We start from the raw sequence: 57,671 nt of genomic DNA on the forward strand, positions 1-57,671 counted from the left end.
GCCCCCGTCCGCGACCAGCAGCGAGAGCGCCCGGACGGGGGCGCCGCCGCGGCCGGCGCGGGCGTCGACCTCGGCGCCGGGTTCCGTTCCGCGCGCCTGGAGGGGGCGCGCGGGGACCAGCGGGACGCGGTCCTGGCCGCGCTCCGCGCGGTCGGCCTCGGCGGCGCGCACCGCCTCGGCGACCGGGCCGGGGTGCTGGTCGCGCTCTTCGGCTTCGCGGTCACCAAGCGGGTCGGCGCGGCGGCGGCGCGCGCCATCGAGGACGGGCGGTGGGCGGCGCTGCACCTGGCGTCGGCCGCCAGCGACGTCCTCGGCCCCGAGCAGCTCGAACGGGTGCTCGCCCTGGAGGCGCCCGAAGGCGTCGACCTCACCCCCGGCGGGCCGCCGTCCGTGCTGGCGCGGTATTTGCGGCAGGTGTTCGAAGAACTGCCCCCGCCGCGCAGGCTCGCGCTGCTCCTGGACCTGTGGGAGCGGGTCGCCGAGCGCCGGATCGGGCTCGCCCGGCGGGACGCGCGCCTGGCGACGCAGAGCCGCCGCGACCGGTTCGGCGACCTGCGCGACCGCCGCCGCCACGACGAGGACGAGCGGATCGTGGCGCGGCTGCGAACCTACCTCGGGGTCGCGGAGCCCTCCCTCGCCGACGCCGCGCGCTGGATCCCCGACAAGTGGTACTGGCACGAGAGGCTCGCCCACCTCCTGCAGGACGCTCTCGGCGCCACCGCGCTGCTCCGGACCGCCGCGGCCGTCGCCGACCACGGGCTGGAGGACGGCCTTGAGCGGTCGGCTCCGGTGCTGCGCGCGGCCGCAGCCCTGACGACCGACGGGGCCGCCGGGCAGGCCGCGCGGCGGGTCCCCGGGCTGACCGGCCTCCCGGTGCGTCCCGCCGCCTACGTCCGCGACCTCGTGCGCAAGCTCGACGTGGACGGACCGAAGGACACCAGGTTCGCCGGCTACGTCAGGCCGCGCCTGGCCTGTGCACGCGACTTCGCGCTCGTCGTCGGCGATGACCTCGGACGGCTGATGCGCCAGATGATCGGAGCGCGCGACGACGTGCTGCGCGAGTGGTCGCCCAGCCTGCGGAGCTGGCGGGAGGCGGCCGGGTACGGGCGCCCGCCGGCCGAGTGGGCCGGAATCCCGCGGTGGACGGCGCCGATGCTCGGGGACGCGGAGCAGCTCCACCGCAGGCTCGCGCCCGGGGACGACCCGGCGGACGTGGAGACCGGCGCCGACCTCCTCTGGTACGCCGACCTGCTCGACGCCCTCGCCCGCCTGTACGGGCACGAGTTCGCGCAGCCCACGCCCGGCACCGGCGAGCCGTGGTTCGACCACGACCCGCCGCCGGTGGCCGAGCCGCTGACCCCGCGCCTCGACTCGATCACCGGTGCCGTCTCCGGCGCGGCGCAGCTGGTCGCCCTCGGCGGCGTCCCGCCCCGGGCGCCCCGAACGTGGGCGGCCTTCACCGCGGGCCTGATGTCGGCCACCGCGATCGCCGAGGCGCTCACCGGCGACTTCGCCGTCCCGGCGCCGCTCGCCGCGCTGGACGGCGCGGCCGTCCCCGGGACCGGCGTCCGGCTCAAGATCGCCCGTAGCGCCCGCGATGTCGCCGAATGGGCGGACTACATGGGCAACTGCATCGCCGGGCCGGTATACGTCGAGGAGGCCAGGACGGGCCGGATCGCGCTCGCGGGCCTCTACGACGCCGACGGTCTGCTGGTCGCCAACGCGGAGCTCGCTCCGCTCCGGCCCGCGTCCCGGGGCTGGCGGGTCAGCGAGATCGCCGCGAGGTTCAACGACACGCCGGACGAGGAGCTCGAACAGCGCTTCGGCGAGTGGACGGCCGCGATCCCCGGCGCCGTCGAGGACGAGGCCGCGCCGGTGCCGGACGAGCTCCCGCCGGTGCGTCCCGCCCGGCGGCGCGCCGCGCCCCGCCTCGTCGAGGAGGTCGGCCCAGCCCTCGGCGAGCTCGCGGGCCGGTCGTGGACGCGGGCCGTCCCGGCGCTCGGCGCCGTCGCCGCCGTGGCCGGCACCGGGCCGGACGCCGCGCTCGTCCGGCTGCGCCGCTTCGGCGGCGGTCCGCAGCTGACCGGGGCCGTCCGCCGCGCGCTGGACGAGGGCGCCGTCGATCTCGACGGGCTCTGGACGGCCTCGGGCCACCGCCCCCTGCGCTCCGCGCTCGACGCCCTCGACCCGGCACTGCGCGACCGCTACGACCAGCTTCCGCTCCTGCTCGGCGAGCCCCCGCTGCCGAAGGTGCTGCGCAGGCTCGTCAAGCTCCCCGCCGTCGCCGACGCCTACTCCCTCGACCTGGTCGCGCGCCGCATCCGCCGCGCGCTCGGCGTGCTCGCCCTCCAGGACGATCCGGTCATCGCCCGCGCGCTCGCCAAGCCGACGACCGAGCCGATCCTGTGCGCGCTCGCCGTCGCCGTCACCTGCGCCGCACCGGACGCCGGCCTCGTCCCCGTGATGCCGCCGCGTACCACGAGCGTCCCCGGATACCCGGCCACGGCCCTTGAGGACGAGGAGGGGCCCTGGCAGCGGGCCATGCCCGCGGCGCGCGAACTGGGCGCCGACACCACCGTGTTCTGGGACGAGATCGCCGAGCACGGCCTCCGCGTCCCGGCGTCCTGGCTCGCGCACGGCGGCTGGGCGGCGCTCTGGTCGCGCGCCCACACCCGCCGCCGCTGACCGGCGGGCCGCGGGCTACGGCCCCTGGGCGGACCGGCGGAAGATCGTGATGGAGTGCCCGACCTCGTCGATCGGCTCGCTGGAGCGGACCAGCGGCATCAGCCGGGGGTCGTTCTTCACGAGCCAGCTGTCGGAGACGACGAGCAGGCCGTGCACCCTGCCGGGCGGCGCCGTGAGCGGGTCGCCCGCGCGGATGCCGTAGTAGGACGGGACGCCGCTGCCCTTGTAGACGAGCCAGACCGGCTCGCCCGGATACCGCTCCCGCAGCCGGTCGGCGAGCCGCCCGAGGTCCTGGCCCCAGTCGACGTTGGAGTCGTGCAGGCGCAGGTGGGTCTTCGATGGCCCGCCGAACGCCTCATTGGAGTACGGCAGGTAGTACGGGAAGGTCCGCAGCGAGCTGACCGCGACGAACAGCAGCAGCGCGACCGCCGCGGCCCTGGCCCACCGCCACCGGACGAGGACCGCCCCGCCCGCCGCCACCGCCAGAAAGATCGGGACGAAGATCGCGTAGCGGGCGCCGAGGTCGCGCGACCCCGTCATCGCCGCCGCCAGCAGCACGGCCGTCGGCGCGAGAAGGTACGGCGCGGCCGGGCGCAGCCGGGGCAGCGCCGCCATGGCGGCGACGCCCGCCGCCCACAGCGCCAGCATGCCCAGCGGCGTCTTCACCAGGAGCGCGGCCGGCAGGTAGTACCAGCGGGAGCCGTGGTAGACGTCGCCGAACAGGAAGCCCGTCCAGCGCATCTCCTCGAATCCGAACTGGGCCCGCATCCCGTCCTGGAAGGGCCGGGGGAACGGCAGCCAGCCGGCGGCGAGCCCGCGCAGACCGCCGGCGGTCGGCAGGTCGGCGGGCGCCGCCCAGCGCAGCCGCGGGTCCACCGCGAGGTAGCTCGCCCACACCACCGCGACGGCCAGGACCCCGACCCCGGCCGCCGACAGGACGGCCGTCAGCACTGGGCGGCGCGACGGGCGGAACGTCCAGACCGACACCGCCGCCAGGACCACGAGCACCGGCACGGCGGGCAGCGCGCTCATCTTGGTCGCCACCGCCGCCCCGAGCGCGACTCCGGCGAGCGGCAGGTACGGCCGCGGCTTCAGCCTCGCCCGCCAGAGCAGCCACACCGACGTCAGCAGGAGGCCGGCCGTCGGGACGTCGAGCGTGGCCAGCGACCCGTGCGCGATGACGTCGGGGGAGAAGGCGTACAGGGCCAGGGCCGCGAGGCCGCCGGCGGGGCCGGCGAGGTCGCGGGCGAACGCGAAGACGACCAGCCCGAACAGCAGGGTCAGCGCGATGACGGGCAGGCGCCCGGCGAGCAGCACCCGCTGAGGGTCGTTGCCCCACCGGTACAGGAACTGCCTGCCGAACCTGTAGTCGCTCCCAGTGAAGGACGGGCGGAGGTGCGGAGCGGCGAGCACCGCCCCGGCCCCGATGACCAGCTTGCCCAGCGGCGGATGCTCGGGGTTGCGACTCAGGTCATGGGCGCGCAGGTAGGCGACGCCCGCACTGATGTAGACGGGCTCGTCGACGGTCGGGCTCTGCCGGACCGCGGTGACGGCCATCGCGGCGCCCATCTGGGCCAGCAGCGCCGCCACGACCGCCGCGAGCAGCCATCGCCGGTGCACCGCGCGGAACCGGCCCGGCTCCTTCTCGGCCGCGGACTCCGCGGGCCGTCCGGGCTCCGCGGACAGCGAGGTCACGCCGCCGCCTTCGGGCCGCGCAGGACGTCGGTCATCCTCCTCCCCTCCCCGGAGACCGCCTCCCCGATCCGCCGTCAGCCTCCGAACGCGGTCAAGAAACGGTCGCGGAACGCGCTCATCGGCCACACCGGCGTGCCTCGGCCCGGACGCAGGCCGTCCTGCCAGCCCCAGCCGGAGATCCTGTCCATGACGGCGCGGTCCTTCGCCACGACGGTGATCGGGACGTCCCGGCTAGCGCCCGGCCCGGTGATGAGCGGCGCGGGCTGGTGGTCGCCGAGGAAGACCAGCACGGTGTCGTCGTCTCCGTAGGTCTCCAGGAAGGAGACGAGCGTGTTCAGCGTGTACTCGATGGACTTGCGGTACTCGTCGCGGATCCGGCCGGCCGGCGGCCAGGGCGCGTCGTAGCCCTTGCCCATCCCGTTGAAGACCGAACCGTCCCCGACCCGGTCCCACGGGACGGGCCGCGGGATGGACGCCCACGGGGCGTGGCTCGACACCAGCGCCGTCTCCGCCATCACCGGCGCCCGGTCCTTCTTCGCCAGCTCGGTGCGCTGGAGCGTCGACAGGGTGTACTGGTCGGGCATGGTGGCGAAGCTGAAGCGCGGGCCGCGGTAGCCGAGGTTCCGGTCGTCGTAGACCTTGTCGTAGCCGTAGAAGGAAGCCTCGGGCCAGGCCCGGGTGATCGCCGGCATGAGCGCGACCGTCCGGGAGTCCGCGCGGTGGAAGGCCCCGTTCAGCGTCAGCCGGTCGCTGTTCACCAGCGCGCGGTACCGCTGCTGGTTGTTGACCCACAAGCCGGACAGCAGGGTCGCGTGCGCCAGCCAGCTGCCGCCGCCCGCCGTCGAGGACGTGAGCCACCCGCTGCGCGCGGAGAACCCCGCCTCGCGGAGCCGCCGCGACCCCTGGTCGAGGACCGCGCCGACCTGCGGCGCGTACTGCGGGCTCTCCACCGCCGACCGCCCGTAGCTCTCCACGAACGCCAGGACGACGTCCTTGCCGCGCAGCCCGGTCAGCAGCCTGTCGGGCGGCGTGTCCCGGAACCCGTCCACGGCGGCGGCCTTCGCGAACTCCTTCCGGTCGTTCAGGCTCGTCCGCACCTGCCGCGCGTGGTCGTAGGCGAGGACGGCCGCGCTCCTGGAGGCCACGGGCAGGCCGTGGACGAGCTGCGCGCCGAGCGCGGCGCAGGCGATCCAGACCGTCCCCAGCACCACGGCGGTCCACGACGCCGGACGGCGGTGCCGGACGGCCACCCGGCTCAGGCGCAGCGTCGACAGCGCCGTCAGCACGACCACGCCGACCGCGAGCGCCACCGCGAGGACCACGGCCGCGACCGCCCCCGCCTGCCCGGACGACTCCTTGACGAACTCCACCCCCGGCCCCAGCAGCGGCCAGTCGAGCACCAGGTCGAACGGCCGGACGAGGACCGCGTCGAACCCGATGTCCAGCACCTTCAGCACGAGCAGCAGCCCGAGGACGGCTCCGCCCGCCCCCGCCGCGTACCGCCTGGCCCGGGCCGGGAGCACGAGGATCAGCGCCACGCCGACCACGCCCTCGATCGGGACGCGCGCGAACGCCCCGGGGGTCAGGCGGGCGAACTCGGCCGGCGTGACCAGCGCGACCAGCACGAGCAGGAACGCCGCGCCGGTCACCGCCCGCGCCGCGACCCGCCGCCACCGCGGCCGCCCGCCCGCCTCCGGGGCGCCGCCCGCCTCCGGGGCGCCGGCCGGCACGTCCTCGTCTGTGCTCCGCTCCAAGCGGCTGTCAACGGTCAGCTCGTCCTCCCAGGTCCGGTCCCCCCGCCGCGCACGCGACACCCCAAAGCACGTCCATCCCGTGCCCACGGGTTCAAAAAGATTCCATCTTCGTGCCCCGGGATGTCGAGGACGCGGATCCGGCTCCGATCCACTGGTGAAAGGCGCCGCAGGGGCGCCCGCCAGAGGAGGCACCGGCCATGAGCAAGGTCACCTGTGACATCGGAATCTCCGTCGACGGCTTCGTCGCCGGTCCGAACCAGCGCCTGGAGGAGCCGCTCGGCGACGGCGCCGAGCGGCTGCACCGCTGGATGTTCGAGGAGCCGGAGGCCAACGCCGAGGTGATCGAGAAGATCACCTCGGCCGGGGCCTACATCATGGGGCGCAACATGTTCGGCCCCGACCGCGGCCCGACGTGGAACCCGGACTGGAGCGGCTGGTGGGGCGAGGAGCCGCCCTACCACGCGCCGGTGTTCGTGCTGACCCACCACCCGCGCGAGAGCATTCCGATGAAGGGCGGCACGACGTTCCACTTCGTCGCCGACGGGATCGAGTCGGCGATGGCCCAGGCCCGGCAGGCCGCGGGGGACAGGGACGTCTCGGTCGCCGGGGGAGCGAGCACCGTGAACCAGTACCTCGCGGCGGGCCTGATCGACGAGCTCCGCCTGCACATCGCGCCCCTCGTCCTCGGGGAGGGCGAGCGGCTGTTCGAGGGCGTCGGCGACCTGGCGCTGAAGCCCGTCGAGACGTCCCGGACGCCTCTCGTCACCCACGTGACCTACCGCGTCGGCGGCCCGCGCCGATGACCTCCAGCAGGCGGGCGACCTCGGCGGCGACCGCGTCGCGGCCGGCGGAGACGTAGCGGCGCGGGTCGACCGGAGGGGGGTCCGCGGCGAGCCGCGCGCGCACGGCGGCGGTGCACGCCTTGTTCAGCCGCGTCGCCACGTTGATCTTCGTCATGCCGTGCTCGACGGCGGCGGCGAGCCCCTCGTCCGGTACCCCCGACGAGCCGTGCAGGACCAGCGGCACCGGCACCGCCGCCCGCAGCCGCGCGACGAGCGCGAGATCGAGGACGGTGTCGCGGGCCAGCATCGCGTGGGACGTGCCGACCGCGACCGCCAGGGCGTCCACGCCCGTGGCGGCCACGTATCCGGCCGCCTCGTCCGGATCGACCAGGGCCGGCAGCGCCATTCGCACGCCCAGGTAAGGGTGCCCGCTCAGCCCCCGACCCGGCGTCCTCGACGACGCGCAGGACCCCCCCGTGGGGTGTACCGGGTGGGGCTCTTGGGGCGCGGCGCTTATTTCACGCCATGGTTCAAGGACGAAAATATTCGCGTTCGAGGGCCGTGCGAGCGCCGGATTGACCGCGCTTCCTGACAGTGCCCGAACCGCTCCGGCCGCTCCGGCCCCGATGCCTGTGGAACGTTCCGATCTCTCGACAGCGGGGGCTGACTTCACCGCCGTCCTGACTGGATCCGCGCACGTCAGAGAAGCGAATGACGGACTTCGAGCAGGTTTCCGCCAGGGTGATGACGGATGTCGAGCAGGGGTGTTACGTTCCACCGCGTGACATCGAGCATGCGACGGGCGCAGATCGTTTCGTCCCTGCGCGCCAAGGGGGCCGCCTCGGTCCGGGAACTGGCCGAGACGCTGCAGGTCAGCGAGTCCACGATCCGCCGCGATCTCGACGTGCTCGACCGCAACGGCGAGCTGCTGCGCACCTACGGGGGAGCGGCGCTGTCCCCGCGCCCGGCCGCGCCGGAGATCTCCTTCGCCGCGTCGGCCGAGCACGACAGCGCCGAGAAGGCGGCGGTCGCCGCGCGGGCGGCCGCGCTGGTCGAGGACGACATGGTCGTGGTGCTCGACATCGGCACCAGCACCCGGCTCCTCGCCCGGCACCTGCGCGGCCGGCCCGTCACCGTCATCACCGCCAACATGGCCGTGCTCGACGAGCTGCGCGACGACGAGGCCGTCCGGCTGTGCCTGCTCGGCGGCGTCCTGCGGCGCAACTACCTCTCGCTCGTCGGGTCGCTCACCGAGACCGCGCTCCGCCAGGTCCGCGCGGACCTGGTGTTCCTGAGCTGCACGGGGGTGCGGCCGGACGGCCACGTCATGGACGACATGGAGGTCGAGACGCCGATCAAGCAGGCGATGCTGGAGTCCGCGGACCGGGTGGTGCTGGTCGCCTCCGAGGCCAAGTTCCCCGGCACCGGCTCGCTGCGGGTGTGCTCGCTCGACCGGATCGACGCGCTGGTCACGACGGCGGGGGCCGACCCCCGGACTCTGGAGGTCTGCCGCGAGGCGGGCGGGAAGGTGTACATCGCATGAAGCTGGCCATTCTCGGCGGTGGCGGGTTCCGGGTGCCGTACGTGTACCAGGCCCTGCTGCGCGACCCCGGCTCCCCGCGCATCGAGGAGGTCTGGCTCCAGGACTCCGATCCCGGCCGCCTCGCGGGCATGGCCGCGGTCCTCGCGGCGCTCGCGGACGGCTTCGAGGACGCCCCCCGCGTGTTCACCAGCACCGGGCCGGACGAGGCGCTGGAGGGGTCCGACTTCGTCTTCTCCGCCGTCCGGGTGGGCGGCCTGCGGGGGCGGGTGTGCGACGAGCGCGTCGCGCTGGACCTGAACGTCCTCGGCCAGGAGACCACCGGCCCCGGCGGGATCGCCTACGGGCTGCGCACCATCCCCGTGATGCTCGACATCGCGCATCGCGTGAAGGCCCTCGCGCCGGACGCCTACGTCATCAACTTCACCAACCCCGCCGGGATGATCACCGAGGCGATGCAGGGCGTGCTCGGCGACCGGGTGCTCGGCATCTGCGACACCCCCTCGGGCCTCGGCATGCGGGTCGCGGCCGCGCTCGGCCTCGACCCGGACCGCGTCCAGATGGACTACGTCGGCCTGAACCACCTCGGCTGGATGCGCCGCGTCCTGCACGACGGCGTGGACGTCCTGCCCCGCCTGCTCGCCGACGACGACCTGCTCGGATCGCTGGAGGAGGGCGTGGTCTTCGGCCGCGAGTGGCTGCGCGACCTCGGTCTGATCCCCAACGAGTATCTCTACTACTACTACTTCAACCGGGAGGCGGTCCGCGCCACCCTGGACGCGCCGCAGACGCGCGGCGAGTTCCTGCTCAAGCAGCAGGAGGCGTTCTACGAGCGGATCGCGGCGGCCTCCGGCGGCGCGGCCATGGAGATGTGGCGCGAGACCGTCGCCTCCCGCAGCGCGAGCTACATGGCCGAGATGAAGGGCGCGCCGACCGGCGAGGCGCTCGACGACCACTCCGGGATCGACCCGGCCGACGAGGGCTACGCCAGGGTCGCGCTGAACGTGATGGCCGCGATCAGCCGCGACGAGCCCGCCAGCATGATCCTCAACGTGCGGAACGGCTCGACCGTCGCCGCGCTCCCTCCGGACGCGGTCGTCGAGGTGCCCGTCACCGTCGACGCCGGCGGCGTCCACCCGCACCCCCTCGATCAGCCCGACCTGCACCAGGCCGGACTGATGCAGCAGGTCAAGGCCGTCGAGCGGCTGACCATCGGCGCGGCCGTGACCGGCTCGCGGACCGACGCCGCCAAGGCCTTCGCCCTGCACCCCCTGGTCGACTCGGCGCGGATCGGCCGGCAGCTGCTCGACGGCTACATCGACCGGATCCCCGAGGTCGCCGCCGTCTTCTCCCGTGAGGAGTCGTCGTCATGACAGTGGAAACCCTGGACGGCAGCCCGCCGGTGGACCGCCCGGCGCCCGGCGGCGCCGCGGCCCCGGGGCAGCCGCCCGAGCCGTCCATGGCCGACCCCTGCACCGAGCGCGTCCCGGCGGGCGCGCTGCTGCGCGGCGGCGAGGCACCCGGCCCCGCCCCCGAGCTGGACGTCTTCCTGAGCGGCCAGGTCTTCATGGACATGATCTTCACCGGGCTGCCGGGGCTGCCGCCGCCCGGGACCGAGGTGTTCACCGAGGGGCTCGGCTCGGCGCCAGGCGGCGCCGCCAACATCGCGGTGGCGATGAGCCGGCTCGGCCTGCGGGTCGGGCTCGCGGCCCCGTTCGGCGACGACATGTTCGGCTCCTACCTGTGGCGGACGCTCGCCGAGCAGGAGGGCATCGACCTCGGGCACTCCCGCCGGATCAAAGGCTGGCCGACCCCGGTGACGGTGTCGCTGGCCTACGACTCCGACCGCAGCATGGTCACCTACGCCATGCCCCTGCCGGACCTCGATCCGGGCGAGACGGGCGACGCGGAGGCGGTGCTCGGCTCCCCGCCGCCGGCCGCGCGCGCCTGCTTCATCGACATCGAGCATCCGGTGCCGGGCTGGGCGAAGGAGATGCGGCGGTCGGGCGCCGCGGTGTTCGCCGACATCGGCTGGGACGCCACCGAGACGTGGTCCAGCGAGGTCCTCGACCGGCTGGAGCACGTGGACGTGTTCCTGCCGAACGCGGTGGAGGCCATGGCCTACACCCGCACGAGCACGCCGGAGGACGCGGCCCGCGTCCTGTCCGAGCGGGTCCCCGTCGTCGTCGTGAAGCGCGGCGGCGCGGGCGCCATCGCGATCGACTCCGCGACGGGGGAGGTCGCCGAGACCGACGCGCTGCCGGTGCGGCCGCTCGACGCGACCGGCGCCGGCGACGTGTTCGGCGCCGGGTTCCTGTTCGGCACGCTCGCCGGGCTTCCGCTGCCGGAGCGGCTGCGCTTCGCCAACCTGTGCGCGGGCCTGTCGGTCCGGCACCGCAGCGGATCGCTCGGCGCGCCGTGCTGGGGGGAGATCGCCGCGTTCGGCGAGTCCGGCGAGGTGCCCGAGTCCGTCCTCGAACCGTACGCCTTCGTCGTGGACTTCATCCCCGACTCGGCGACCGACACCGTCGTCAGGGCCGAGCCCACCCTCCGGGCCGACCTCTAGCGCGCCGTCCCCCGACCGGCGCGCACACAGCAGTCCAGGAACGAGTAAGGGAGCCGCAGGAATGCCGACACTGACGAGGCGAGGGGCGGCCGCGGCGGTCGCGGCCCTCGCGACCGTGCTCGCCGCGGCGTGCGCACCGGGCTCGTCCGGCGACGAGCCGGAGAGCAAGGCGCCCGCCGCGGTGAACACCGACGTGGCCAAGGCCGGGAACGTGACCCTGACCGTCTGGGACCAGGAGGTCCAGGGCGGTCAGAAGAAGCAGATCGAGGAACTGAACAAGCGGTTCCAGGCCAAGTACCCCAACGTGAAGATCAACCGGGTGTCGCGGTCGTTCAGCGACCTGCAGAAGACGCTCCGGCTCGCGCTGTCGGGAAGCAACCCGCCCGACGTCGTCGAGGCCAACCAGGGCTACGGGTCCATGGCGCAGTACGTCAAGGCCGGGATGCTCCTCCCGCTCGACTCCTACGACCAGGTCTACGGGTGGCGCAAGCGCTATCCGAAGGGCCTGACGGACCTGAACAGCGTCACCAAGGACGGCAAGCTCATCGGGTCCGGCAACCTGTACGGCATCTCGCTGAACGGTGAGATCGTCGGCCTCTACTACAACAAGGAGAAGCTGGCGAAGCTCGGCGTCCAGCCGCCGAAGACCTGGGCGGAGTTCGACCAGGCGCTCGCCACGGCCAAGGGCAAGGGCGAGGTCCCGATCGCGTTCGGCAACCTGGAGAAGCTGCCCGCGATGCAGCTCTACGGCATCCTCCAGGACGGCGCGACCGACAAGGAGGCCGTCCGCAAGCTCGTGTTCGGCAGCGGCGGCTCCTGGACGGACGCCCCGAACGTCCAGGCGGCGCAGAAGCTCGCCGACTGGTCGAAGAAGGGCTACCTCACCAAGGACGCCAACGCCGTCAAGTGGGACGACACCCCGGTGAACTTCGCCAAGGGCGACGGCGTGTTCATGTTCGGCGGCACGTGGTGGGCGTCCGAGCTGAACGACAAGATGAAGGACAAGGTCGGCTTCATGCTGCCGCCCGCGGCGCAGGCCGGCGCGCCGACGGCCACGATGGGCGGCGAGAGCCTGCCCTGGTCGATCACCTCGAAGAGCAAGAACCCGGACGTCGCCGCCGCCTACATCAACTTCATCACCTCCCCCGAGGCGATGGACGTCTCCGTCGAGACCGGCAACCTCCCGGCGCTCGCGGCGCCCTCCAAGCAGCCGGCCGAGCCGCTGCTGAAGGAGGTGTCGGCGGCCTGGGCCGAGCTGAGCAAGAACGACGGCATCACCCCCTACATCGACTACGCGACGCCGACCTTCGCCGACGCGTTCGGGGGGCCGCTCCAGGAACTCGTCGCCGGACGCAAGCCCGCCGACGAGGTCATGAAGGCGGCGCAGGACGACTACTCCGCCTTCCAGAAGAAGAAGTAGGCGCCGGGCACGCACGCCTCCGGCCGCGCCTCACCCGCGGCGCGGCCGGAGGCGGGCGGCGCCGTGACGCACGACCAAGGAGCCCGCACATGACGACCGTCGCGCGGCGAAAGACCTCGAAGACCGGGCGCGAGGCCTCCGCCTCCCGGGCGGCGCGGCCGGAGGGCCGGTCCGCCTCCGTCCCTCCGGGGGAGCCCGGCCGGATCGGCTGGCTGTACGCCCTCCCGGCCCTGCTGGTCTACGGGATGTTCCTGCTCTGGCCGCTGGCGCGGGGAGCGCAGTTCTCCCTCTACCACTGGGACGGCCTGGGCGAGGCGACGTGGGCGGGGTTGTCCAACTACACCGCCACCTGGTCGGACCCGTCGCTGCGCGGTGCGTTCGGGCACCTGCTCGTCCTCGTGCTCTTCTACTCCGTGCTGCCGTGCTGCATCGCGTTCGTGCTGGTCGGCGCCATGTCGCGGACGAAGATCCGCGGCCTGACGTTCTTCCGGACGGTGCTGTTCCTGCCGCAGGTCGTCGCGATGGTGGCGGTGGCCGTGGCATGGCGGTGGGTGTACTCCACCGACGGGCCGGTCAACACCGTCCTCGGCTGGCTGCACGCCCTCGGCCTCCCGGACTGGCGGCACGGCTGGCTCGGCGACTTCACCTTCGCGCTGCCCGCGATCGGGGTCGTCGGGACGTGGGTCGGGATCGGCCTGGCGATGGTGCTGTTCCTCGCCGGGGTGCAGAAGATCCCGCGGGAGCTGTACGAGGCCGCGCGGATCGACGGCGCCGGGGCCGTCCGGGAGTTCCTCGCCGTCACCCTGCCGGGGCTGCGGCGCGAGCTGGCGGTGGCCCTCACCCTGACCACCATCATGGCGGTCCGCAACTTCGACCTCATCTACATGGCCACCTCGGGCGGGCCCGGCGACGCGACGAAGGTCCCCGCCTACGAGGTCTACAACCGCACGTTCAACACCGGTGAGGTCGGCCTCGGCTGCGCGATCGGCGTCACGCTGGCGGTGCTGGCGTTCGCCGTCACGGCCGGCGTCCGCCGCCTCGTGGAAGGGAAGGGCGCATGAACGTCCGGGCGGAACGGTTCGCCAACCACGCGATCCTGGTCCTCTTCTCGGTCATCGCGGTGTTCCCCATGATCGGGATCGTCGCGCAGGCGCTCCAGCTGCCGCACGCGGACCTGTCCACCTTCGGCACCGCGTGGCGCGAGGGGCACTTCGCGACCTACCTGCGGAACAGCGTCATCGTCACCGCCGTCACCGTCGTCGCGGCCGGGGTGCTGTCGATCATGGCGGGGTACGCGCTCGGCACCATGCGGTTCCGCGGCTCCGGCGCGCTGTTCCTGGTGTTCGTCGCCGGGCTGACCATCCCGACCGAGGCCATCGTCGTGCCGCTGTACTTCGACCTGCGCTCGGCGGGGCTCGACAACACCTACGCCGGCCTCATCCTCCCGCAGGTGGCCATGTCGGTGGCCTTCGGCACGTTCTGGATGCGCGCCTACTTCCGCAGCGTCCCGCGCTCGCTGCTGGAGGCCGCGCGCATCGACGGCGCGTCCAGCTGGACGACGCTGTGGCGCGTGCTGGTGCCGGTCGGCCGCCCGGCCATCCTCACCATGCTGCTGCTCACCACCATGTGGACCTGGAACGAGTTCCTGCTCCCGCTGGTGATCGTCAACTCCGACGAGGCGCTGCGCACCGCACCGCTCGGGCTGTCCTTCTTCCAGGGCACCCACAAGACCGACTACTCGCTGCTCATGGCGGGCGCGCTGATCATCGCCGCGCCCATCGTGATCGTCTATGTCTTCCTGCAGCGCCAGTTCATCGCAGGAATGCTCTCGGGGGCCATCAAGGAGTAGGGAAAGAACAGGAGAGTTCATGCGAAGACTCGCCCTACCCGCAGTCCTGTCCGCCGCACTCGCGGCCATGTCCGTCGCCTTCACGGCCCCGCCCGCACAGGCGGCCGGCCCCGGCGGCACCGATTCGTCCGATGGCCGGCTCGACGTCCTGTTCGTCGGGGCGCACCCCGACGACGAGGCCGGCGCGCTGTCGACCCTCGGCCAGTGGAACGAGTACGACAAGGCGAAGGTCGGCGTCCTCACCGTCACCCGCGGCGAGGGCGGCGGCAACGCCTCCGGCACCGAGGAGGGCCCGGCGCTCGGGCTGCTCCGCGAGAACGAGGAGCGCCGCGCCGTCGGCAAGGCCGGCGTCACCGACATCCACTACCTGGACAAGGTCGACTTCTACTACACGGTGAGCACGCCGCTCACCGCCGAGACCTGGGACCACGACAAGAGCCTGGAGAAGGTCGTCCGGCTCGTCCGCGAAACGCGGCCCAAGGTGATCGTCACCATGGTCCCCGCGCCCCTCCCGGGCCAGCACGGCAACCACCAGCAGGCCGCGCGGCTCGCGACCGAGGCCTACTTCGCCGCCGCCGACCCGAAGGCCTACCCCGCGCAGCTGAGCCGCGAGGGGCTGAGCACCTGGGCGCCGGGACGCCTGTTCCAGACCGGCGGAGCGTCGGGGCCCGCCGGCTCCGGCTGCGCTGCCCAGGGGACGCCGTCCGCCGCGGCGTCGCTCACCTACGGGGTGTGGGGAGGCCGCGCGTCCGCGCGCAACGGGGGCAGGACGTGGGCGCAGGTGGAGCGCGAGGCCCAGCGGACGTACGTCAGCCAGGGCTGGGGCGGCTTCCCGGACGTCCCGTCCGACCCGGCCCAGATCGGGTGCGACTACTACCGGCAGATCCACAGCCGGGTCCCGTTCACGCTCGGGAACACCGACCCGGCCGCGATGCTGGAGGGCGCGCTGATGCCCGCCCAGGGAGGCCTCCCGCTCGGCAGCCGCTTCTCGCTGACGACGGACGCGTTCGGCGTCACCGCGGGGCGGTCCTTCAAGGTGACCGCGCACGCGAGCTCGCCGAAGCGGCTGGGGGCGGCGAAGGCGACGCTCTCGGTGCCGGCCGGTTGGAACGTGACAGGCTCCGGTGACCTGGGGTCGGTCGGCCAGGACGAGCGGACGGCGACCTTCACCGTCACGCCGCCGTCCGGCGTCAAGGCCGGCCGCGCGCAGCTCTCGGCGACACTGTCCGCCGGGGCCGCCAGGGGCCAGACCGCCACGTCGGTGGAGGTCCGGCCCGCCGTCACCGGCGTGCTGGAGCCGCTGCCCCGCGTGTCGGACTTCGACACCTGGGCGGACAAGACGGGCGTCCCGGCACTGACCGGGCAGGTGAAGCGGGTGCTCACGCTGGCGTCCGGCGCGTCCCGCCAGGTGCGCGTGGACCTGTCCAACACGACCGCCTCGGCGCAGACCGGCACGGTCAAGCTGGGCCTCCCCGCGGGCTTCACCGCCGACGCCGCGTCCAAGCCCTACACCCTCGACGCGGGCAAGACCGGTTCGGCCGTCTTCACCGTCACCAACACCGACACGTCGCTGCCCACCTCCAACGAGGGCGGCAACGGCGGCGACTACGACCTGACCATCACCACGACCTCCTCCTCGGGCGAGGACGACGTCCAGAACGGAGCCCTGGAGCTGGTCCCCACGGCCGAGCTCCCGAAGGCGGCGACCGCTCCCGCGGTCGACGGCAAGGAGTCGCCCGGCGAGTACCCGGGGCCCGAGCTGAACCTGTCCCGGCGCTGGGAGGGGTCGGCGTGTGAGTCCGCCGACGACTGCTCGGCCACCGGCAAGGTCACCTGGACCGACAAGGCGCTGCACGTGCTGGTCAAGGTCCGCGACGACAAGCAGGGCACGGTCCTCGGCGCCGACGACTGCAAGCGGCACTGGCGCACCGACTCGGTCGAGATCGGAATCGACCCGCGCGGCGACTCGGAGAACACCTCCACCACGTTCAAGACCGGCATCTTCCCCAAGATGTCGGACGGGAAGCCGTGCTTCGAGCGCGACGCGGACGCGCGCCAAGGCCCGGGTGAGGAGACCGCGCCCGGCATGCGGGTCGCCTCCACGGTCGCCGACCCCTACGACGGGTACGTCATCGAGGCGGAGATCCCCTTCACGGCGCTGCCGACCGCGGTGGACCCGCGGCGCATGGGCCTGAACGTCTTCGTCTACGACTCCGACACCCAGGACAAGACCGGCCAGACCCGGATCGGCTGGTCGACCTGGAACGGCGTCCAGGGCGACCCGTACCGGTGGGGCCTCGTGTCCCTGCCCGGCCACACCCCGCCGGCGGGGATGCCGACCACGCCTCCGCCGCCGGTCATGCCGACGGACGCGACCCGGTCGGTGAACGCCCCCGAGTCGATCATCCAGGCGGTGCGCACGGGCGTCCCGCTGGCCGCGGGGCCCGCGGCGCCGCGCTCGGACACCGCGAGCATCGCCGGGCGGCCGTCGGTCTCCGGCGGCTCGACCACCGTCAAGCTGTTCGCGACGGGGCCCGGCACCGCGCACGTCCACGTGTGGGACGGCAAGCTTCTCGGCACGAAGGAGGTCGAGATCCGCAAGGCCGGGCTCACCACCGTGACCGTGCCGGGCGCATCCGGCACCCTCACGATGGCCTTCGAGGCCGCGAAGGGAGGGACGGCGAGCGGCGCCGTCCGCCTGACGGGCTGAGGTGACACCGCCGGGCCGGGGGAGCGGATCCGCCCCCCGGCCCGGCGGCATTTCCACCGGGCCGCGTTGAACTCCGTCCCGCCGGGGCGCGTACCCCCACGCGTAGATCGACACCCCGGAACCGGGAGGGTTCATGAGGCGCCGGAAGAGCGTGAGGAACAGTCGGCTGCGCACCGCGGTCACCACGACCGCGGTGGCGGCCGGATCCGCCGGCCTCCTGGCCGGCTCGCTGTACGTCGTGCACGCCCAGGGACGGTCCGGCGGGCAGGAGGCGAGACTCGCGGGCGACGCCCAGGCGGGCCGCAGGACCGCCGCGCCCGCCACAGGGCAGGCGGCCGCGCGGGCCGCCAGGATCGCCGACCGGCTCGGCGACCGCACGACCGGCGCCTACGTCGACTCCTCGGGACGCCCCGTCGTCACGGTCACCAACGCCACCGACGCCGCCGCCGTGCGCGCGGCCGGCGCCGTCCCGAAGATGACGCGGCGCAGCCCGGCGACGCTCAGGCGGATGACCGGCGCGCTGCAGCGCGCGGTGGCGGACATCCCCGGCACCGGCTGGGCCGTCGACCCCGCGACGTCCAAGGTCACGGTGTGGACCGACGACACGGTCACCGGCGCGCGGATGGCCGCCGTCCAGCGCACCACCGGCCGGATGGGGGCGGCGGTCCGGATGGTCCGCATCCCGGGCAGGCTGCAGACGTTCGCCCTCGGCGGCGACGCCATCTTCGGCCAGGGCGCGCGCTGCTCGCTCGGCTTCAACGTCAAGCGCGCCCAGCAGGACTTCTTCATCACCGCCGGGCACTGCGGCAACGAGATCCAGAACTGGGCCGCTGACCAGCAGGGCGCCGAGGCCCTCGGCACGACCGTGGAGAGCGACTTCCCCGGCAACGACTTCGCGCTCGTCCAGACCGAGCAGGGCGCCGCGGGGCAGAGCGCGGTGAACCTCTACAACGGCCAGGCCCAGCAGATCACCGAGGCCGGCGAGGCCGTGGTCGGCCAGCGCGTGTTCCGCAGCGGCAGCACGACCGGCGTCCACTCCGGCAGCGTCACCGCCACGAACGCCACCGTGAACTTCGCCGAGGGCACCGTGACCGGCATGATCCAGACGACGGTGTGCGCGGAGCCGGGCGACAGCGGCGGCCCCCTCTTCGCCGGGAGCACCGCCCTCGGCCTCACCTCGGGCGGGTCGGGCGACTGCCAGAGCGGCGGCGTGACCTTCTTCCAGCCCGTCACCGAGGCCCTCCAAGTCTTCGGTGCCCAAATCGGTTGACAGCCGCGTCGAAGAATCCCGGGCCGGATCCGGCCTGGGATTCTTGACGGGTGCAGTTGACGGGGATTAACCACAAGGCGCACGATTTCTCCCTACGTATGGGGGGAATTCATGAAGCGCGCCTTTCTTGTTGTGCTGACATCCGTCGCGCTCCTGCCGCTCGGCGCCTGCGAGGCGAAGGACGCCCCGGTCGAGGCGAGCCCGTCGAAAGCCGCGGCGAGCGCGCCCCCGTCCACCGGCGCGAGCGCGGGCGCCGCGGCCACTCCGACGGCGACGAAACGCACGGTCACGGAAAGACGGAAGATCCCGTTCAAGACGAGAAAGGTGAACGACGCGACCCTGGCCAAAGGGACCACCAAGGTGCGTACTCGCGGGGTCGCCGGTATCAGGACCCTCACCTATGAGGTCACCATCGCCAATGGCGCCGAGACGGACCGGAAACTGATTCGCGCGGTGGTCACCAGGCGCGCGGTCACCCGCGTCGTCGCCGTGGGCACGAAGCGGGCGCGGCGGTGCGACCCCAACTACACCGGCGCGTGCGTGCCGATCGCGAGCGACGTCGACTGCGCGGGCGGCAGCGGCGACGGCCCCGGCTACGTGGCAGGTCCCGTCCGCGTCGTGGGCAGCGACATCTACGACCTCGACCGTGACGGCGACGGCATCGCCTGCGACACCTGAGCCCTGAATCGGATGACAACGAGCGGATCGGCTGAAAGGCTGAGCGCGCACCGTTTTCGGGGTGCCTTCAGGGACAGCGAGGAGGCGACGGTACGTGACCGTCTCAATGGTGAAAGGCCAGCGGATATCGCTGGAGAAGCCCGGCGGTGCGCTCAGCATGGTCCGCATGGGCCTCGGATGGGACGCGGTGAAGAAGAAGGGCTTCTTCGGCTCCCGTGAGCGGGAGATCGACCTCGACGCGTCCTGCGTCCTGTTCGCCGACGGGAACCTCGCCGACGTCGTCTACTTCGGCAAGCTCGTCAGCGACGACGGCTCGGTCCGGCACACCGGCGACAACCTCACCGGGGCGGGCGACGGAGACGACGAGTCGGTCATCGTCGACCTGGCCAGGCTGCCCGTGCACGTCACCTCGCTGGTGTTCACCGTCAGCTCCTTCAACGGGCAGACGTTCAACGAGGTGGAGAACGCCTTCTGCCGGCTGGTCAACGAGATGGACGGCAGTGAGCTGGCCCGCTACACGCTGACCGGCGGCGGCGCGCACACCGCCATGGTGATGGCCCGCCTCTACCGGCACGGCGACGCCTGGAAGATGAACGCGATCGGCGAGCCGTGCCACGGCCGCACCTTCCAGGACATGCTGCCGACGATCATCGGTCTCGCCTGACCGCCGATGGCCGAACTCTCGCCCGGCGCCAACGCCGCGCTGCCCGCCCGCCGCGTGGTCGCCACCGCGTCCTGCGCCGTCCCCGTCGACGTCAGCGCCCTCGTCGTGGGGCCCGACCTGCGGGTGCGCTCCGACGCCGACCTGGTGTTCTACAACGCGCCCGAGGCGCCGGGCGTGCGCTGGACCGGCGACGGCCGCCAGCGCGTCGACGTCGACCTCGACGCGGTCGCCGCCGACGCCGCGGCGGTGCTGATCGCGGTCAGCCTGACCGGCGCGACCACCTTCGGCACGATGCCGCCGCCCCGGCTCGACCTCACCACCGGCACCGGCGAGCCGCTCGTCGCGTTCACCGTCCCGGGCCTGGGCCCGGAGCGGGCCATCATCGGGCTCGAGCTCTACCGCCGCGACGGCCGCTGGAAGGTGCGGGCCGTCGGCCAGGGCTACGCCGGCGGCCTGGCGGAGCTGCTGGAGGCGCACGGCATCGAGGTCGACGACCCCGGCGAACCGGAGCCCGCCCCCGCCGTCGGCCCGCCCCAGCAGCACGCGGGCCCGCCGCCCCCGATACCGCCCTCCACGGTTCCGCCCCCCGCAGGCCCGCCCCCGGCGGATTCGCGCCCCCCGGCCGCGCCGCCCGCCAGCGAGGTCGGCTACGTCGAGCGCTGCTGGCTCGTCTGGGAGGACGCCAGCCGCTCGCTGGCGGCCTTCCACTCGTCCACCGAGCACGCGCTCGTCCTCCGCAACGAGGAGATCGCCGGACGCAAGCCGCCCGGCGGCTTCCAGCGGCTCATGGAGGCGGCCAACGAGCGGCTCCGCGCCGACACCGCGCAGCTCCGCGACGAGCTGGCCCGGGTGGAGCCGCAGGTCACCCCCGAGGTCGCGCCCTTCGACGCGCCGTCCTGGCTCACCTGGCAGCCCCGCGCCGACCTGGCCGAGGGCATGCTGCTGGGCCGCCTGTCCGCCGCCGAGCTGCCCGGCCTCCAGGTGCCGCTCGTCCTGCGGCTGCCGTGGCGGCGCGCCATGTGGATCTCGCAGGGCGTCATGCCGGGCGACTCGGCCGCCTACGCGTGGTCGCTCGTGACGCGGTTCCTGGCGGCCGTCCCGCCGGGCGTCGTGGGCCTGGAGGTCATCGACGCCGCGGGCCTGTCGGGCGCCGGCTGGCTGCACGGCTTCGACCCCGCCACGACCGCCCGCCTGCTGGGCGGCGGCGTGGCGATCGGCACGGGCGCCGCCGAGCGCATGCGCCGCCTCCTCGACCTGGTCGACCTGCGCCGGATCGGCGGCGACGACGGCCCGGCCGCCGGCCCGCCGCTGCGGCTGGTCGTCGTCCTCGACGCGGGCGCCGCGCTCGACGGCGAGCAGTCGCACCACCTCCTGCGCCTGGTCGAGGACGGCCCGCTGGCCGGCGTCCCGGTGATCCTGGTGGAGACCGACACGCCCGCGACGGAGTCCGTGCGCGCGATGCGCGTCCGGCAGTCCTGCAACGACCTCCCGTCGAGCGCGAACTCCATCGCCGACTCGTGGGTGGGCGCCGAATGGACGCTGACCCCCGACGTGCTCCCGGACACCCAAGGCGGCACCAGACCCCCGGCCCTCTTCACCCACGTCCTCGGCGTCCACGCCCGCGCCAGCACCACGCCCTAGTCCGAACCAGGCCGCTCAGATCCAGCCCATCTCGGACGGCTGGGGGAAGCCACGGTAAAGGACGCCGTAGGCGGTGAGCATGGCGAAGGCAGGCGCGAAGGCGGGGAGCAGGACGCGGCCGAGGCAGTGCCGAGTCCGCCAGCCGTAGACGGTGAAGGCGGCGGCAACGACGATGCCCATTAAGCCGGTGGTTCCTTCGATGGAATTGGTCGTCCACGTGAGGGAGACCCCGAGGGCGAGCGGGAGATAGAGCGGGCTGCTCGGCGGAGGCATGCGAGCGAGCCCGATGGCAAGGGTCGCGAAGACGAGGGCAGTTCCGGCGTACCAGAGATAGTGGCCGACGGTCTCGTCCCAGAGATGGGCGGTGGGCCCGGGGTCGGCGTTGTAGACGGAATTGGCCGCGAGATGGATGCCGTGGCCTTCGGTATAGGTGATGGCGCCCACGAGATAGAGCGCCCACGCGCGGGGGCGCGCGTGGGCGCAGTGAAGGGTGGCCGCAGCGGCGAGCAGCACGGTGTAGGGCGTGAGGATGTCGATCCAGTCGGCCCAGCGGGTGTGCCCGACGCCGCCGAGCGGCGCGAGAGCGAACCCCTGGTGATGGACGACCGTGTAGAGGGCGGCGGTGGCGACGAGCCATCGCCGAGGGTGTGAGCGTCCCGGGGTGATGATCACCCCCGGCAATGTAGACCTTTCACCGCCCGGGCCCGCCGGCTCAGGCGTGCGTGCCGGACATCTCCCAGGGCGCCTGCGGCAGGACGTCACCGGTCTCCAGCAGCGACTTGAGGTTCGCCAGGACGGCCGGCCACCCCTCCGAGATGCCCTTGAGCATCTCCGTGTTGGGGAGGTTCTCGTGGGTCACGGTGAGACGGACGATGTCGTGGTGCGGCTCGACGAGGAAGGTGACGACCGAAGGGTCCCGGGGCGGCTCGACGCCGGCGGAGTCCTCGAAGGTGATGACCAGGCGCGTCGGCGGCTCCGCCTCGAGCACGCGCCCGACGACGTCGACCGCGCCCGACCCGTCCGTGCGCCGGTGCTCCCAGTCAGAGCCCGGCTGCCAGTCCGAGACGTTGGCGTGCCCCCAGTAGCGCGCCGTCAGGTCCGCGTCGGTGAGGGCTCGCCACACCTGCTCCGCCCCGGCGCGGATGTAGGTGACGTAGACGTAGGTGGGCACGGCAGTGGTCTCAACAGTCATGGCGTACTCCTCTGCTCGGTCTCTGATGGCGCTGAGCGCTCGCAGGCGCGGCCTGTCGAACTCGGATATCCAGCGCTCCTCGATCTCGTGGATCGGTGCCGGATTGAGGTAGTGGAGCCGTTCCCGCCCCCGCCGCACGACGGTCACGAGCCCGGCCCCCACCAGCACGTCCAGATGCTGCGTCGCCGACTGCCGCGCCATGTCCAACCGCTCGCACAACTCCCGCAGCGTCTGCCCGTTCCGCTCCCGCAACCGGTCGAGCAGCAGCCGCCGCGTAGGGTCCGCCAACGCCCTGAACACCGAGTCCATCGCTCCCGCATCACCATCCACACCCTCATTATGCAGGCATCCACCTGCATATCGTCAAGCGTGCCCCTGAACGCGGGGTTGACCTGTGAAGACGTGGGTGAGGTCGCCGACCCTGCCGGGCAACAGGGCCGGGGAGCCGGTGCCGATCGATGGCGTGGCCGGGACGGGCCGCCGTCAGGCCCGCTCGTCCGTCCGGACGAGGCCGTGGCGGTGGGCGGCGGTGGCGGCCTGGAGGCGGCCGGTGACACCGAGTTTGGCGAGGATGCTGGAGACGTGGGTTCCCGCGGTCTTGACCGAGATGAACAGCTCCTCGGCGATCTGGCGGTTGGTACGGCCCGCGGCGAGCAGGTCGAGCACCTGCCGCTCGCGGGGAGTCAGGCCGAAGTCCCGCGCCGCGCCCCCGGTGTCCGGTTCGCCGGCAGGGGGGCCGGGGGAGACGCGGGCCAGTCGGGCGAGCCGTTCGATGCGGGCGCGCAGCGGGGGTGCGGACAGCCGGTCCTCCAGGGAGGCGGCCCGGAGCAGGTGTTCGGCGACCGAGGCTCGCGCTCCGGTCTCCGCCGCCGCCTCGGCGGCCCGGAGCAGCGCCAGGGCCTCGGCGTGGGGCCGGCCTAGGTCGGCCCAGGCGGCCGCGACGCGGCCCCACAGGTCCGGGCGCCGTGTCTCCGCGGTGAAGGCGAGCCGGTGGGCCCGCTGGACCGGGCCGATGACCGGCAGTCGGGACGCCGTCCCGTCCAGGCCGGGGACGCCCGCGCGGGCCCCGGCCTCGACCAGCGGCCAGAGATAGCGCGAGCCGCTTTCGATCTCCGTCGCCTCCAGCGCCCGCTCGACGAGGCGCCCGGCCTCCGGCGGCCGCCCCAGGGCGAGATGCAGCTCCACCTCCAGGTGCGTCAGCAGTAGGCGGTCCTGGGCGTAGGCGGTGCCCCGGGTGAAGACCTCGCGCGCGTACTCGGAGCAGGTCACGGCCAGTGGCGTGTCGCCCCGGGCCAGGGCGATCGTCCCGCGGAGGACCAGCAGGTAGGCGTGCAGGCCGGGGCTCGGCGCGTGTCCGAGCGCGTGCTCGATCGTCTCGTTCGCCTCGTCCCAGCGGCCCAGCGCCGTGAGCGCCTCGGCGAGGTTGCCGGCGTGCGCGGGGCCGGACGTTCGGGACAGCCCGGCCTCGGCCGCGGCGCGCAGACCCCGCCGGGCCACCGCGGCGGCCTCCTCGTACCGTCCGAAGCCCTGGAGCAGGTCCGCTTCGCAGCGAAGGGCGTGCATGAGGGAGCCGTGGTCGCCGAGGTCGCCGGCCTCGGCCCGAGCGGCGGTGATGCGCGGCAGCCGCCCGTCGATGTCGCCTGCCCGGGCCTCGGCGTAGGCGAGGTTGACGGCGGCCGTGATCTGGGGGCCGCGCTCGTCGCCGGCCCGCGCCGCCGCCAGCGCCTCACGTGCGGTCGCGCGGGCCTCCTCGTCGCGCGGGACGGCGAGGAGGCGGTCGGTCAGCGTGTTGAGGACGGCCGCGCGGGCCCCGTCGTGCGGCGGCATGAGCCTCGCGGCTTCCCGGAGATCGGCCAGGTCGCCCGGCCGGCCGAGGGCGAAGCGCAGTTCGCCGCGGCACAGGAGCAGGTGGCCGGTGCGGACCGCGTCCGGGTTCTGCGCGAGCGCCGTGTCGACCAGTTCCATGGCGCGGACCGCCTCTCCCGCCGCCATACCCGCCCGGACCGCCTCGTCGACCACCTCGGCGCGGCGGGCCCCGATCCGGTCGGCGGCGTCCGGGACGCGATCCCACAACTCCAGGACCCGGCCGAGCATGTGCAGCCGCTCGGCGTGGGTCGGCGACGTCCGGGCCTCGACGGCGGCGCGCCAGGAGGCCGCGAGCGCCTGGACCGGGCGGCGCCTGGAGGCGTACCAGTGGTGGGCCGACTCGACCGCCGCGCGGCCGTCCGGTGCGAGGGCCGGATCCGCCTCGATCGCGTCGGCGTAGCGCACGTGCAGCAGGGTCCGCTCGCCGGGCAGGATGTCGTCGTAGACGGCCTCCTGCACCAGCGCGTGCCGGAACGCGTACGCGTCCTCTCTGACCAGCATGAGATTCGACCGCACCGCGGGACGCAGCGCGTCCGTCAGCGACGCGTCGTCGAGGCCGGTGACGGCGCAGAGCAGCGCGTGGTCGACGTGGACACCGCCCGCCGCAGCGGCGCGCACGGCCCCCTTGGTGCGGTCGGGCAGCGGTTCGAGCGGCGCGACCAGCAGGTCGCGGACGGACTCCGGTACCGGCGCGCCGATACCGGACGACAGGACCTCCACGAACAGCGGGTTGCCGGCGCTGCGCCGGATCACCTCGTCGGCGAGCGCCGTGTCCGGCCGGCGGCCGAGGATGCCGCGCAACTGCGCGACGACGGCCTCGGCGGCGAGCCGGTCGAGCTCGAACCTGGTCACCCATGCCAGCCGGTCCAGCTCGGCCAGCAGGCGGCGCAGCGGGTGGGACCGCGGGAGCTGGTCGCTGCGGTGGACGGCGATCAGCAGCAGGCCCGGAACGGTGTGCTGGTTGCGGACGAGGAAGCCAAGGAGCTCCCGGCTCGATCCGTCCGCCCAGTGCACGTCCTCCAGGACCAGCACCACGGGGCGGTGCTCGGCCAGGCCGGCGAGGAGTCCGAGGAACTCCTCGAAGAGGCGGGCTCGGGCCATGCCGAGGCCGTCGTCGCCGCAGGGGCCCAGCACGGGGAGCAGGCGCCCCAGCTCCCTCGCCTCGCCCTGGGGCAGCAGGCCGGCGACCCCGTCCCTGCCGAGCTCGCGCACCAGGCCGCGCAGGACGGCCGTGAACGGCGCGAACGCGAGCCCGTCCGCACCGAGTTCCACGCACCCTCCATGGAGGACGAGCGCCCGGCCCCCGAGCCCCGCGGTGAACTCGGCCACGAGCCGGGACTTGCCGGCACCGGCCTCCCCGCCGATGAGCACCGCGCCCGGAGACCCCTGCGAGACCCCGGCGAAGATCTCGCCGAGCAGCGCCAGCTCCTGGTCTCGGCCCACGAACACGGGGCTCACCGGACGCGCGTACACGTCCCCAGACTTCCAGATGGGGATCCCGAAGCGGAAACCTCGGGATGCCGGACAGGGCATCCGCCCGATGCGCCGGGGCCCGCCGCCCCGCGACGATCCTGCGGTGACCGATCTGGACGTGGAGGCGGACCGGCGCGAGGCTGCGCCGAAACGCCAAATGATCTTCCTGCTGGCCGCGTCGCTGGGCGCGCTCACCGGCTTCTACCTGCTGGTCCCCGTCGTCCCGCTGTACACGGCGACGGGCGGTTCGGGCGACACGGGAGCGGGGCTGTCGACCGGCGTGATGATGGCCGCCACGGTGCTGATGGAACTCGCCGTACCGGCCGTCCTGAGCCGCTGCGGCTACCGGATGGGCATGGCGCTGGGTCTGCTCCTGCTCGGTGTGCCGTCGGCCCTGCTGGCGGTGTCGCCCGCGCTGCCGCTGGTGCTGGCCGCGTGCGCGGCACGCGGGGCGGGGCTCGGGATCGTCGTGGTGGCCGGTCCTGCGCTGGTCGCCGAACTGGTACCGGGCCGTCGGCGCGGTCATGCGCTGGGCGTGTACGGCGTCGCCGTCGGGATCCCCGCCGTCGTGGCCCTGCCGCTGGGCCTGTGGCTGAGCGCGCACGTCGGCTACGGGTTCGTGTTCACCGCCGGGGCCGTCGTCTCGCTCGGCACGCTGGCCGCGGCGGCCGGCCTGCCCTCCGCGCGGGGACCGGCCGAGCAGCACAGGGGGGTCCTCGGCGGACTCCGCACCGGCGGACTCCGCCGCCCCACGGTGATCTTCGCGGCCGTCACGCTGGTGGCGGGGATCCTGCTGACCTTCCTGCCCCTCGCCGTGCCGGCCGATGCGCGAAGCACGGCCGCGCTGGCGCTGCTGGCGCAGGCCGCGGCCATGCCGCTCGCCCGCTGGCTCGCGGGCCGGTACGGCGACGGCCGCGACCCGGGGCGCCTGCTCGTCCCCGCGGTGCTGGCGGCCGCCCTCGGCGGCGCCGGACTCGTCCGGCCGGACAACCCGTGGCTGCTGGTGGCGAGCGCGGCGGTCTTCGGAGCCGGGTTCGGAGCAGCCCAGAACGTCACCTTGACCCTGATGTTCCAGCGCACGTCCAGGTCGAGGTTCGGCCAGGTCAGCGCGCTGTGGAACCTCGCCTACGACGGCGGCATGGGGGTCGGCGCCGTCGGCTTCGGCCTGGTGGCCGGACCGGTGGGGTACCCGGCGGGGTTCCTGCTGGCCGCCGCAGTCCTGTTCATCGCGCTCGTCCCCGCCTGGACCGACCGGAGGAGAACCCAGTGACCGACCATCTTCGACAGGCCGTGCGCCGGAACATGCCCGGTGTGCTGGCCGACCTGAACGACCTGGTGCGCATTCCCTCGGTGAGCGCCGACCCGGGCGCCGCGCCGGAGCTGGCCCGCAGCGCGGAACTGACGGCCGGCCTCTTCGAGGCGGCCGGCGCGCAACGCACCGAGATCGTGGACCACGCGGGGACCGGACGTCCTGCGGTGCTCGCCCATTTCCCGCCACCCGCGGACAGGCCCACCGTCCTGCTCTACGCGCACCACGACGTTCAGCCCGCCGGCGACCCCTCCGCGTGGACGAGCCCGCCCTTCGAGCCCCGGGTGGCCGGCGGACGGCTGTACGGCCGTGGAACCGCCGACGACAAGGCCGGGATCGCCGCGCATCTGGCGGCGATCCGGGCCCACGGCGGTCGGCCTCCGGTGGGGGTCACGGTCCTCGTCGAGGGCGAGGAGGAGATCGGCTCTCCGACGCTGGGCGAGCTGCTCGACCGCGAACGCGACGCCCTCGCCGCGGACGCCGTCGTGCTGGCCGACTCGGAGAACTTCGCGGTGGGCGTCCCGGCGTTCACCACGACGCTGCGCGGGTTGGCCGCCTGCGTCGTCGAGGTGCGGGCCCTCGAGCAGGAAGTGCACTCGGGTACCTACGGCGGCGCCGCTCCCGACGCGTTGACCGCGCTCTGCCGGCTGCTCGCCACCCTCCACGACGACCGCGGCGATGTGGCGGTGCGCGGCCTCACCACCGCCCGGCGGCCGGAGGTCGAGTACCCCGAAGAGCGGTTCCGCGCGGAAGCCGCCGTACTGGACGGCGTCCCGCTGCTCGGCACCGGCGGCGTCGCCGACCGGATATGGGCCAGGCCGGCGGCGACCGTGCTGGCGATCGACGCTCCGGCGGTCGCCGGCGCGTCCAACGCCCTGGCCCCGACCGCCCGGGCCAAGGTGAGCCTCCGCCTCGCGCCGGGGGACGACGCGTACCGGGCGCGGGCCGCGCTGGCGCGTCACCTCCGCGACCACGCGCCCTGGGGCGTGAAAGTGGACATCACCGAGGCCGACCTCGCGCAGCCGCACGTCGTCGAACCGCACGGCCCCGTCTTCGACGCCGCGCGCCGCGCCTACCGCGCCGCCTACGGCCGCGATGTCGTCGACATCGGCGGCGGCGGCGCGATCCCCCTCGTGGCGGAGTTCGCCGCGGCCTATCCCGAGGCTGCGATCCTGGTGACGAGCCCCGGCGGCGACCCCGCCTGCCGAGCGCACAGTACCGACGAGAGCCTGCACCTCGCCGACTTCGAACACGCCTGCCTGGCCGAGGCGCTCCTGCTCAACGAACTCTCAATGCTGCCGCCGTGAACCGGCCATGACGCGACGAGGGAAAGGCCGCCCGACCCTTCACGCACGGCGACCGGAGCCTCCCGCATCGGGGCCCCAGGTGGCCCTGAGAAAAGCACCGCGAGCCACGAGCAACGTGCATGAAGTGTCCCGCCAGATGGAGTTCCCGACGGTGACCTCAAAGCCCAGCCCGCACCGCAGGGGGCGTGGGGGACGGAGTCCCCCACATCGGGGGTCTGGGGGTCGCCCCCCAGGAAAGCATTGCGGGCCACCGGGAAGGCGCAGCTGCGCCGACCATGATGGACCGACTCGGGGGTCTGGGGGTCGCCCCCCAGGAAAGCATTGCGGGCCACCGGGAAGGCGCAGCTGCGCCGACCATGATGGCCCGACTCGGGAGTCTGGGGGTCGCCCCCCGGGAAGGCATTGCGAGCCTCGGCGAAGGCGAGCGAAGCTCGCCGAGCATGCCGACCCGCTGGTGGGCGATACTGGGATTGAACCAGTGGCCTCTACCGTGTCAAGGTAGCGCTCTCCCACTGAGCTAATCGCCCTTGTCCGTGACCTCCGGGGAGGTACGGGGTTGAGGTGGAGACGGGATTTGAACCCGTGTACACGGCTTTGCAGGCCGTTGCCTCGCCTCTCGGCCACTCCACCAGAAGGAGACCTTCTGGGTCATAGCCTGAAAGGCCCCTCAGAGCGGAAGACGGGATTTGAACCCGCGACCCTCACCTTGGCAAGGTGATGCTCTACCCCTGAGCCACTTCCGCTTGCGCCCTGCGGCGACGGGGAAAAGATTAGCGCGTCCGGGACGGTTCCGCGAACCGGTTTCCCGCGGGGCGGTGGGCGGACGCTTCGACGCTGGTCGAAGGGCGGGTCGCCTAGGCTCGGTGCATGGGCTCGGAACAGGTCGTGAGTGTGGACTTCGCGCCGATCGCGGCTCTGCTGGCCGACCGGGCGCGGGCCGCGATGCTGACGGCGCTGCTGGACGGGCGTCCGCTGGCGGCGGGGGAGCTGGCGAGGACGGCCGGGGTGAGCGCCCAGACGGCGAGCGCGCATCTGTCGCGGCTGCTGGACGGCGGGTTCGTGACGGTCGTGAAGCAGGGGCGCCACCGGTACTACCGGCTGCGCGGGAGCGAGGTCGCGCAGGTGATCGAGGCGCTGTCGCGGATCAGCCCGCCGGTGCGGGTGAACAGCCTGCGGCAGTCGCGGGACGCGCGGCGCCTGCACGAGGCGCGGACGTGCTACGACCATCTCGCCGGCATCGCCGGGGTGACGCTGTTCGCTGCGCTGGTGGACGGCGGTCTGCTCGAGGCGGCGGACGGCGACGCCTACGAGGTGACGGAGAAGGGCGAGGAGCGGCTGCAGGGCCTGGGCCTGGATCTGGAGGAGCTGCGGAGGACGCGGCGCAGGTTCGCATGGCAATGCCTCGACTGGACGGAGCGGCGGCCGCACCTGAACGGGGCGCTGGGCGCGGCGCTGACCACCCGGATGATCGAGCTCGGCTGGTTCGAGCGGGGAAGCACGCGGCGGGCGCTGGTCGTGACCGACGCCGGGCTGGCGGGCCTGGCCGACTCGTTCGGGTGCGTGCTGGGGTGAGCTTCGCCTATGCCGGGGGGATGCTGGCCACCGGTCTCGCCGATGTGACCTCCGACCTGGGGGCGCTGGATTCGCGCGGCTGGTGGGCGGTCGTGGTGACCTACGAGGGCAAGGCCACGTGCGCCCGGTTCGAGTCGGTGAGGCCCGCGCCGCATCCGGAGGGGGCGTGGGCCGCGCCGGGGGAGTGGACGAGTTCCCTGGACGAGGCCGCATACGTCGCGGGCGTCGAGCGCATCCGCGCCGCGATCGCGGACGGTGTGGTCTACCAGGCGAACCTCTGCCGCGTGCTGTCCGCGGAGCTGCCCGCCGGGGCCGACATCGCCGGGCTGGGGGAGAGGCTCGCCAAGCGGCATCCGGCGCCCCACGCGATGACGCTGAAGATCCCGGGCCTGGAGGTCGCCTCCGCGTCGCCCGAGCTGTACCTGCGGCGGGACGGCGAGGTGGTCGAGTCCCGTCCGATCAAGGGGACGGGGCGGACGGCGGACGACCTCCTGCCCAAGGACCGCGCCGAGAACGTCATGATCGTCGACCTGGTCCGCAACGACCTCGGACGGGTCGCGGAGACGGGCTCGGTGAGCGTGCCGGAGCTGTGCGCGCTGGAGGAGCATCCGGGGCTCGTCCACCTGGTGTCGTCCGTCCGGGCGCGGCTCGCGGGGGGCGGCTGGCCGGAGCTGGTCGCCGCGACGTTTCCTCCCGGTTCGGTGACCGGCGCCCCGAAGTCGAGCGCGCTGGGGCTGCTGGAAGAGCTCGAACCCGTCCCCCGGGGGCCGTACTGTGGGGCCATCGGCTGGGTGGACGCGGACTCCCGGCGCGGCGCCCTCGCCGTGGGCATCCGGACCTTCTGGGCGGAGGACGGCCTCCTGCGGTTCGGTACCGGCGCCGGCATCACCTGGGGGTCCGACCCACACCGCGAGTGGCGCGAGACCGAGCTGAAGGCGGCTCGGCTTTTGGAGGTGGCGGCAGGTGACGGAGCGGGCCAGGATCTGGCTGAACGGGGAACTGCTCGACCCTGAGCGGGCGACGGTGTCGGTCTTCGACCACGGCATGCTCGTCGGGGACGGGATCTTCGAGACCGTGAAGGCGGCGCACGGGGAGCCGTTCGCGCTGACCCGGCATCTGCGCAGGCTGGCCCGTTCGGCGGCCGGCCTGGGCCTGCCCGAGCCCGACCACGACGCGCTCGCGCAGGGCACCCTGGAGGTGCTCGCCGCCGCCCCGAAGTGGCCGCTGGCCCGCATCCGCATCACCTACACCAGCGGCCCTGGCCCGCTCGGCTCCGCGCGCGGCGACGTGGGCCCGACGGTGTCGATCATCGTCGGCCCGCAGGACCCGTTCCCGCCGACGACCGACGTGACGGTCGTGCCGTGGCCGCGCAACGAGCGGGGCGCGCTGGCGGGCCTCAAGACCACGTCCTACGCGGAGAACGCCTTGGCGCTCTCCTACGCCCAGGAGCGCGGCGGCGGTGAGGCGATCTTCGGCAACCTCGCCGGGAACCTGTGCGAGGGGACGGGGAGCAACATCTTCGTCGTGTTCGGCGGGCGGCTCGTGACGCCGCCGCTGTCGTCCGGCTGCCTGGCCGGGGTGACGCGCGCGCTGACGCTGGAGTGGTGCGGCGGCGAGGAGGAGGACGTCGCGCTGGAGGACCTGTACCGGGCGGACGAGGCGTTCCTGACGTCCACGACCCGGGACGTCCAGCCGATCCGGGCCGTGGACGGAACGGTGCTCCCGGCGGCCCCCGGCCCCATCACCGCGAAGGCCATGGAGGCGTTCGCGGCCCGCTCCGCCGAGCTGATGGACCCCTGAACCAAGAAAACGATCTCCGGAGTCTTTACGTGATCGAATTCTTCGGTCACGTTATGTGGTGACGCTTGTAGGAGGTCACCCATGGTCTTCTCCAGTAGGGACTTCTCCAGGAGGCGGATCGGCGCGGCGGCCGCGCTCGTGCTGGCGGGCGCGGCGCTCGCCGGGTGCGGCGGCGGATCCTCGGCGGACCCGGACCGCGGCAAGGACGCCAAGAGCTTCTCCCTGACGATCACCCGCAACGCCATCGAGGGCGGCAAGAACACCGAAGAGGCCGAGTGGATCACCAGGACGGTGATCCCGAAGTTCGTCGCGGCGCAGAAGGCCAAGGGCGTCACCGCGAAGGTGACGTTCCGCGGGCAGGGCGTCGACGACGAGGCGTACAAGACGAAGCTGGCGCTCGACCTGAAGTCGCGCTCGGGTGCCGACATCATGGACATCGACGGCATCTGGGTGGGCGAGTTCGCCCAGGCCGGCTACCTGCTGCCGCTCAAGAAGGCGGTCGGGGCCCCCGCCGACGCGTGGGACGGCTGGTCGAAGATCCCTGGATCGGTCCAACGGCTGGCGATGTTCGACGGCGAGCGCTACGGCGTCCCGCCCGCGACCGACGGCCGGGTCATCTTCTTCAACAAGGAGCTGTTCGGGCAGGCGGGGCTGCCCGCCGACTGGCAGCCGAAGAGCTGGCAGGACGTCCTCGCGGCCGGGCGCGCCCTGAAGAGGCTCCCCGGCGTGACGCCGATCCAGCTGAACGCGGGCACCGCGATGGGCGAGGCCACCAGCATGCAGGGGGCGCTCCCGCTGCTGGCCGGAGCCGGCGCCGAGATCTACGCGGACGGCAAGTGGACGGGCGGCGGCGAGGCGCTCAAGCAGGTCCTCGGCCTGTACGCGCAGGTCTACGGCCGCGAGGGCCTCGGCGACCCCAAGCTCCAGCAGGAGGCCAAGGGGCGCGACAAGTCGTTCGAGGAGTTCGCCGCGGGCAAGATCGGGATTCTGTTCGAGGGCGACTACTTCTGGCGGGACGTCCTCAACCCGAAGACCGGCGTCGCGAAGATGAAGACGCGCGACCAGGACGTCGGCTACGCGCTCATCCCCGCGCTCTCCCCGGGGCGGGGCCTGCGCGGGCAGTCGTTCGTGAGCATGTCGGGCGGCGCGGTGACCGTCCTCAACCCCAACACCAAGTACCCGCAGCAGGCGTTCGAGTTGCTGGCCTTCATGAACTCCCCGGAGATGGTCAAGGCGCGGACGGCCGGCACTCCCGAGATCACGTCCAGGACGGACGTGAACAAGGAGATCCTCGCGGGCGACCCGTTCCTGACGTTCGTGTCGGAGAAGGTCCTGCCCGTCACGTCCTACCGTCCGGGGCTCTCGGCCTATCCGCAGGTGTCGACGGCCTTGCAGGAGGCCACCGCGAGCGTGGTGTCGGGCAAGAGCCCGGACCAGGCGGCCGCCGAGTACACCAAGAAGCTGGAGGGGATCGTCGGTGGCGCCGCCCACGTCACCCCGCGCTGACGCCCCGCCCGCGGCCGCGCCGTCCACCGGGGACGACGCGGCCGGGCTGGGCCGGGGGCGCGCCGCCGCCTTCGTCGCGCCCGCGCTGGTCCTCGTCGCGGTGTTCCTGGTGTTCCCCGCGCTCTGGACGCTCTACCTGGGCACGACCGACTACCGGCTCACCGGCATCGCCGCCAGCGAGCCGCGGTTCGTCGGGGCGGGCAACTACCGGGACGTGCTCGGCGACGGGGACTTCCACCGGTCGCTGTGGCTGACGCTCCAGTTCGTCCTCGGGTCGGCGGTGATCGGGCAGACCGTGCTCGGCTTCGCGATCGCGTGGGTGATGCGCGACCGGTCCGGCCCGGTCAGGCGCCTGGTGGAGGGGCTGGTGCTGCTGGCCTGGATCCTGCCGTCCTCGGTCATCGCGTTCCTGTGGATCGCGCTGCTCGACCGCGACGGCGGCACGCTCAACGCCGTGCTCGGCACGCCGGGCACGGCGTGGCTGCTCGACCATCCGATGGCGTGCATCGTGGTCTTCAACGTGTGGCGCGGGACCGCGTTCTCGATGATGCTCTACGGCGCGGCGATCGGGAACGTTCCACCGTCCCATCTGGAGACGGCGCGGCTCGCGGGCGCCTCCACGTGGCAGACGCTCCGCGACGCGGTGCTCCCGCGCATCAGGGGGCACGTGCTGACGAGCCTGCTGCTGGTCAGCCTGTGGACGTTCAACGACTTCACCCCCTTCCTGATCACCGCCGGCGGCCCGGACGGGCGCTCGGAGATCATGTCGGTGTACGTGTACCGGACGGCGCTCGGCGACGGCCGGCTCGGCTTCGGCGCCGCCATCTCGCTGGTCATGATCCTGGTCAACCTGGTGATCGCGCTGCTCTACCTGCGGGCGCTGCGCGACCGCGCCCGCAAGGGGGAGGCCCGTTCGGCGGCGGGGGCGGCCGCGTGAACGACACCGTCCGCGAGCTGCTGCGCCGCATCGGCCTGGCCGTGTTCGTCTCGGCCGTCCTCGGGTTCTTCGCGCTGCCGCTGCTCTGGCTCGCCTTCGCGCCGTTCGACGCGAACCCGGGCATCGCGGCGTCGCTGCCCGAGTTCACCCTGCACAACTTCCGGGTCCTGATGGACAACCCGTACGCGCTCGCCTCGCTGCGCAACTCGGTGCTGCTGGCCGCCGGGACGGCCGCGCTCGTCGTCACGACCGCGTCGCTGGCCGCCTACGCGCTGAGCCGGGTCCGGGTGCCCGGCCGGGACCTGCTGCTCTACGTCCTGCTCCTGCTGTCGTCGATCATCACCGGGACGGCCGCGATGGTGCCGGTCTTCCTGCTCGCCTTCAACCTGCACCTGATCGACTCGCGGCTCGGCGTGGTCCTGGTGCTGACCGGCGGGCTGCTGCCGGCGGCGATCTTCCTGCTGAAGGACTTCACCGACGCCACGCCCACGTCCTACGAGGAGGCCGCGCGGGTGTTCGGGGCCTCGCCGCTTCAGGTCCTGCGGCACGTGGTCGTCCCGGTGATCCGGCCCGGCCTGGCCACCGTGGCGGTCTGGACGGTCGCGCAGGTGTGGGGCGACTTCCTCATGCCGTTCCTGCTGCTGCGCAATCCGGACAAGGCCCCCGCCTCGGTGATCATGTACACGTTCTACACCGAGGGCGGCCAGCCGGACCTGCCGCTGATCTCCACGTTCTCGCTGCTGTACTCCCTGCCGGTCGTGCTCATGTACCTGTTCGTCAGCCGCCGGTACGGCTTCCGCTTCCACGGAGGGATCAAGCGCTGATGGCGTCCATCACCATTCGGGAGCTGGCGAAGGTCTATCCGGGCGGCGTCCGGGCCCTGGACGCGCTCGACCTGGACGTCGGGACGGGCGAGTTCTTCGCGCTGCTGGGCCCGTCCGGCTGCGGGAAGACGACGCTGCTGCGCACGATCGCCGGGCTGGAGGCGGCCACGGGCGGGACGATCAGCCTCGACGAGAAGGACGTGACGCGGCTCCAGCCGGGCCGGCGCGACGTCGGCATGGTGTTCCAGGACTACGCGCTGTTCCCGCACATGACCGTCATGGACAACATCGCCTACCCGCTGCGCGTCAGGAAGCAGAGCCGCGCCGTCCGGTACAAGCGCGCGGCCGAGGCCGTCCGGGAGCTCGGTCTCACGGGGATGGAGGGGCGGCGCCCCGGGGAGCTGTCGGGCGGCCAGCAGCAGCGGGTCGCGCTCGCCCGCGCGGTGGTGGCCGACCCGCGGGTCCTCCTGCTGGACGAGCCGCTGTCCAACCTGGACGCGCGGCTCCGCCTGGAGGCCCGCACCTTCCTGAAGAGGTTCCAGCAGCGCGTCGCGGTCACGACGGTGTTCGTCACGCACGACCAGGCGGAGGCCCTGGCGCTCGCCGACCGGATCGCGGTCATGGAGTCGGGTCGGATCCGGCAGATCGGGACGCCCGCGGAGGTGTTCCGGCGCCCGGCGAACCTGTTCGTGGCCTCGTTCATAGGCTCGACCCCCATGAACCTGCTGCCCGGCAAGGTCCGGGGCGGGGCGGTCGCGGTCGGCGGCGTCGAGCTGCCCGTCCCGGAGGAGGCGCGCGGCCTCGTGCTGGACGGGCAGGAGGTCGTGTGCGGGGTACGTCCCGAGTACATGGATTTCAGTACCGAGCCGGTGGACGGGGCGTTCGGCGGGAGGGTCTCGGTCGTGGAGAACCTCGGCGGGGCCTCCCTCGTGACCCTGGACGTCGGCGGCGAAACGGTGCGGGCCGTGGTGGGCGAGGACTTCGAGGCCCACTTCCACGCGGAGGGATGGGCGCTGCCGCGTCCGGGCCGCGTCCTGCTCTACCGCGACGGCGAGCTGGTGACCGGCGGAGGCGGCGAGGCCGGGCCGGCGGCGAAGCCCTTGGCCGGGGAGGGGAGGCGTGGATGACCGTGCACAGCGGGCGGTGGACCTTGGAAGACCGTCTGGAGCAGGGCCTGCGCGAACTCCCCTTCGAGGTGCCGCCGGGCACCGCGTCGGTCACGGTCGGGCTCTCCTTCGACGGCGGGGTGATCGACCTGGGCTGCCACGGGCCGGACGGGTTCCGCGGCTGGTCCGGCGGGGCGCGCCGCCGGTTCACGATCGCGGCCGACCGGGCGACGCCCGGATACCTCCCCGGTGAGCTCGAACCCGGCGTCTGGCACGTCTGGCTCGGGCTGCACCGCATCCCGCCCGACGGCGTCCCGTACGAGGTCACCGTCACCACCTCGGGATCGATCCCAGACCGTCCGGACCATCCAGCGCCCCCACGACCGGAACGGCCGCCACGCCGGGAGCTCCCCGCCCCGCACGGGATGCGGTGGCTCGCCGGCGACCTGCACTCGCACACCGTCCACAGCGACGGCACGCTCACCGTCCCCGAGCTGGCCTGCCTCGCCGCCTCCCGCGGCCTCGACTTCCTCGCCGTGACCGACCACAACACCGTCAGCCACCATCCCGAGCTGCCCGCCGCCGGGGCGCACGCCGGGATCCTGCTGCTGCCCGGCCAGGAGGTCACCACCGACCTCGGCCACGCGAACGTCTTCGGCGGCACCGGCTGGATCGACTTCCGGAGGCCGAGCGCCGACTGGGCCGCCACCGCCGCCGCGCGCGGCGGCCTCATGTCCGTCAACCACCCGCTGAGCGGCGACTGCGCCTGGCGCCGCCCGCTGCCCGCCGGGCACCGTCCGCGCTTCGCCGAGATCTGGCACTCGTCCTGGTGGGACCGCCGCTGGGGCGCCCCGCTGGCCTGGGCGGACGTGTGGCGGCCCGAGGGCGTCGTCCCCCTGGGCGGCAGCGACTTCCACGACCCGGCGCAGGAGAAGACCCTCGGCGAGCCCGTCACCTGGGTCCTCGCCGAGGGGGAGGACGTGATGGGCGGGCTCGCCGCCGGGCGGACGTCGGTGTCCGCCGGGCCGGACGCGCCGGTCCTGCTGCGGCTCGGCGACGAGCTCGCCGCCATCGGCGCGGACGGGACCGTGCTGGTCCGGCCGGACGGGCGGCGGGCCGCCGTCCGGGGCGACCGCGTCCGGATGCCCGCGGACACGGCGGGCATGCACCGCCTGGAGACCCACGAGAACGAGGTGATCGCACTGTGCGGGTAGAACGCCGGGCCGAGGACTCCGAGATCGTCGTCGTGCCGCACACCCACTGGGACCGCGAGTGGTACCTGCCGTTCCAGCGCTTCCGGCTCCGCCTGGTGTCGCTGCTGGACGGCGTCATCGACGGCATGGAGGCCGATCCCCGCTGGCACTTCACGCTGGACGGGCAGATGGCCGCCGTCGACGACTACCTGGAGATCCGTCCCGAGCGGCGGGACCGGGTGGCCGCGCTCGTCCGGGAGGGCCGGCTCGCCGTCGGTCCCTGGCAGATCCTGCACGACGAGTTCCTGTGCTCGGGGGAGAACATCGTCCGGAACCTGGAGCTCGGGCTGCGCCGCGCGGAGGAGCTGGGCGCCGCCATGATGGTCGGCTACCTGCCCGACCAGTTCGGGCACTGCGCGCAGACGCCGCAGATCCTCAGGCTCGCGGGGATCGAGCACGCCTGCGTGTGGCGCGGCGTCCCGGACCGCGTCCGCACCCGCGCGTTCGCCTGGGAGGCGCCGGACGGGACCGCGATCCGCACCCAGTACCTCCCCGAGGGCGGCTACGGCAACGCCGCGTCGATGTTCGAGGAGTTCGAGGACGGCGCGTCGCTGCTGACCGGCCGCGTCGCCGGGTTCGCCGAGTCGATGGGCCGCTGGTACCCGGGCGGCGGCGCCCTGCTGGCCATGTACGGGGCCGACCACACCGCGCCCGCCGCCGACCTCGCCGACCGGGTCGCCTCGGCCGGGCTCGCGATGCGCCTCGACACCCTCGCCGGGTACTTCGCGGGGGAGGACACGTCCGTGGACGGCCTGCCGCGCGTGCGGGGCGAGTTGCGCTCCCACGCGCGCGCCAACATCCTGCCCGGCGTGCTGTCGGCCCGCGTCCGGCTCAAGCAGCTGATGGGACGCGCCGAGCGGCTTGTGGAGCGGTACGCCGAGCCGCTGACCGCGCTCTGGTACACCGGCGACGCGCAGCGCTTCCTCGACCTGGCGTGGCGGAACCTCATCGAGGTGAGCTGCCACGACTCGGTCACCGGCTGCGGCAGCGACGAGACCGCCGAGCAGGTCGCGGCGCGCATGGCCGAGGCCGAGCAGCTCGGCCGCGCGGTCTGCGACCTCGTCACCGCCGAACGCGCCGGGAAGGTGCCGCTCGGTTCGCACCTGGTGTTCAACCCGACCCCCGCCACGCGGACCGGCCTCGTCACCCTGGACATCCCCTGCGAAGGGGAGCCCGGGCTGGAGACGGGGGACGGGCGGCCGGTCCCCGTCCAGACGCTCGACACCGCCCCCACCGTGCTGGACGACGCCGTCCACCTGGCCTCCGAGCTGCCCGTCCTGCTGGAGCGGGTGTACGGGCGGGTGCTGTTCGGGCAGGAGATCCGCGACTGGTCGGTGTCCCGGGAGGAGCGCACCCTCACCTTCCATGTGACGGCCCGCGCCGACGTCCCGTTCGACATCGGCGAGGTGCGGGAGGCGCTGCGCGGCGCGGACGGCGACTGGCGCGTGCGGATCCTGGCCGACCCGCGCCGCACCGTCGCCGCGCTTGTGGAGGTGCCGGCCCTCGGACTGACCGCCGTCCGGCCCGCCGCCCCGGGCGGGGCCCCGGAAGCGCCGGTGAGGGCCGAGGGGAGCGTCCTGGACAACGGGCTGCTGCGCGCCGACGTCCGCGACGACGGCACGCTCCAGCTGCGCACCCCGTCCGGCCACGTCGTCGAGGGGGTCGGCCGCATCGTGGACGGCGGCGATCTGGGCGACTCCTACAACTACGCGCCGCCCGCCGAGGACCGGATCGTCGGCGATCCCCGGACGGTGGACGTCCGGCCCGTGTGGGAGGGGCCGCTCGTCGCCGCGCTCGACATCGTCCGGACCTACCGGTGGCCCGCCTCCGGCGACGTCCCCGGCGACGCCCGGTCCACCGCCGAGGAGGACGTGACCGTCACCACCCGCGCCGAACTGCGCGCCGGGGAGCCCTTCCTGCGGCTGCGCGTCACGTTCGACAACCGGTGCGACGACCATCGCGTCCGGCTCCACATGTCGCTGCCGCGCCAGGCCGGCTCGTCCTTCGCCGAGGGCCAGTTCGCGATCCTCGAGCGGGGGCTCACCGCCGAGGGCGGCTTCGGGGAGCGCCCCGTGCCGACGTTCCCAGCGTCCGGCTTCGTCGCCGCGGGCGGCCTCGCCGTCCTGCTGGAGCACGCCACCGAGTACGAGGTCCTCGGCGGGCGGGAGATGGCGCTCACGCTGCTGCGCTCGATCGGCTACCTGTCGCGCGACCGCAACGCCTACCGCGACCAGCCCGCCGGGCCGCAGCTCCCGACGCCGCAGGCCCAGTGCCGGGGCGAGCGCACGGTCGGCCTCGCGGTCATGCCCTACTCCGGCGAAGCGCCAGGAACCGAGGTACTCCAGGCGGCCGAGGCATACCGCCACGACCTGCTCACCGCCGCCGGTTACGGACGGGCCGCCACGCCTCTCCCGGCCTCCCGGGAGGGCGTCTCGATCACGGGCGACGGCGTGGCCATGACCTCCATGCGCCTCCGCGACGGCTGGATCGAGACCCGGATGGTCGCCCAGTGCGCCCACCCCACCACCGCCGTCCTGCGGGGCGACCTCGTCGAGGCGACCCGCGTCGACCTGCGCGGACGCCCCGGCATCCCGCTCGACGTCCACGAGGGGACGGTCGCGCTGGCGCTGCGGCCCTGGGAGATCGCGACCGTCCGGCTCAGGAGGTCCTAGCGTGCGGCCTCCAGGGGATGCGCTGCCTCCGCCGCCATCGCCGCCCCCACGATCCCCGCGTTGTTCACCAGCCGCGCCGGGACGATCTCCGCCCGGACGCCCTCGATCAGCGGGATGAAGTGCTCGGACCTCTTGCTCACCCCGCCGCCCACGATGATCAGCGACGGGGAGATCAGCGCCTCCAGGTGCCGCATGTACACGCTGAGCCGCTTCGCCCACTTCTTCCAGCCGAGGCCCTGCTCGTCCCGCGCCTTCGCCGACGCGCGGATCTCCGCGTCCTCCCCGTCGATCTGGAGGTGCCCGAACTCGGTGTTGGGGACGAGGACCCCGTCGGTGAACAGCGCGCTGCCGATGCCCGTCCCCAGCGTGAGCACGACGACCGTGCCGTGCCGGCCGCGTCCCGCGCCGAGCCGCATCTCCGCGATCCCGGCCGCGTCCGCGTCGTTGAGCAGCGTGATCTCGCGCCCGGTGGCGTCCGCGATCAGCGCCCGCGCCTCCAGCCCGAGCCAGCGCTTGGACACGTTCGCCGCCGACATCGTCACGCCGTCGATCACCACGCCGGGATAGGTGACCCCGACGGGCCCCTCCCATCCGAAGTGGTCCACGACCTCCGCGAGCACCTTCGCGACCGCCTTGGGCCTGGACGGCCGCGGCGTGTCCACCCGGAACCGCTCCCGCGTGAACGAGCCGTCCGACAGGTCGACCGCGGCCCCCTTGATCCCCGAGCCGCCGATGTCGATCCCCAGCATCTCCCTCGCCATGCCCCCACTCTGCCCGATCTTGCCCCGGCTAAGAGCCCTCCAGGACCTGCAGCCCGACGACGCCGACGACGATCAGGGCGAGGAACGCCAGCCGCGCCGGCGACGCGCTCTCACCGAACGCGACCATGCCGACGAGCGCGACGCCGAGCGCCCCCAGGCCGACGAAGACCGCGTACGCCGTCCCGACCGGCAGGGTCCGCAGCGACAGCGACAGCACCACGACGCTGAGCAGCGCCACCGACAGCCCGATCACGGTCGGCCAGAGCCGCGTCAGGCCGTCCGACTGCTTCAGCGCCGTCGCCCACACCAGCTCCGTCAACCCCGCGATCAGCAGGAACACCCACGCCATCAGGCCGCATACCCCCCGTCCACGGCGATCGCCGCACCGGTGACATAGTCCCCGCCCGGGCCCGCCAGATGCGCGACCATCGCGGCGATCTCCTCCGCGCGCCCGTACCGGCCGAGCGCCGTGAACCCGCGCTCGAACTCGGCGTCGGGGGAGTCGGCGGGGTTCATCTCGGTGTCGGTCGAGCCCGGCTGCACCACGTTCGCGGTGATCCCGCGCGGCCCGAGATCGCGGGCCAGGCCCCGGGTGAGCCCGGTGAGCGCCGACTTGCTCGTCGCGTACAGCGTCCAGCCGGCATAGGGGACGCGCTCGGCGAGGCTGCTGCCGATGCTGATGATGCGCCCGCCCGGCCCGAGGTGGCGGGCCGCAGCCTGCGCCGCGACGAACGCCGCCCGGACGTGGATCGCCAGGGTCCGGTCGAGTTCGTCGACCGACACGTCCTCCAGCGGCCCGTAGGGCGCGATCCCGGCGTTGTTGACCAGGATGTCGAGCCGGCCGAGTTCCGCCGCCGCCCGGTCGACGGCCGCGGAGACCGCCTCCGGATCCGCCGCGTCGGCGGCGATCGCCAGCCCGCGCCCGCCCGCCGCCTCGATGTCGCGGACGACATCTGCGGCCCGTTCCGGGGCCCGCACGTAGGTCACCGCGACGTCGGCGCCGTGCCGGGCCAGCCGCCGCGCGATCGCCGCCCCGATCCCGCGCCCGCCTCCCGTCACCAGCGCCGCCCGTCCCGCCAGATCCGCTGTCATCCCGACTCCCGTCCACTAAACGGAGAAAGTTCCGGTTAGCGAGCTTAACCGGAGAACTTTCCGGATACAAACCCGTTACGCTGGTGTGCCGTGCCTAGAGGGGGCTGGATGCGGGAGTTGCCCGTGGTGGGGCGGCCGCCCGCCGAGCGCGCGGACGCCGCGCACAACCGCCGCCGCATCCTGCGCGCCGCCGCGGAGGTGATCGCCACCCGCGGGCCCGAGGCCGTCTCCATGGACGAGGTCGCGCGGGCCGCCGGGGTCGGCGTCGGCACCGTCTACCGCCGCTTCGGCGACCGGGCCCGGCTCGTCTACGCCGTGATCGACGACCGCGAGCGCGACTTCCAGGCCGCCTTCATCCAGGGCCCGCCGCCGCTCGGCCCGGGCGCCGCCCCCGCCGAGCGCGTCCGCGCCTTCCTGCACGCCCTGGCCGACCGCACCGAGGCCCAGGCCGACCTGCTTCTGATGGCCGAGTCCGACCCGCCCGACGCCCGCTTCCGCGACGGCTCCTATGGGCTCTACCACCGGCACCTGGCGATGCTGCTGGGCGAGATCCGCCCGGACGCCGACACCGCCTACCTGGCCGACGCCCTCCTCGCGCCCCTCGCCGCGAACCTGTTCCTCCACCAGCGCCGCACGCTCGGCATGCCCCTCGACCGCATCAAGTCAGGACTGGACGCGCTCGCCGCCGGCCTCCTGGCATCGGGATAGATCCGGCGAAAGCCCTTATCAGTAAGGTGCCTGACCGTCAGACTGGGGGAGTGAACGACTTCGATCTCCTCGTCCTCGGCTCCGGACCCGGCGGGCAGCGCGCGGCCATCGCCGCCGCCAAACTGGGCCGCAAAGTCGGCATCGTCGACCGCCGCGACATGATGGGCGGCGTCTGCATCAACACCGGGACGATCCCGTCCAAGACGCTCCGCGAGGCCGTCCTCTACCTGACCGGGCTCAACCAGCGCGAGCTGTACGGGCAGAGCTACCGGGTCAAGGAAGAGATCACCATCGCCGACCTCGGCATGCGCACCCAGCACGTCATCGGCCGCGAGACCGACGTCGTCCGCAGCCAGCTCGCCCGCAACCACGTCACGGTGCTCTCCGGCACCGGCCGCTTCCTGGAGCCCGACACGATCGCCGTCAGCGGCGCCGGCGACCGCGAGCAGAAGGTCACCGCCGACCGCATCGTGATCGCCACGGGCACCTGCCCGGCCCGGCCCGACACCGTCGACTTCGACGACCGGACGATCATCGACTCCGACGGCATCATCCACATGGACCGCATCCCCGAGACCATGGTCGTCGTCGGCGCCGGCGTGATCGGCATCGAGTACGCCTCGATGTTCGCCGCGCTCGGCACCAAGGTCACCGTCGTCGAGCGGCGCGAACGCATGCTCGACTTCTGCGACCTGGAGATCGTCGAGGCCCTCAAGTACCACCTGCGCGACCTGGCCGTCACGTTCCGGTTCCGCGAGAGCGTCGCGTCCGTCGAGCGGACGGGCGGCGGCGCGATCACCGTCCTGGAGAGCGGCAAGCGGATCCCCGCCGACACCGTCATGTACTCCGCGGGCCGCCACGGCATGACCGGCGACCTGTGCCTGGAGGCCGCGGGCCTCACCGCCGACCGGCGCGGCCGGATCAAGGTCGACGAGCACTACCGCACCGAGGTCCCGCACATCTACGCGGTCGGGGACGTGATCGGCTTCCCCTCCCTCGCGGCCACCTCGATGGAGCAGGGCCGCCTCGCCGCCCACCACGCCTGCGACGAGCCGGTCTCACAGATCCACGAGACCCAGCCCATCGGCATCTACACCATCCCCGAGATCAGCTTCGTCGGCCGCACCGAGGACGCCCTGACCGAGGCCAAGGTCCCCTTCGAGGTCGGCGTGTCCCGCTACCGCGAGCTCGCCCGCGGCCAGATCATCGGGGACTCCTACGGGATGCTGAAACTCCTCGTCTCACCGGAGGACCGGCGGCTCCTCGGCGTCCACGTGTTCGGCACCGGCGCCACCGAGCTCGTCCACATCGGCCAGACGGTCATGGGCTGCGGCGGCACGATCGACTACCTCGTCAACGCCGTCTTCAACTACCCCACCCTCGCCGAGTCCTACAAGGTCGCCGCCCTGGACGCGATGAACAAGATGCGCCACATCGCGCGGCTGTCCGGCTAGGACGGCCAGAGCAGGTTCTCCAGTTCGGCGTCGATGTCGATGAACTCGCTCTCCTCACCGGCCGGCACCGCCTGGTACGTCCGGTGGAGGAAGTCGGCGAGCGGGGAGAGCGGCACCTCGAACAGCGCGTCCCCGAACGGGGAGGACAGCGCGATGTTCAGCGTGCCGTCGTCCTCGCCCGGCCAGACCTCGACGTCCCCGTCCCCGACCTTGCGCACGATGCCGACCGTGAGCAGCTCCCGAGCGAAGATCCACTCAACCGGCTCGTCGTCGCCCACGTAGAAGGCCATCCGGATGGCGTACGGGTCGTCGGCCGCGTACTCCAGCCCGGCCAGCAGGGGGACGGTCGTGCTGTCGGGGACGACGAGACGGAGGCCCAGCTCTGCTGAGACGGTGGTACTGCTGTTCATGGCCATTCCCTCTTACGTCGGTCCCGCTGGCTCACGGGTGCTCCGGTGAGCGGTTCTCCTCCTCACCGACATCCCCGCGATCTATGACGCCTAACTGCCTGAACTCGGCCGAACATTCCGGCGTCCCCGGCCTTTGTGATCCATCTCACCCTAGCAAAACCAGCGTCTGACCTGCGCAAAAGCGGATCATCCGAAACTTTCCTTCGCCCTCACCCGCCCGCCCCGCAGGCAGATCCGCACGCTCCCCGGCGCCCCCGACGGCCCATCCGCTGCCTTAGAGTAAATCCGTGGCAATAAATCATGAAAAGGAAGCGGAGCCCCGCCTCATCCACCGCCTCCGCGCCCGGATCCGCCGCAACCCCCTCCTCAACACCGCCTGGCGCGCCGGCGTCTTCCTCACCGGCGCCGCCGTCCTCGTCGGCGGCCTGGTCATGATGGTGACCCCGGGCCCCGGGCTCCTAGGCATCGTCATCGGCCTGGCCATCCTCGCCACAGAGTTCGCCTGGGCCCAGCGCGCCCTCCACCGCGCCAAGACCGCCGCCGACCGCGCCAAGGAGAAGGCCTTCGACCCCCGAGCCCGCCGCCGCAACACCATCCTGGGCACCCTGACCGCCCTGGCCCTCGCCGCCGCCCTGACCGCCTACCTGGCCGTCTACGGCAAGACCCTCCCCTGGAACATAGAAGACCCCGCCTTCTGGACCTGACCCCCGCGAAACCAGCGCGCGACCACCCCAGGACATGCGCTAGAGTTTCCGACGTCGGAACACGTTCCGCAGGGGCGATTAGCTCAGTGGGAGAGCGCTTCGTTCACACCGAAGAGGCCACTGGTTCGAACCCAGTATCGCCCACCCCGTTGTAGCAGGTCAGACTAGGTCTCGGAGATCATTCCGAGGCCTTTTTCGATCTTGAGGCGCTTTCGGGAGCCAAACGGGGAGCCACCGCTCCCAGACTTACGCGGACTTGCTCTGACCGAAGACCGTGTTCATCGTCTCGGCGCCCTTGGTGATGACCGGCCTCAGCTGGTGCCGGTAGACCTTCTCGGTCACGGCCGTCCCGGCGTGCCCGACCAGGTCGGCGATCGTCTCCAGCGGCACCCCGCTGTCACTCATGATCGAGACGAACGAGTGGCGGAGCTCGCGAGGAGTCCACTCGTCACCGATCCCGGCACGCGAGGTGATCAGCCGGAAGCTGCGCCGCACGTTCCCGGCGGCCAGGGCCGTCCCGGCCCTCGTGCAGAACACCAGACCGTTGTCCTGCCAGACCTCACCCGCCTTCAGACGCTGAACGGCCTGGCGCGCATGGTGCCTGCGCAGGGCGTCCGCCGCCTGTGCGGGGAGCTCGAGGGTGCGGCGGGACTTCTTGGTCTTGGTGTCGCCGTGAGTCCGCACGGAGCGCCACACGTACAGGGCGAACTTGTCGTGATCGAAGCCGGCTTCGCTCACCGCCCGGAACCTTTCTTTCGCCTCGTCCCAGGCGATGACGTGCGCCCACTGCAGAGCACGTGCCTCTTCGGTGCGGATACCGACCATCAGGCTGAGCACCACGTAGGCGTACAGCGGGGAAGACTCGGCCTGTTCCAGGACGGCATTAGCCTGAGCGAGCGTGAGCGCCTTGCTCGGCCGCCCGGCTCTCCCGCGAGGCGTCGTGACGAGTTCCGCCACGTTCCGCGCGATCTTGTCCCGGGCCTGCGCATGCCGGATCGAGCGCTTGAGGATCGAGTGGACTCCTTGCAGGGAGCGCGTTGACAGCTTGCCCGTGAGTCCGTCGAGCCACTCGTCCACGTCGTCGGCGCGGAGCTCGGTGAGCTTGGCCCTGCCGAGATAGGGGATGACGTGCTTCTCGGCGAGGATGCGGTTGGTGGTGACCGTTTGGGCGTCGCGCCCCTTGAGCCCCTTGGACAACCAGTCCTCGACCGCGTCGCCGACCGTGTAGTACGCGGTGCTCTTGATGCCGGCCTCCAGCTCCTTGACGGCACTGACGAGCTTGTCCCGGACCTCGGTCTTGGTCTTCCCCTTCCTCTTGAGCCGCTTGCGCTTGCCGCTCGAAGCGAAGCCGAGCGAGATGGCACCCGTCCAGCCGTCGCCTTCCTCGTAGATCGACCCTTCGTACTTACCGATCAGGATCTTTGCCACTGCATTCCTCCTCCTGCCTGTAGTTCGCGAGCGCCTCTATGGCCCCCTGGGCCTGAGGCGCCTGGGCCTTCACCTGTGCCTGGCCAGGCACAGGTGAAGGGGTTCGCCCGCACATTGGCAGGCGCGGACACCTCTCTCGAACTGCCGTTGATCACCTCCTTTGAGGATGTTTGCGCTCCACACTATCACGATCAGTACTCTTTCTTTAACTTAGAGTGAGATACATCTGACGGAGGGTCCCTAGTTGATCTGCCATGTAAGGGCGCTGGTTGGTGTACTGGATGAACGCCCATCAGGGATCGATCAACATCAACCATCCGGGCTGCCACGGTTACTGGCGCCTTCTGACTCACCCCTCCGGTTGCGTCCACGGATGACCTGGTCAGGGGGCGTGACGTCGTAACGTGAGACGGCCACCGCGTGATCCTTCGAATCGACCAAGATCAGAAGGAGAGGTACGCGATGGCCGTGGACAACAGTGTGGACCTGCGGGGGGCTGGCCGAGCAGATCGGGGCGTGTGAGCCCGATGTGTTGCGGTCGATGGTCAAGACGATGGCCGAGGCGCTGATGAGTGCGGAGGCCGATGCGGTGTGCGGGGCCGGCTACGGGACCCGTTCGGACGAGCGGGTCAACCGCCGCAACGGCTACCGGGTGCGGGACTGGGACACCCGCGCCGGCACCGTGGAGCTGGCGATCCCCAAGCTGCGCAGCGGGTCGTACTTCCCCGAGTGGCTGCTGGAGCGCCGTCGTCGGGCCGAGCAGGCCCTGAACTCAGTCCCGGACATGTGCGTGATCTGCTTGGGGACTTCGATCAGCGTCCAGTCCCTCGGCTGGTTAAAGATAGAAGTTGACCCCGACGACTGTCCGGGCGTCGACAACAGAGGTGTGCCTTGCCTCCCGTCTTCCCTCAGGTGATAGATCACGAGGCACGTCTCTGGCTTTATGGCCTGACGTGGTTGGACCCGCAACGGCCGGTGAAATCTATCCGGGACCGGTTGCCCAAAGGGCGAAGAACCGCCCCCGGGTGTGTGGGGCCGACGCCCAAGGGGCGCTAAGCACACGCACAGCGTGGAACCATCCCCGCGTGCGTAGGGCCGACGCCATGACGGGCCGGGACATCGTGCAGCGCATAGAACCATCCACCGCGGGGCCGCCCCAGGAAACGGCGCCGGACGAAATACCGTGCCAAAAGCATCCCCGCGTGCGCGGGGCCGACCGCAGGCCAAGGGAGGCCCCCGCGCCGTCCAGCGAACCATCCCGCGTGCGCGGGCCGACGTGATCCGGATCATCCGGACTATGAGCAGATGCGAACTATCCCCGCGTGCGCGGGGCCGACGCCAGGTCCCCGAACGGGGTCCCGCCGATCGCGGAACCATCCCCGTGCGCGGGGCCGCCTGCGCGCCGGTGGCGTCCCCGCCCCGGCACCCGGAACCATCCCCGCGTGCGCGGGGCCGACCTCACGAATGATGTCTCGCCCGCTGGTGAGATCGAACCATCCCCGCGTGTGCGGGGCCGACCAGTCCGACCAGTGCTTGGCCAGCTCGGCGGCGGAACCATCCAGCCGTGCGGGCCGTTGCCGGACGCAGGAACCACACCTTGGTGGCCAGGGAACCATCCCCGCGTGTGCGGGGCCGACGCCAGGACCGCCGCCATAGCGGCGTCGATCTTCGAACCATCCCCGCGTGCGCGGGGCCGACCCCGCGCCCGCACGTCACAGAAGGGGGGCCGGGAACCATCCCCGCGTGCGCGGGGCCGACGCGTCGGCGTACCCGCAGAGCGCGCGGGACAGGGAACCATCCCCGCGTGCGCGGGGCCGACTGAGTACGGGCGCGGGCCCCGCGCGATCGCCAGGAACCATCCCCGCGTGCGCGGGGCCGACTGAGTACGGGCGCGGGCCCCGCGCGATCGCCAGGAACCATCCCCGCGTGCGCGGGGCCGACGGGGTCCTCCTTGACCTGTGCGACGGATGTGACGAACCATCCCCGCGTGTGCGGGGCCGACGTTGGTAGTCCCACGGAGATTCGAACTCCGTCCGAACCATCCCCGCGTGCGCGGGGCCGACCTGGCGGACCGGATCGCCCTCGGCGTCACCCGGGAACCATCCCCGCGTGTGCGGGGCCGACCTGGTCGGAGGCTCTGAGAGACCTCCTAACGGCGAACCATCCCCGCGTGTGCGGGGCCGACCGGGACCCGACGCCGACCGTGTAGCCGAGGTCAGAACCATCCCCGCGTGTGCGGGGCCGACTGGGTTTTGATGACCTTCCCGACCAGCGCCTCAGAACCATCCCCGCGTGTGCGGGGCCGGCCAGGCGCACGAACTGGTGTACGCCGTGTTCGGGGAACCATCCCCGCGTGTGCGGGGCCGACAGCCGCACCCGCGACAGCGCGGCGGCGAGCCAGGAACCATCCCCGCGTGTGCGGGGCCGACGGCGCGGCAGGGACGAGCCTGTCCGGCTCGGACGAACCATCCCCGCGTGTGCGGGGCCGACACGTGGCCGCTGACAGACGAGGCCGCCGGCTGGGAACCATCCCCGCGTGTGCGGGGCCGACTGCATCAGCGAGGAGCAGTCGAAGCCGATCGTGGAACCATCCCCGCGTGTGCGGGGCCGACGATCCCGCGCCCAGACACGGTAGGGGGACCGGGAACCATCCCCGCGTGCGCGGGGCCGACCCGAGGTTGGGTGTGCGGCGGCCGGTCTCCCAGGAACCATCCCCGCGTGTGCGGGGCCGACATGAACTGGGAGAACTGTGTCCAGAACGGTGACGAACCATCCCCGCGTGTGCGGGGCCGACCGGCGCGGGAGCAGCGCCAGGGCAAGCGTCGTCGAACCATCCCCGCGTGTGCGGGGCCGACCCCGCCGCCAGCGACACAGAGAAGGAGTCCGACGAACCATCCCCGCGTGTGCGGGGCCGACGACGGCACGCGTGAACTCGGGCCGGAAGATCGCGAACCATCCCCGCGTGTGCGGGGCCGACTGATCCGCACGTCCCGCGATTTGATCTTCGCCAGAACCATCCCCGCGTGTGCGGGGCCGACACCATGCTCAGCCTCGCCGGACTCCTCGCTGGCGAACCATCCCCGTGTGTGCGGGGCCGACGCCGGTCAACAGCACCAACGCGACGCAGATCGGGAACCATCCCCGCGTGTGCGGGGCCGACGACGACGCGAAAAACCTCCGTTGGGCCCCGTCGGAACCATCCCCGCGTGTGCGGGGCCGACTCGCCCACAACGACGCCGACTACGACCTCCAGCGAACCATCCCCGCGTGTGCGGGGCCGACGTATCAGGTCACAAGCGGCCCCGGAGCCGGCGCGAACCATCCCCGCGTGTGCGGGGCCGACTTCCCCCACAGCAGGCGGTGCACGTACGACAGCGAACCATCCCCGCGTGTGCGGGGCCGACTCCTGCACCGCAAGCCCAGCGGAGATCACCTGGGAACCATCCCCGCGTGTGCGGGGCCGACAGCGGTTCGGGCCCGAAGGCAAGCCGCTCCACTGAACCATCCCCGCGTGTGCGGGGCCGACCCGGCCTCGATCCAGGAATGGTCGTCCTGAGGCGAACCATCCCCGCGTGTGCGGGGCCGACCGCATCGTCGGCGACCGGCAGACCGCCGCCCTGGAACCATCCCCGCGTGTGCGGGGCCGACGCTGCCGATCCTCGCCCCGATCATCGACATGCTGAACCATCCCCGCGTGTGCGGGGCCGACTGCGTGGCCAAGCCGTGCGCGAGGAGCATCTGGGAACCATCCCCGCGTGTGCGGGGCCGACGCGATCCGGCTGGAGACCCTCGACGGCTACCAGGAACCATCCCCGCGTGTGCGGGGCCGACCGCTGCTCCGGGCTCATCGACGCCTTCGGCGACGAACCATCCCCGCGTGTGCGGGGCCGACGCCCGAGCCGGTAGGCCCGATCAGCGAGACGTGGAACCATCCCCGCGTGTGCGGGGCCGACACCTTCCGGAACGGGCTGGTCTGGCCCCACGCCGAACCATCCCCGCGTGTGCGGGGCCGACTGGGCGTACGTATGGCCGTTGCAGGTGGACGCGGAACCATCCCCGCGTGTGCGGGGCCGACAACGGCACGCGTGAACTCGGGCCGGAAGATCGCGAACCATCCCCGCGTGTGCGGGGCCGACCAGGGGGATGGTCACTGCTGGGTGCTCCTGTTCGAACCATCCCCGCGTGTGCGGGGCCGACGGGACCGTGACCTTCAGGGAGGTGGCGTACTGGGAACCATCCCCGCGTGTGCGGGGCCGACGTGTTCTGGATGCGGCCGATCCGCTCGCCGAGCGAACCATCCCCGCGTGTGCGGGGCCGACGACGCACCGCTGGCGAGGATCTCGCAGGTGGCGGAACCATCCCCGCGTGTGCGGGGCCGACGCCTCGTCCAGCTCGCGGGACTGGTCCCCGAGCGAACCATCCCCGCGTGTGCGGGGCCGACGCCTCGCCGAGGGTGCGCAGGCGGCCGGTGCCGGAACCATCCCCGCGTGTGCGGGGCCGACCCGGGCGCTGACTGCGGAGTGCCTCCACCCCCGGAACCATCCCCGCGTGTGCGGGGCCGACCGGCCGGCGCGGTCCCACCGCATCCAGCACGGAGAACCATCCCCGCGTGTGCGGGGCCGACCCAGGTACTTACTCAGTGCGGTGGCGACGAGGGGAACCATCCCCGCGTGTGCGGGGCCGACCGGACTCCATCGCGCCGTGGGCCTGGCCGGTTGGAACCATCCCCGCGTGTGCGGGGCCGACGGGCAAGGTGGCGTCACCTCGGACGGGCGCCGGGAACCATCCCCGCGTGTGCGGGGCCGACGGCCACGTGAGACAGCGGCCCCGCCCAGGCGAAGAACCATCCCCGCGTGTGCGGGGCCGACCGGTAAGTCCGACCGCCCGAAAGCCCCGCTCCAGAACCATCCCCGCGTGTGCGGGGCCGACGTCCTTGCCGCCGGACGCTTTGCCCCATGCGTAGAACCATCCCCGCGTGTGCGGGGCCGACGTCCTTGCCGCCGGACGCTTTGCCCCATGCGTAGAACCATCCCCGCGTGTGCGGGGCCGACCCGTTGGGGTGTTCCCCGCCGCCGTTTGGTTGGGAACCATCCCCGCGTGTGCGGGGCCGACACTTGCTGACCTGCGACGTTATCAGTGAGAGCGTCGGTTTTCATTCAGTTGGTTTCTGAGCATGATCGTTTTTGACAATAGGAATGATCTTGATCTGCAAGTCGGTCAGGCATCCTTGAAGCTGTTCTGTCAGTGGGAGCGGTTACCTTCGCGCGTGTGAGTATCGAGGGGTCGGGGCTGAGCGGTCAAGATCCGCTTGGGGTGCTGTGGGGTAAGAGTGCGGGTAAGGCTGGTGGCAGGGCCAACCTGTTGCTGCAACATCTCTTGGATACTGCCGCCGTAGCCGAGCTTATTTGGGATCATTACCTGGCTCCATCGATTCGCCAGGCGTTGGATGGTGTGGTCGGCGATGGTAAGGGACGGCGGCTATTCGCTTGGATGTGTGGCATTCACGACATCGGCAAGGCCACTCCTGCCTTCCAGCACATGGATGCTGCCGGTGCCGCCCGCGTGCTAGGCGCGGGTCTGGCCTGGGATCAGCGAGTGGTCCAGCGGTACCGGTGGCGGCACGATCGTGCCGGCGGGGTCTTGATCCAGAAGTACCTTGCGGAGGCTGGCTGGTCGCAGGAGAGCATCGACTGGGTATGGCCGCTGGTCGCAGGGCATCATGGTCGGTTTCCGACGCTTGGTGAGGCAGTAGAGCCGCCGCGTGCTAGAGGCCAACTCAGTGGGCGCGGATCTGGGTGGGACGCGGCGCGCCGTGAATCGCTAGTCGTCTTGACGCGGGCCGTTGGACTCGGTGGGGGCCTCGCGGACGCCGAACCGGCAGCTGCGCCCAGTCGCGCGGTGCAATTGCAGCTGAGCGGCTTTGTAGTAATGGCGGACTGGATCGCCAGCGATCAAAACCACTTCAAGGGTGTTGATGCGTTGGAGCGGGTCAGTTTCCAAGCGGCTCGAGATCGTGCTCGTGAGGCATGGAAGCGCCTGGGGCTGCGCGGAGGATGGGGTGCACTGGCCAAGCCGGATGAGGGCGTCTTCGGCCGACGCTTTGAGGAGCATCCCCGGCCGTCGCAGGCGATGGTGATGGACGTCGCTGCCCGGGTGGACGCGCCCGGTTTGATCGTGGTCGAGGCGCCCATGGGCGAGGGGAAGACCAAGGCTGCGCTCGTGGCTGCGGAGTTCCTGGCCGCCAGGTGGGGCCTGGACGGTGTCTTCGTCGGTATGCCGACTCAAGCTACGGCAGATCCGATGTTCACTCACGTCCGTGCCTGGGTTGAGGCGATCGAGTCTTCACTGGCTTCGCAGGTGGCGCTGCTGCATGGCAAGCGGATGTTCAACAAGCAATGGCGAGAGCTACTGCAGGACCACGAGCCTGCGGCTGACAACCGGTTCGCGGGAGTCGCCGAGGACGAGTTCGGCCTCGACGACCCCTACGGGGTCTCCGACGGTGCGTGCTGCCCGGAGACCTCGGCGGAGCGCTCGGCGCCGGCAGAGTGGTTCCTGGGCGCCAAACGTGGTCTGCTGTGCCCGTTCGTTGTGGGCACGATCGACCAGCTGCTGTTCGCCGCCACTCGCACCAAGCACGTCATGCTGCGGATGGCGGGGTTGGCCGGCAAGGTCGTGATTCTGGACGAGGTCCACGCCGCCGACGTGTACATGTCGCAGTTCCTTGCTGAGGGGCTGCGCTGGTTGGGGCAGGCGCATGTGCCGGTCATCCTGCTGTCGGCGACCCTGCCTCCCGCGCAGCGTCGGGAGCTCATGGCCGCTTACCTGGCTGGGGCGGGGCGCAGCGAGGAAGCGGTTGCCTCGGAGGCTGCGGCAATACCCGAGCCTGATGGCTACCCGAGTGTGACAGCCGCGTGGAGGACTGAGTCCTCTGTGGGTCATTTGGTCCGGAGCTGCTCGTCGTGGCGTGAGGACCTTCAGGTCAAGGTCGAGATCCTGCCTGAACGAGTAGTAAAGAAAGGGGCCTCACGCGGTGAGATGTCCGAGGGAGATGCCCAGGTCCTTTCGTTGATGCGGGACCGTCTTGCCGATGGCGGCTGTGTCTTGGTCATCCGTAACACCGTGCCGCGCGCCCAAGCGACGTTCGAGGTCCTTCGCGCGGAGTTCGGTGATGACGTTCACCTGCTGCATGGGAGGCTCAGCGCAGCCGACAGGGCTGACCGCACTGAGAAGTGCCTGCGGCTGCTTGGGCCTCCGGAATCGGAGGTGTCTGAACGCCCTCCTCGAATGATCCTGGTGGCGACGCAGCTCGCCGAGCAGTCCTTCGATGTCGATGCAGATCTGCTGGTCACCGACTTGGCTCCGATGGACCTGCTGCTGCAGCGGATCGGCCGTACCCACCGGCATGAGGGTGTTCCGCGGCCGGCGGCGATGGCCCAGCCGACCGTGGTCGTGACCGGCTTCTGCCCACAAGACGATGGACCACCAGAGTTCCCGCAGGCTGCCGAAGGGATCTATGGACGGTATCTGTTGTTGCGTACGGCGGCTCTAGTCTGCGCCGCTGCGGGGGACTGCTGGTCAGTCCCCGGACAGGTCCCGCAGTTGGTCACCGAGGTCTACGACTCTGGCCGCCAGATCGTCCCTGGCTCCTGGGCTGCGGCCGAAAGGGAGGCGTGGGCTGACTGGGAGGATCGGCAGCGTGCTCGCGCTGAGAGCGCCGCGCCGTTCTTGCTCACGCGAGCTGGTGAGCATGCCCAGCCGACTTTGGAAGGGCTGCATCGCGGTGGGATGCACGATGGGCTGTCGGAAGAGCAGCATCGCGCAGTGGTGCGAGACGGCGACCGCAGTGTCGAGGTCGTACTCGTGCACCAAGACGAGCGAGGGTTCCACGCCCTGTCGGGCAGACGCCTCGGCATGGGAGGCGTGGCGTCGCCTGATCTTCTGGACGACGTGCTCGGCGGGACGGTGCGACTGCCCTCCAAGTTGACCGATGCGGCCGAGAACGATCTTGGCCCATTGGACGGATGGCGTGATCACCCATGGTTGTGCCACAGCCGCGCGCTGGTGTTGGACGCCTCCGGCGCGGCACAGCTCGGTGACCATACGGTGCGCTACGACGAGTGGCTCGGACTGGTCGTGGAGGGGCCGTGGCGGTGAAAAGGCGGGACGGCGCTGCCGTCCCGCCGCTCCCCGCATCCGCAGGGCCAACGTTCAGCTCATACAAAACCACGAGCCATCCCTGCCGACGCAGGGCGAGAGGCCCGCGGCCCTCGACGTTGAGGTGACTGGTCACCAGAGATCTGCGCTCTGGGCGTTGTCCAGCACAAGGCCGCGTCCGGCCAACTCTGTCATACCGGCCGCGCCATGCTCCTGAGCGAACCTAGGCTTCCCTCTATACAAAACCAATTGAAAGGCTCCTCATGCCGGAGTTTGATCTGGTGACCGCCGAATGGTTAGACGCGCGGTTCGGTGATGCGCAGGCCCCTGGGAACGTGGGGTTGGCGGATGCGCTGCACCGCGCCAGCGACATCACCGAGATCGTCGTCGACCTGTCCACGCAGTGGCCGGCGCTACTGCGGCAGCTTCTTCTGCCGGTCGTCGTCCATGCGCTCGGCGTGCCGGCGAACCGCCGGGAATGGGCCGCCAGGTTCGCCCAAGGCGGCTTCAGCGCGGCCGAGCTGGACAAGCTCGACGATTACTTGGACGAGCACCGGCACCGCTTCGGGTTGTTCCACCCCGAGACGCCGTTCGCCCAGGTTGCTGACCTGCATACAGCCAAAGGCGAGACCAAAGGATCGGGGCTGCTGGTCGCAGCGGAGGCGACCGGCAACAACGTGCCGTTGTTCTCTGCCCGGACCGAAGGCGACCCGCCGCAGCTCACGCCGCCCGAAGCGGCGCTGTGGCTGCTCCACGCGCACTGCTGGGACACTGCGGCGATCAAGACCGGCGCCGTCGGCGACCCCATGGTCAAGTCGGGCAAGACGACCGGCAACCCCACCGGTCCGCTTGGGCAACTCGGCGTTGTCGTGCCGGTAGGCCGGAACCTCTACGAGACCCTGCTGCTCAACACTCCGATCGGAGTCCAGGGACGACTGGGCACTCCGCAATGGACCCGGCGCATCGGGCCGGCATGGGAGTCGCGGGCGGCGCAGGGCCTGTTGGACCTGTGGACCTGGCAGGCGCGCCGAATCCGGCTCATCCCCGAGCAAACCCCTGACGGCATCCGCGTCACCCGTGTCCTCGTCGCGGCGGGGGACCGGCTCACCCTCACTCCCGACTGGGAACCGCACACGGCCTGGCGGGCCGACACCGCGGCGAAGGGCGCGAAGAAGACCACCAAAAAGGCGTCGACCTCGACCAGGCCGGCTCTTCAACGCCCGCTGCGGCACACCCCCGGCAAGGCGATCTGGCGTGGCATGAACGCCCTACTTGCAGTGGAGGCCGACGACACCGCCTCGTTCCACACCAGTGACCTGCTCGACCAGATCCGGGGCCTTTCCGCCGAGGGCCTGATCGACGATCAGTATCCGCTGCGGGCGGAGACCTTCGGCGTGGTCTACGGCAACCAGTCCGCGATCGTCGAGGACGTCCTGCACGACCTGACCCCCCTGCCGGTCGCCGCGCTGCGCGCCGACGCCGACGTCCACTTCGCGGTACTGGAGGCCACCGAGCAGGCCGAGCAGCTCGCGCAGGCGCTCAACCACCTGTCGGCCGACCTGCGCCGCGCCAGCGGCCTGGACCCCATTCCCTGGGACAAAGGCCAACGCCCAGGTGAACGGCTGCTGTACCTGCTGGATCCACTGATGCGGCGCCTACTGCGCGGCCTGCAGAACCTCCAGGATCCCGAAACTCTCGATCGCGGTCAGCTCGCCTGGGAGCAACAGGCCCGGCGGTTGGCTTTGCAGGTCGCCGACTCGGTGCACGCCGCCGTCCCCGAGAGCGTGTTCGCCGGCCGCGCGACCCGCAAACCCGATGGGACACTCGCGGCCGCCTACCCCTTGGGCATCGCCGTGAAGGACTTCTACCGGCGGCTCAATCGCGTACTTCCCCGCACCAAGGAAGAGCGTCAGACCGCTTCCACATCTGATCGCGAGGGGGACTGATGACTCAGCGCTACTGGAACCGCGTCGACACCAACGGCGGCTGGCTTGCCCGCGACCCGCGCACCGGCCGTCCGCTTGGCCCCCCGCCGGGCGAGGACCTGGCCGCGCTGCGCGCCGGGTTGAGCGGCGCTGCAGGAGAGATCCCGCGCATGTGGCGGTTCTATACCTGCCCAGTCGACGACAACCTCGCCCAGCGCGACCAGGTATCAGTGGAACAGCACGCCGAACACGCTGCACTGGCCCTCTACGGCCTGCATCAGCAATCCAAGACCACCTCGATGCATCATCCGAAGTGGCCGCTGGGCAGAGCACTGAACCAACTGCGGGTCAGCGGCCGTTTCAGCGCCCAAGCCGTGGACGCGCGCGTCAACGCGGCCGCCACGACCACCAATCCCGCAGCGCTGCTGATGCGGCTGCGCGGCCTCATCGACCAGCTCCGCGTCATCAATCAGCCCCTGGACTACGACGGCCTCATGCAGCTGATCCAGGACTGGCATTACGAGGACGGCCGCCGCCGCGCCCGCCGCCGCTGGGCCATGGACTACCAAGTCTGGACTCAGAACGACGACAAAGGCGCACCCGGCGAACGCCCCCAGCCCGGCGCCGACGCCGCGTCCTGATCGGCGAGCCGCGCCACCTCACCCCCAAGACCATCACTACTGGAGCCCCCATGCCCAAGCAGCAGTACGTCGAGTTCCACATCCTGCAGACCGTCCCGCCGGCGAACCTCAACCGCGACGACCAGGGCAACCCCAAGGAGGCGTTCTTCGGCGGCGTCCGGCGCTCCCGCGTGTCCTCCCAAGCCTGGAAGCGCGCGACCCGCCTCGAGTTCGACCGCCACCTGCCCGAAGCCGACCAGTCGACCCGCACCAAGCAGATCGCCAAGCAGCTGTCCGAACGACTCAAGGGCCGCACCGGCCTGGAGGCCGAACAGGCTCAGCGG

At 72.3% G+C, this 57,671-nt stretch carries 42 protein-coding genes, 4 tRNA genes, 1 pseudogene and 1 CRISPR repeat array (1 of these 48 running past the window's edge); of the genes and pseudogenes, 33 read left to right on the forward strand and 14 right to left on the reverse strand.

All coding sequences use genetic code 11. The annotated features are described in order from the left end of the window. Positions 1 to 2,685 (forward strand): hypothetical protein (locus ABWI07_RS31015; protein ID WP_353820695.1); only part of this gene is annotated, 2,685 nt, incomplete at its 5' end. Positions 2,686 to 2,700: 15 nt separating this feature from the next. On the opposite strand, the gene ABWI07_RS31020 is transcribed toward ABWI07_RS31015, so the two are convergent. Further along, complete coding sequence (locus tag ABWI07_RS31020; RefSeq protein WP_353820696.1) at positions 2,701 to 4,380, reverse strand: ArnT family glycosyltransferase; 1,680 nt, start codon at positions 4,378 to 4,380, stop codon at positions 2,701 to 2,703. Positions 4,381 to 4,454: 74 nt separating this feature from the next. Continuing rightward, complete coding sequence (locus ABWI07_RS31025; protein WP_353820697.1) at positions 4,455 to 6,134, reverse strand: alkaline phosphatase family protein; 1,680 nt, start codon at positions 6,132 to 6,134, stop codon at positions 4,455 to 4,457. A gap of 197 nt (positions 6,135 to 6,331) precedes the next feature. Here ABWI07_RS31025 and ABWI07_RS31030 point away from each other — a divergent pair, with 197 nt between their 5' ends. After that, positions 6,332 to 6,937, forward strand: a complete 606-nt coding sequence (locus ABWI07_RS31030; protein WP_353820698.1) for a dihydrofolate reductase family protein — start codon at positions 6,332 to 6,334, stop codon at positions 6,935 to 6,937. Here ABWI07_RS31030 and ABWI07_RS31035 read toward each other — a convergent pair. Continuing rightward, a complete protein-coding gene (locus ABWI07_RS31035) occupies positions 6,897 to 7,322 on the reverse strand; it encodes a class II fructose-bisphosphate aldolase (RefSeq protein ID WP_353820699.1) in 426 nt (141 codons plus the stop codon). The two genes, ABWI07_RS31030 and ABWI07_RS31035, sit on opposite strands and share 41 nt — an antisense overlap. A gap of 375 nt (positions 7,323 to 7,697) precedes the next feature. On the opposite strand from ABWI07_RS31035, the gene ABWI07_RS31040 reads away from it, so the two are divergent. The 11 genes from ABWI07_RS31040 to ABWI07_RS31090 all read left to right on the forward strand — a co-directional run bounded on the left by ABWI07_RS31040 (position 7,698) and on the right by ABWI07_RS31090 (position 21,254). Then, the gene (locus tag ABWI07_RS31040; protein ID WP_353820700.1) at positions 7,698 to 8,459 is read left to right on the forward strand and encodes a DeoR/GlpR family DNA-binding transcription regulator; all 762 of its coding nucleotides are present in this window, start codon (positions 7,698 to 7,700) and stop codon (positions 8,457 to 8,459) included. Continuing rightward, positions 8,456 to 9,829: a 6-phospho-beta-glucosidase gene (locus ABWI07_RS31045; protein ID WP_353820702.1), complete on the forward strand. Its 1,374-nt coding sequence runs from the start codon at positions 8,456 to 8,458 to the stop codon at positions 9,827 to 9,829. The genes ABWI07_RS31040 and ABWI07_RS31045 overlap by 4 nt, the downstream gene beginning before the upstream one ends. Next, the gene (locus ABWI07_RS31050) at positions 9,826 to 11,022 is read left to right on the forward strand and encodes a carbohydrate kinase family protein (RefSeq protein WP_235037252.1); all 1,197 of its coding nucleotides are present in this window, start codon (positions 9,826 to 9,828) and stop codon (positions 11,020 to 11,022) included. The genes ABWI07_RS31045 and ABWI07_RS31050 overlap by 4 nt, the downstream gene beginning before the upstream one ends. A 61-nt stretch (positions 11,023 to 11,083) precedes the next feature. Beyond that, a complete protein-coding gene (locus tag ABWI07_RS31055) occupies positions 11,084 to 12,442 on the forward strand; it encodes an extracellular solute-binding protein (RefSeq protein ID WP_353820703.1) in 1,359 nt (452 codons plus the stop codon). A gap of 89 nt (positions 12,443 to 12,531) precedes the next feature. After that, positions 12,532 to 13,503, forward strand: a complete 972-nt coding sequence (locus ABWI07_RS31060) for a carbohydrate ABC transporter permease (RefSeq protein ID WP_353820704.1) — start codon at positions 12,532 to 12,534, stop codon at positions 13,501 to 13,503. Beyond that, entirely contained in the window at positions 13,500 to 14,291 is a 792-nt protein-coding gene (locus tag ABWI07_RS31065) for a carbohydrate ABC transporter permease (protein ID WP_149263274.1), read from the forward strand. The genes ABWI07_RS31060 and ABWI07_RS31065 overlap by 4 nt, the downstream gene beginning before the upstream one ends. A gap of 19 nt (positions 14,292 to 14,310) precedes the next feature. Continuing rightward, positions 14,311 to 17,001, forward strand: coding sequence for a sugar-binding protein (locus tag ABWI07_RS31070; RefSeq protein ID WP_353820705.1), 2,691 nt, complete (start codon positions 14,311 to 14,313; stop codon positions 16,999 to 17,001). Positions 17,002 to 17,152: 151 nt separating this feature from the next. After that, positions 17,153 to 18,271, forward strand: a complete 1,119-nt coding sequence (locus ABWI07_RS31075) for a S1 family peptidase (protein ID WP_353820707.1) — start codon at positions 17,153 to 17,155, stop codon at positions 18,269 to 18,271. 111 nt (positions 18,272 to 18,382) lie between these two features. Beyond that, the gene (locus ABWI07_RS31080; RefSeq protein ID WP_353820709.1) at positions 18,383 to 18,949 is read left to right on the forward strand and encodes a G5 domain-containing protein; all 567 of its coding nucleotides are present in this window, start codon (positions 18,383 to 18,385) and stop codon (positions 18,947 to 18,949) included. Positions 18,950 to 19,043: 94 nt separating this feature from the next. Then, positions 19,044 to 19,613, forward strand: coding sequence for a TerD family protein (locus tag ABWI07_RS31085; protein WP_149263278.1), 570 nt, complete (start codon positions 19,044 to 19,046; stop codon positions 19,611 to 19,613). A 6-nt stretch (positions 19,614 to 19,619) separates the two neighbouring features. Next, positions 19,620 to 21,254, forward strand: coding sequence for a TerD family protein (locus ABWI07_RS31090; RefSeq protein ID WP_353820710.1), 1,635 nt, complete (start codon positions 19,620 to 19,622; stop codon positions 21,252 to 21,254). Between the two features lie 15 nt (positions 21,255 to 21,269). On the opposite strand, the gene ABWI07_RS31095 is transcribed toward ABWI07_RS31090, so the two are convergent. From ABWI07_RS31095 to ABWI07_RS31105, 3 genes are all read right to left on the reverse strand, one after another. After that, a complete protein-coding gene (locus ABWI07_RS31095) occupies positions 21,270 to 21,926 on the reverse strand; it encodes a hypothetical protein (protein ID WP_149263280.1) in 657 nt (218 codons plus the stop codon). A gap of 40 nt (positions 21,927 to 21,966) precedes the next feature. Beyond that, on the reverse strand, positions 21,967 to 22,776 hold the full coding sequence (locus ABWI07_RS31100) for an ArsR/SmtB family transcription factor (protein WP_353820711.1): 810 nt from the start codon (positions 22,774 to 22,776) through the stop codon (positions 21,967 to 21,969). Positions 22,777 to 22,929: 153 nt separating this feature from the next. Then, positions 22,930 to 25,770, reverse strand: coding sequence for a helix-turn-helix transcriptional regulator (locus tag ABWI07_RS31105; protein WP_353820712.1), 2,841 nt, complete (start codon positions 25,768 to 25,770; stop codon positions 22,930 to 22,932). Between the two features lie 118 nt (positions 25,771 to 25,888). On the opposite strand from ABWI07_RS31105, the gene ABWI07_RS31110 reads away from it, so the two are divergent. Together ABWI07_RS31110 and ABWI07_RS31115 are read left to right on the forward strand one after the other, a co-directional pair. After that, positions 25,889 to 27,055, forward strand: coding sequence for an MFS transporter (locus tag ABWI07_RS31110; RefSeq protein WP_353820713.1), 1,167 nt, complete (start codon positions 25,889 to 25,891; stop codon positions 27,053 to 27,055). Then, positions 27,052 to 28,401, forward strand: coding sequence for a M20/M25/M40 family metallo-hydrolase (locus ABWI07_RS31115; RefSeq protein WP_353820715.1), 1,350 nt, complete (start codon positions 27,052 to 27,054; stop codon positions 28,399 to 28,401). The genes ABWI07_RS31110 and ABWI07_RS31115 overlap by 4 nt, the downstream gene beginning before the upstream one ends. Positions 28,402 to 28,853: 452 nt before the next feature. Here the strand turns inward: ABWI07_RS31115 and ABWI07_RS31120 are convergent. From ABWI07_RS31120 to ABWI07_RS31130, 3 genes are all read right to left on the reverse strand, one after another. Beyond that, positions 28,854 to 28,928, reverse strand: a tRNA-Val gene (locus tag ABWI07_RS31120). A 32-nt stretch (positions 28,929 to 28,960) separates the two neighbouring features. Further along, positions 28,961 to 29,031 (reverse strand) — tRNA-Cys (locus tag ABWI07_RS31125). Positions 29,032 to 29,072: 41 nt separating this feature from the next. Continuing rightward, a tRNA-Gly gene (locus ABWI07_RS31130) sits at positions 29,073 to 29,144 on the reverse strand. Between the two features lie 124 nt (positions 29,145 to 29,268). Here ABWI07_RS31130 and ABWI07_RS31135 point away from each other — a divergent pair. The 9 genes from ABWI07_RS31135 (at position 29,269) to ABWI07_RS31175 (ending at position 40,071) form a co-directional block, all read left to right on the forward strand. After that, positions 29,269 to 29,973 (forward strand): ArsR/SmtB family transcription factor, encoded by a 705-nt coding sequence (locus tag ABWI07_RS31135; protein ID WP_353820717.1) that lies wholly within the window; start codon positions 29,269 to 29,271, stop codon positions 29,971 to 29,973. Then, positions 29,970 to 30,986 carry a chorismate-binding protein gene (locus tag ABWI07_RS31140; RefSeq protein WP_353820718.1) on the forward strand — a complete coding sequence of 339 codons (1,017 nt, stop codon included), beginning with the start codon at positions 29,970 to 29,972 and terminating at the stop codon, positions 30,984 to 30,986. The genes ABWI07_RS31135 and ABWI07_RS31140 overlap by 4 nt, the downstream gene beginning before the upstream one ends. Then, complete coding sequence (locus ABWI07_RS31145) at positions 30,937 to 31,773, forward strand: aminotransferase class IV (RefSeq protein WP_235037254.1); 837 nt, start codon at positions 30,937 to 30,939, stop codon at positions 31,771 to 31,773. Before ABWI07_RS31140 ends, ABWI07_RS31145 begins: the two co-directional genes overlap by 50 nt. Positions 31,774 to 31,854: 81 nt before the next feature. Continuing rightward, the gene (locus tag ABWI07_RS31150) at positions 31,855 to 33,279 is read left to right on the forward strand and encodes an extracellular solute-binding protein (protein WP_149263285.1); all 1,425 of its coding nucleotides are present in this window, start codon (positions 31,855 to 31,857) and stop codon (positions 33,277 to 33,279) included. Then, entirely contained in the window at positions 33,251 to 34,216 is a 966-nt protein-coding gene (locus ABWI07_RS31155; RefSeq protein WP_353820719.1) for a carbohydrate ABC transporter permease, read from the forward strand. Before ABWI07_RS31150 ends, ABWI07_RS31155 begins: the two co-directional genes overlap by 29 nt. Beyond that, positions 34,213 to 35,040, forward strand: a complete 828-nt coding sequence (locus ABWI07_RS31160) for a carbohydrate ABC transporter permease (RefSeq protein ID WP_141584916.1) — start codon at positions 34,213 to 34,215, stop codon at positions 35,038 to 35,040. The genes ABWI07_RS31155 and ABWI07_RS31160 overlap by 4 nt, the downstream gene beginning before the upstream one ends. Next, the gene (locus ABWI07_RS31165; RefSeq protein ID WP_353820720.1) at positions 35,040 to 36,167 is read left to right on the forward strand and encodes an ABC transporter ATP-binding protein; all 1,128 of its coding nucleotides are present in this window, start codon (positions 35,040 to 35,042) and stop codon (positions 36,165 to 36,167) included. Before ABWI07_RS31160 ends, ABWI07_RS31165 begins: the two co-directional genes overlap by 1 nt. Beyond that, positions 36,164 to 37,360: a CehA/McbA family metallohydrolase gene (locus ABWI07_RS31170; protein WP_353820721.1), complete on the forward strand. Its 1,197-nt coding sequence runs from the start codon at positions 36,164 to 36,166 to the stop codon at positions 37,358 to 37,360. Before ABWI07_RS31165 ends, ABWI07_RS31170 begins: the two co-directional genes overlap by 4 nt. Then, a complete protein-coding gene (locus tag ABWI07_RS31175) occupies positions 37,351 to 40,071 on the forward strand; it encodes a glycoside hydrolase family 38 N-terminal domain-containing protein (protein WP_353820722.1) in 2,721 nt (906 codons plus the stop codon). The genes ABWI07_RS31170 and ABWI07_RS31175 overlap by 10 nt, the downstream gene beginning before the upstream one ends. Here ABWI07_RS31175 and ppgK read toward each other — a convergent pair. From ppgK to ABWI07_RS31190, 3 genes are read right to left on the reverse strand one after another with little or no spacing between them, the layout of a single operon-like run. Next, complete coding sequence (gene ppgK / locus ABWI07_RS31180) at positions 40,068 to 40,832, reverse strand: polyphosphate--glucose phosphotransferase (protein WP_149263290.1); 765 nt, start codon at positions 40,830 to 40,832, stop codon at positions 40,068 to 40,070. The two genes, ABWI07_RS31175 and ppgK, sit on opposite strands and share 4 nt — an antisense overlap. A gap of 28 nt (positions 40,833 to 40,860) precedes the next feature. Beyond that, the gene (locus ABWI07_RS31185) at positions 40,861 to 41,181 is read right to left on the reverse strand and encodes a DMT family transporter (RefSeq protein ID WP_149263291.1); all 321 of its coding nucleotides are present in this window, start codon (positions 41,179 to 41,181) and stop codon (positions 40,861 to 40,863) included. After that, on the reverse strand, positions 41,181 to 41,924 hold the full coding sequence (locus ABWI07_RS31190; protein WP_149263292.1) for an SDR family NAD(P)-dependent oxidoreductase: 744 nt from the start codon (positions 41,922 to 41,924) through the stop codon (positions 41,181 to 41,183). Before ABWI07_RS31190 ends, ABWI07_RS31185 begins: the two co-directional genes overlap by 1 nt. A gap of 108 nt (positions 41,925 to 42,032) precedes the next feature. On the opposite strand from ABWI07_RS31190, the gene ABWI07_RS31195 reads away from it, so the two are divergent. Together ABWI07_RS31195 and sthA are read left to right on the forward strand one after the other, a co-directional pair. Next, complete coding sequence (locus ABWI07_RS31195) at positions 42,033 to 42,632, forward strand: TetR/AcrR family transcriptional regulator (protein WP_149263293.1); 600 nt, start codon at positions 42,033 to 42,035, stop codon at positions 42,630 to 42,632. 50 nt (positions 42,633 to 42,682) lie between these two features. Beyond that, entirely contained in the window at positions 42,683 to 44,086 is a 1,404-nt protein-coding gene (gene sthA / locus ABWI07_RS31200; RefSeq protein WP_149263294.1) for a Si-specific NAD(P)(+) transhydrogenase, read from the forward strand. Here the strand turns inward: sthA and ABWI07_RS31205 are convergent. Continuing rightward, a complete protein-coding gene (locus ABWI07_RS31205) occupies positions 44,083 to 44,496 on the reverse strand; it encodes an SsgA family sporulation/cell division regulator (RefSeq protein WP_149263295.1) in 414 nt (137 codons plus the stop codon). The genes sthA and ABWI07_RS31205 overlap by 4 nt on opposite strands. A gap of 287 nt (positions 44,497 to 44,783) precedes the next feature. On the opposite strand from ABWI07_RS31205, the gene ABWI07_RS31210 reads away from it, so the two are divergent. Continuing rightward, positions 44,784 to 45,200: a TIGR02611 family protein gene (locus ABWI07_RS31210; protein WP_149263296.1), complete on the forward strand. Its 417-nt coding sequence runs from the start codon at positions 44,784 to 44,786 to the stop codon at positions 45,198 to 45,200. A 72-nt stretch (positions 45,201 to 45,272) separates the two neighbouring features. After that, positions 45,273 to 45,344, forward strand: a tRNA-Val gene (locus tag ABWI07_RS31215). 102 nt (positions 45,345 to 45,446) lie between these two features. Here ABWI07_RS31215 and ABWI07_RS31220 read toward each other — a convergent pair. Continuing rightward, positions 45,447 to 46,628, reverse strand: a complete 1,182-nt coding sequence (locus ABWI07_RS31220) for a site-specific integrase (RefSeq protein WP_353820723.1) — start codon at positions 46,626 to 46,628, stop codon at positions 45,447 to 45,449. A gap of 462 nt (positions 46,629 to 47,090) precedes the next feature. Between ABWI07_RS31220 and ABWI07_RS31225 the strand changes: the two are divergent. From ABWI07_RS31225 to cas7e, 5 genes and pseudogenes are all read left to right on the forward strand, one after another. Then, positions 47,091 to 47,439, forward strand: a pseudogene (locus ABWI07_RS31225) (transposase); the annotation flags it as partial. A 798-nt stretch (positions 47,440 to 48,237) separates the two neighbouring features. Beyond that, positions 48,238 to 51,740: direct repeats of the CRISPR family, unit length 28 nt; unit sequence GAACCATCCCCGCGTGTGCGGGGCCGAC. A gap of 201 nt (positions 51,741 to 51,941) precedes the next feature. Then, the gene (gene cas3 / locus ABWI07_RS31230) at positions 51,942 to 54,782 is read left to right on the forward strand and encodes a CRISPR-associated helicase Cas3' (protein WP_353820794.1); all 2,841 of its coding nucleotides are present in this window, start codon (positions 51,942 to 51,944) and stop codon (positions 54,780 to 54,782) included. Positions 54,783 to 55,045: 263 nt separating this feature from the next. Continuing rightward, positions 55,046 to 56,728, forward strand: coding sequence for a type I-E CRISPR-associated protein Cse1/CasA (gene casA / locus ABWI07_RS31235; RefSeq protein ID WP_353820724.1), 1,683 nt, complete (start codon positions 55,046 to 55,048; stop codon positions 56,726 to 56,728). After that, positions 56,728 to 57,348 carry a type I-E CRISPR-associated protein Cse2/CasB gene (gene casB / locus ABWI07_RS31240; RefSeq protein WP_353820725.1) on the forward strand — a complete coding sequence of 207 codons (621 nt, stop codon included), beginning with the start codon at positions 56,728 to 56,730 and terminating at the stop codon, positions 57,346 to 57,348. The genes casA and casB overlap by 1 nt, the downstream gene beginning before the upstream one ends. Positions 57,349 to 57,398: 50 nt before the next feature. Then, a protein-coding gene (gene cas7e / locus ABWI07_RS31245; RefSeq protein WP_353820726.1) for a type I-E CRISPR-associated protein Cas7/Cse4/CasC crosses the window boundary here: on the forward strand, positions 57,399 to 57,671 show its start. Its footprint extends 870 nt past the window's final position; 273 of the gene's 1,143 nt are visible here — the first part of the coding sequence; it begins with the start codon at positions 57,399 to 57,401; the stop codon falls past the right edge of the window.

The organism is Actinomadura sp. NPDC000600 (assembly GCF_040492135.1).
Classification (GTDB): domain Bacteria; phylum Actinomycetota; class Actinomycetes; order Streptosporangiales; family Streptosporangiaceae; genus Spirillospora.

Coding starts and splice junctions, on each gene's coding strand:
- ABWI07_RS31030 (WP_353820698.1), top strand. CDS start 6,332: ATGAGCAAGGTCACCTGTGACATCGGAATCTCCGTCGACGGCTTCGTC.
- ABWI07_RS31035 (WP_353820699.1), bottom strand. CDS start 7,322: ATGGCGCTGCCGGCCCTGGTCGATCCGGACGAGGCGGCCGGATACGTG.
- ABWI07_RS31045 (WP_353820702.1), top strand. CDS start 8,456: ATGAAGCTGGCCATTCTCGGCGGTGGCGGGTTCCGGGTGCCGTACGTG.
- ABWI07_RS31050 (WP_235037252.1), top strand. CDS start 9,826: ATGACAGTGGAAACCCTGGACGGCAGCCCGCCGGTGGACCGCCCGGCG.
- ABWI07_RS31055 (WP_353820703.1), top strand. CDS start 11,084: ATGCCGACACTGACGAGGCGAGGGGCGGCCGCGGCGGTCGCGGCCCTC.
- ABWI07_RS31060 (WP_353820704.1), top strand. CDS start 12,532: ATGACGACCGTCGCGCGGCGAAAGACCTCGAAGACCGGGCGCGAGGCC.
- ABWI07_RS31065 (WP_149263274.1), top strand. CDS start 13,500: ATGAACGTCCGGGCGGAACGGTTCGCCAACCACGCGATCCTGGTCCTC.
- ABWI07_RS31070 (WP_353820705.1), top strand. CDS start 14,311: ATGCGAAGACTCGCCCTACCCGCAGTCCTGTCCGCCGCACTCGCGGCC.
- ABWI07_RS31080 (WP_353820709.1), top strand. CDS start 18,383: ATGAAGCGCGCCTTTCTTGTTGTGCTGACATCCGTCGCGCTCCTGCCG.
- ABWI07_RS31090 (WP_353820710.1), top strand. CDS start 19,620: ATGGCCGAACTCTCGCCCGGCGCCAACGCCGCGCTGCCCGCCCGCCGC.
- ABWI07_RS31135 (WP_353820717.1), top strand. CDS start 29,269: ATGGGCTCGGAACAGGTCGTGAGTGTGGACTTCGCGCCGATCGCGGCT.
- ABWI07_RS31150 (WP_149263285.1), top strand. CDS start 31,855: ATGGTCTTCTCCAGTAGGGACTTCTCCAGGAGGCGGATCGGCGCGGCG.
- ABWI07_RS31165 (WP_353820720.1), top strand. CDS start 35,040: ATGGCGTCCATCACCATTCGGGAGCTGGCGAAGGTCTATCCGGGCGGC.
- ABWI07_RS31170 (WP_353820721.1), top strand. CDS start 36,164: ATGACCGTGCACAGCGGGCGGTGGACCTTGGAAGACCGTCTGGAGCAG.
- ppgK (WP_149263290.1), bottom strand. CDS start 40,832: ATGGCGAGGGAGATGCTGGGGATCGACATCGGCGGCTCGGGGATCAAG.
- ABWI07_RS31185 (WP_149263291.1), bottom strand. CDS start 41,181: ATGGCGTGGGTGTTCCTGCTGATCGCGGGGTTGACGGAGCTGGTGTGG.
- ABWI07_RS31190 (WP_149263292.1), bottom strand. CDS start 41,924: ATGACAGCGGATCTGGCGGGACGGGCGGCGCTGGTGACGGGAGGCGGG.
- ABWI07_RS31195 (WP_149263293.1), top strand. CDS start 42,033: ATGCGGGAGTTGCCCGTGGTGGGGCGGCCGCCCGCCGAGCGCGCGGAC.
- ABWI07_RS31205 (WP_149263295.1), bottom strand. CDS start 44,496: ATGAACAGCAGTACCACCGTCTCAGCAGAGCTGGGCCTCCGTCTCGTC.
- casA (WP_353820724.1), top strand. CDS start 55,046: ATGCCGGAGTTTGATCTGGTGACCGCCGAATGGTTAGACGCGCGGTTC.
- casB (WP_353820725.1), top strand. CDS start 56,728: ATGACTCAGCGCTACTGGAACCGCGTCGACACCAACGGCGGCTGGCTT.